General features: G+C 44.9%; 56 protein-coding genes and 1 pseudogene (1 of these 57 only partly in view). 28 read left to right on the top strand and 29 right to left on the bottom strand.

The genetic code is table 11. The features are described 5' to 3' along the window. Positions 1 to 1004: the 5' portion of an AraC family transcriptional regulator gene (locus tag CXF82_RS12885; RefSeq protein WP_102044313.1), read on the bottom strand. The gene continues 34 nt to the left of window position 1, outside the view; the window shows 1004 of its 1038 coding nt (coding positions 1-1004); it begins with the start codon at positions 1002 to 1004; its stop codon lies beyond the left edge, outside the window. Beyond that, a complete protein-coding gene (locus tag CXF82_RS12880) occupies positions 1005 to 1886 on the bottom strand; it encodes a diguanylate cyclase domain-containing protein (protein WP_101091995.1) in 882 nt (293 codons plus the stop codon). A 400-nt stretch (positions 1887 to 2286) separates the two neighbouring features. Here CXF82_RS12880 and CXF82_RS12870 point away from each other — a divergent pair, with 400 nt between their 5' ends. From CXF82_RS12870 to CXF82_RS12850, 5 genes are all read left to right on the top strand, one after another. After that, complete coding sequence (locus tag CXF82_RS12870) at positions 2287 to 5025, top strand: TonB-dependent receptor (protein WP_102039057.1); 2739 nt, start codon at positions 2287 to 2289, stop codon at positions 5023 to 5025. A gap of 14 nt (positions 5026 to 5039) precedes the next feature. Continuing rightward, positions 5040 to 6887: a phytase gene (locus CXF82_RS12865; RefSeq protein ID WP_101091993.1), complete on the top strand. Its 1848-nt coding sequence runs from the start codon at positions 5040 to 5042 to the stop codon at positions 6885 to 6887. Between the two features lie 249 nt (positions 6888 to 7136). Further along, positions 7137 to 8078, top strand: coding sequence for an HlyD family secretion protein (locus CXF82_RS12860; protein ID WP_101091992.1), 942 nt, complete (start codon positions 7137 to 7139; stop codon positions 8076 to 8078). After that, the gene (locus CXF82_RS12855) at positions 8075 to 8998 is read left to right on the top strand and encodes an ABC transporter ATP-binding protein (RefSeq protein WP_101091991.1); all 924 of its coding nucleotides are present in this window, start codon (positions 8075 to 8077) and stop codon (positions 8996 to 8998) included. Before CXF82_RS12860 ends, CXF82_RS12855 begins: the two co-directional genes overlap by 4 nt. Next, positions 8995 to 10140: an ABC transporter permease gene (locus CXF82_RS12850; protein ID WP_102039053.1), complete on the top strand. Its 1146-nt coding sequence runs from the start codon at positions 8995 to 8997 to the stop codon at positions 10138 to 10140. The genes CXF82_RS12855 and CXF82_RS12850 overlap by 4 nt, the downstream gene beginning before the upstream one ends. 183 nt (positions 10141 to 10323) lie before the next feature. Here the strand turns inward: CXF82_RS12850 and CXF82_RS22330 are convergent, their stop codons facing one another. Next, positions 10324 to 10470 (bottom strand): hypothetical protein, encoded by a 147-nt coding sequence (locus tag CXF82_RS22330; RefSeq protein WP_157822927.1) that lies wholly within the window; start codon positions 10468 to 10470, stop codon positions 10324 to 10326. A 216-nt stretch (positions 10471 to 10686) separates the two neighbouring features. Here CXF82_RS22330 and CXF82_RS12845 point away from each other — a divergent pair, with 216 nt between their 5' ends. Both CXF82_RS12845 and mog read left to right on the top strand, forming a co-directional pair. Further along, the gene (locus CXF82_RS12845; protein WP_101091989.1) at positions 10687 to 11169 is read left to right on the top strand and encodes an NlpC/P60 family protein; all 483 of its coding nucleotides are present in this window, start codon (positions 10687 to 10689) and stop codon (positions 11167 to 11169) included. Positions 11170 to 11327: 158 nt separating this feature from the next. Next, a complete protein-coding gene (gene mog / locus CXF82_RS12840; RefSeq protein ID WP_101091988.1) occupies positions 11328 to 11861 on the top strand; it encodes a molybdopterin adenylyltransferase in 534 nt (177 codons plus the stop codon). 329 nt (positions 11862 to 12190) lie between these two features. Here mog and CXF82_RS12835 read toward each other — a convergent pair whose 3' ends face one another. From CXF82_RS12835 to CXF82_RS12820, 4 genes are all read right to left on the bottom strand, one after another. After that, positions 12191 to 12442, bottom strand: coding sequence for a superinfection immunity protein (locus tag CXF82_RS12835; protein WP_102044311.1), 252 nt, complete (start codon positions 12440 to 12442; stop codon positions 12191 to 12193). Between the two features lie 64 nt (positions 12443 to 12506). Further along, complete coding sequence (locus tag CXF82_RS12830; protein WP_101091986.1) at positions 12507 to 13643, bottom strand: ABC transporter permease; 1137 nt, start codon at positions 13641 to 13643, stop codon at positions 12507 to 12509. Between the two features lie 52 nt (positions 13644 to 13695). Next, a complete protein-coding gene (locus tag CXF82_RS12825; RefSeq protein ID WP_101091985.1) occupies positions 13696 to 14430 on the bottom strand; it encodes an ABC transporter ATP-binding protein in 735 nt (244 codons plus the stop codon). Positions 14431 to 14440: 10 nt separating this feature from the next. Further along, positions 14441 to 16012, bottom strand: a complete 1572-nt coding sequence (locus CXF82_RS12820) for an alpha/beta hydrolase (protein ID WP_101092016.1) — start codon at positions 16010 to 16012, stop codon at positions 14441 to 14443. A gap of 561 nt (positions 16013 to 16573) precedes the next feature. Here CXF82_RS12820 and CXF82_RS12815 point away from each other — a divergent pair. Continuing rightward, the gene (locus CXF82_RS12815) at positions 16574 to 18370 is read left to right on the top strand and encodes an AMP-dependent synthetase/ligase (protein WP_101091984.1); all 1797 of its coding nucleotides are present in this window, start codon (positions 16574 to 16576) and stop codon (positions 18368 to 18370) included. 212 nt (positions 18371 to 18582) lie between these two features. Next, positions 18583 to 18987: an acyl-CoA thioesterase gene (locus CXF82_RS12810; protein ID WP_102044310.1), complete on the top strand. Its 405-nt coding sequence runs from the start codon at positions 18583 to 18585 to the stop codon at positions 18985 to 18987. A gap of 21 nt (positions 18988 to 19008) precedes the next feature. Here CXF82_RS12810 and CXF82_RS12805 read toward each other — a convergent pair whose 3' ends face one another. The 5 genes from CXF82_RS12805 to CXF82_RS12785 all read right to left on the bottom strand — a co-directional run bounded on the left by CXF82_RS12805 (position 19009) and on the right by CXF82_RS12785 (position 23137). Beyond that, the gene (locus tag CXF82_RS12805; protein ID WP_102044309.1) at positions 19009 to 19284 is read right to left on the bottom strand and encodes a GNAT family N-acetyltransferase; all 276 of its coding nucleotides are present in this window, start codon (positions 19282 to 19284) and stop codon (positions 19009 to 19011) included. A gap of 64 nt (positions 19285 to 19348) precedes the next feature. Then, positions 19349 to 19777, bottom strand: a complete 429-nt coding sequence (locus CXF82_RS12800; RefSeq protein ID WP_102039049.1) for an acyl-CoA thioesterase — start codon at positions 19775 to 19777, stop codon at positions 19349 to 19351. 162 nt (positions 19778 to 19939) lie between these two features. After that, positions 19940 to 20617, bottom strand: a complete 678-nt coding sequence (mtnC, locus tag CXF82_RS12795) for an acireductone synthase (RefSeq protein ID WP_101091980.1) — start codon at positions 20615 to 20617, stop codon at positions 19940 to 19942. Positions 20618 to 21236: 619 nt separating this feature from the next. Then, positions 21237 to 22256: a murein transglycosylase domain-containing protein gene (locus tag CXF82_RS12790; protein WP_102044308.1), complete on the bottom strand. Its 1020-nt coding sequence runs from the start codon at positions 22254 to 22256 to the stop codon at positions 21237 to 21239. 101 nt (positions 22257 to 22357) lie between these two features. After that, positions 22358 to 23137, bottom strand: a complete 780-nt coding sequence (locus CXF82_RS12785) for an AraC family transcriptional regulator (protein ID WP_102044307.1) — start codon at positions 23135 to 23137, stop codon at positions 22358 to 22360. A 100-nt stretch (positions 23138 to 23237) separates the two neighbouring features. Between CXF82_RS12785 and CXF82_RS12780 the strand changes: the two genes are divergently transcribed. After that, positions 23238 to 24056 carry a sulfite exporter TauE/SafE family protein gene (locus tag CXF82_RS12780; protein WP_102044306.1) on the top strand — a complete coding sequence of 273 codons (819 nt, stop codon included), beginning with the start codon at positions 23238 to 23240 and terminating at the stop codon, positions 24054 to 24056. A 106-nt stretch (positions 24057 to 24162) separates the two neighbouring features. Here CXF82_RS12780 and CXF82_RS12775 read toward each other — a convergent pair whose 3' ends face one another. The 4 genes from CXF82_RS12775 to CXF82_RS12760 are packed head-to-tail and all read right to left on the bottom strand — an operon-like array spanning position 24163 to position 29792. Beyond that, entirely contained in the window at positions 24163 to 24468 is a 306-nt protein-coding gene (locus tag CXF82_RS12775; protein WP_102039045.1) for a DUF3240 family protein, read from the bottom strand. Then, on the bottom strand, positions 24465 to 27518 hold the full coding sequence (locus CXF82_RS12770; RefSeq protein WP_102044305.1) for an efflux RND transporter permease subunit: 3054 nt from the start codon (positions 27516 to 27518) through the stop codon (positions 24465 to 24467). Before CXF82_RS12770 ends, CXF82_RS12775 begins: the two co-directional genes overlap by 4 nt. A 1-nt stretch (position 27519) precedes the next feature. Next, complete coding sequence (locus CXF82_RS12765; protein WP_102044304.1) at positions 27520 to 28551, bottom strand: efflux RND transporter periplasmic adaptor subunit; 1032 nt, start codon at positions 28549 to 28551, stop codon at positions 27520 to 27522. Continuing rightward, a complete protein-coding gene (locus CXF82_RS12760) occupies positions 28548 to 29792 on the bottom strand; it encodes a TolC family protein (protein WP_102044303.1) in 1245 nt (414 codons plus the stop codon). Before CXF82_RS12760 ends, CXF82_RS12765 begins: the two co-directional genes overlap by 4 nt. 192 nt (positions 29793 to 29984) lie before the next feature. Here CXF82_RS12760 and CXF82_RS12755 point away from each other — a divergent pair, with 192 nt between their 5' ends. Beyond that, on the top strand, positions 29985 to 30524 hold the full coding sequence (locus CXF82_RS12755; RefSeq protein WP_101091972.1) for a helix-turn-helix transcriptional regulator: 540 nt from the start codon (positions 29985 to 29987) through the stop codon (positions 30522 to 30524). Positions 30525 to 30742: 218 nt separating this feature from the next. On the opposite strand, the gene CXF82_RS12750 is transcribed toward CXF82_RS12755, so the two are convergent. Beyond that, positions 30743 to 31216 (bottom strand): hypothetical protein, encoded by a 474-nt coding sequence (locus CXF82_RS12750; protein ID WP_102044302.1) that lies wholly within the window; start codon positions 31214 to 31216, stop codon positions 30743 to 30745. A gap of 54 nt (positions 31217 to 31270) precedes the next feature. Further along, the gene (locus tag CXF82_RS22325) at positions 31271 to 31423 is read right to left on the bottom strand and encodes a hypothetical protein (RefSeq protein WP_180961055.1); all 153 of its coding nucleotides are present in this window, start codon (positions 31421 to 31423) and stop codon (positions 31271 to 31273) included. Positions 31424 to 31589: 166 nt separating this feature from the next. Here CXF82_RS22325 and CXF82_RS12745 point away from each other — a divergent pair, with 166 nt between their 5' ends. The 4 genes from CXF82_RS12745 to CXF82_RS12730 all read left to right on the top strand — a co-directional run bounded on the left by CXF82_RS12745 (position 31590) and on the right by CXF82_RS12730 (position 36512). Further along, the gene (locus tag CXF82_RS12745) at positions 31590 to 32861 is read left to right on the top strand and encodes an efflux RND transporter periplasmic adaptor subunit (RefSeq protein WP_102039040.1); all 1272 of its coding nucleotides are present in this window, start codon (positions 31590 to 31592) and stop codon (positions 32859 to 32861) included. Positions 32862 to 32868: 7 nt separating this feature from the next. After that, entirely contained in the window at positions 32869 to 33561 is a 693-nt protein-coding gene (locus tag CXF82_RS12740) for an ABC transporter ATP-binding protein (protein ID WP_248989088.1), read from the top strand. Further along, a complete protein-coding gene (locus CXF82_RS12735; protein WP_102044300.1) occupies positions 33551 to 35929 on the top strand; it encodes an ABC transporter permease family protein in 2379 nt (792 codons plus the stop codon). The genes CXF82_RS12740 and CXF82_RS12735 overlap by 11 nt, the downstream gene beginning before the upstream one ends. Before the next feature lie 145 nt (positions 35930 to 36074). After that, entirely contained in the window at positions 36075 to 36512 is a 438-nt protein-coding gene (locus tag CXF82_RS12730; RefSeq protein ID WP_102044299.1) for a hypothetical protein, read from the top strand. Positions 36513 to 37154: 642 nt separating this feature from the next. On the opposite strand, the gene hutI is transcribed toward CXF82_RS12730, so the two are convergent. After that, positions 37155 to 38381: an imidazolonepropionase gene (gene hutI / locus CXF82_RS12725; protein WP_102044298.1), complete on the bottom strand. Its 1227-nt coding sequence runs from the start codon at positions 38379 to 38381 to the stop codon at positions 37155 to 37157. 195 nt (positions 38382 to 38576) lie between these two features. On the opposite strand from hutI, the gene hutC reads away from it, so the two are divergent. The 4 genes from hutC to CXF82_RS12705 all read left to right on the top strand — a co-directional run bounded on the left by hutC (position 38577) and on the right by CXF82_RS12705 (position 43340). Then, positions 38577 to 39281, top strand: a complete 705-nt coding sequence (hutC, locus tag CXF82_RS12720) for a histidine utilization repressor (protein ID WP_102044297.1) — start codon at positions 38577 to 38579, stop codon at positions 39279 to 39281. Positions 39282 to 39446: 165 nt separating this feature from the next. After that, on the top strand, positions 39447 to 41135 hold the full coding sequence (gene hutU, locus CXF82_RS12715; protein WP_101091968.1) for a urocanate hydratase: 1689 nt from the start codon (positions 39447 to 39449) through the stop codon (positions 41133 to 41135). A 3-nt stretch (positions 41136 to 41138) separates the two neighbouring features. Then, complete coding sequence (gene hutH / locus CXF82_RS12710) at positions 41139 to 42671, top strand: histidine ammonia-lyase (RefSeq protein WP_102044296.1); 1533 nt, start codon at positions 41139 to 41141, stop codon at positions 42669 to 42671. A 207-nt stretch (positions 42672 to 42878) separates the two neighbouring features. Further along, positions 42879 to 43340, top strand: a complete 462-nt coding sequence (locus CXF82_RS12705; protein ID WP_102044295.1) for a PaaI family thioesterase — start codon at positions 42879 to 42881, stop codon at positions 43338 to 43340. Here CXF82_RS12705 and CXF82_RS12700 read toward each other — a convergent pair. The 3 genes and pseudogenes from CXF82_RS12700 to CXF82_RS12690 form a co-directional block, all read right to left on the bottom strand. Then, positions 43273 to 43977: a fumarylacetoacetate hydrolase family protein gene (locus tag CXF82_RS12700; RefSeq protein WP_102044294.1), complete on the bottom strand. Its 705-nt coding sequence runs from the start codon at positions 43975 to 43977 to the stop codon at positions 43273 to 43275. The genes CXF82_RS12705 and CXF82_RS12700 overlap by 68 nt on opposite strands. Before the next feature lie 85 nt (positions 43978 to 44062). Further along, positions 44063 to 44283: pseudogene (locus CXF82_RS12695) on the bottom strand (VOC family protein). Positions 44284 to 44612: 329 nt separating this feature from the next. Next, complete coding sequence (locus CXF82_RS12690; protein WP_102044293.1) at positions 44613 to 45068, bottom strand: HPP family protein; 456 nt, start codon at positions 45066 to 45068, stop codon at positions 44613 to 44615. 96 nt (positions 45069 to 45164) lie between these two features. On the opposite strand from CXF82_RS12690, the gene CXF82_RS12685 reads away from it, so the two are divergent. Next, entirely contained in the window at positions 45165 to 45707 is a 543-nt protein-coding gene (locus tag CXF82_RS12685) for a TetR/AcrR family transcriptional regulator (RefSeq protein WP_102039033.1), read from the top strand. 246 nt (positions 45708 to 45953) lie between these two features. On the opposite strand, the gene CXF82_RS12680 is transcribed toward CXF82_RS12685, so the two are convergent. After that, on the bottom strand, positions 45954 to 46616 hold the full coding sequence (locus CXF82_RS12680) for a DUF3157 family protein (protein WP_102044292.1): 663 nt from the start codon (positions 46614 to 46616) through the stop codon (positions 45954 to 45956). Positions 46617 to 46716: 100 nt separating this feature from the next. Continuing rightward, positions 46717 to 47253 (bottom strand): outer membrane beta-barrel protein, encoded by a 537-nt coding sequence (locus CXF82_RS12675; RefSeq protein WP_102044291.1) that lies wholly within the window; start codon positions 47251 to 47253, stop codon positions 46717 to 46719. 199 nt (positions 47254 to 47452) lie between these two features. Here CXF82_RS12675 and CXF82_RS12670 point away from each other — a divergent pair, with 199 nt between their 5' ends. Continuing rightward, complete coding sequence (locus CXF82_RS12670) at positions 47453 to 48709, top strand: mechanosensitive ion channel family protein (RefSeq protein WP_101091960.1); 1257 nt, start codon at positions 47453 to 47455, stop codon at positions 48707 to 48709. A gap of 106 nt (positions 48710 to 48815) precedes the next feature. On the opposite strand, the gene folM is transcribed toward CXF82_RS12670, so the two are convergent. The 3 genes from folM to folX are packed head-to-tail and all read right to left on the bottom strand — an operon-like array spanning position 48816 to position 50628. Further along, positions 48816 to 49523: a dihydromonapterin reductase gene (gene folM / locus CXF82_RS12665; protein WP_102044290.1), complete on the bottom strand. Its 708-nt coding sequence runs from the start codon at positions 49521 to 49523 to the stop codon at positions 48816 to 48818. Between the two features lie 59 nt (positions 49524 to 49582). After that, positions 49583 to 50221 (bottom strand): GTP cyclohydrolase I FolE, encoded by a 639-nt coding sequence (gene folE / locus CXF82_RS12660; protein WP_101091958.1) that lies wholly within the window; start codon positions 50219 to 50221, stop codon positions 49583 to 49585. 41 nt (positions 50222 to 50262) lie between these two features. Then, positions 50263 to 50628, bottom strand: a complete 366-nt coding sequence (gene folX / locus CXF82_RS12655) for a dihydroneopterin triphosphate 2'-epimerase (protein WP_101091957.1) — start codon at positions 50626 to 50628, stop codon at positions 50263 to 50265. Between the two features lie 283 nt (positions 50629 to 50911). Here folX and CXF82_RS12650 point away from each other — a divergent pair, with 283 nt between their 5' ends. The 7 genes from CXF82_RS12650 (at position 50912) to CXF82_RS12620 (ending at position 55100) form a co-directional block, all read left to right on the top strand. Next, entirely contained in the window at positions 50912 to 51391 is a 480-nt protein-coding gene (locus CXF82_RS12650) for a DUF3429 domain-containing protein (RefSeq protein ID WP_102044289.1), read from the top strand. Continuing rightward, entirely contained in the window at positions 51388 to 51774 is a 387-nt protein-coding gene (locus CXF82_RS12645; RefSeq protein ID WP_102044288.1) for a thiol-disulfide oxidoreductase DCC family protein, read from the top strand. Before CXF82_RS12650 ends, CXF82_RS12645 begins: the two co-directional genes overlap by 4 nt. Before the next feature lie 122 nt (positions 51775 to 51896). Then, entirely contained in the window at positions 51897 to 52178 is a 282-nt protein-coding gene (locus CXF82_RS12640) for a BufA1 family periplasmic bufferin-type metallophore (RefSeq protein ID WP_101091954.1), read from the top strand. Continuing rightward, the gene (locus tag CXF82_RS12635; RefSeq protein WP_102044287.1) at positions 52178 to 53032 is read left to right on the top strand and encodes an MbnB/TglH/ChrH family RiPP precursor modification enzyme; all 855 of its coding nucleotides are present in this window, start codon (positions 52178 to 52180) and stop codon (positions 53030 to 53032) included. The genes CXF82_RS12640 and CXF82_RS12635 overlap by 1 nt, the downstream gene beginning before the upstream one ends. Then, positions 53023 to 53820 carry an HvfC/BufC N-terminal domain-containing protein gene (locus CXF82_RS12630; RefSeq protein ID WP_102044286.1) on the top strand — a complete coding sequence of 266 codons (798 nt, stop codon included), beginning with the start codon at positions 53023 to 53025 and terminating at the stop codon, positions 53818 to 53820. The genes CXF82_RS12635 and CXF82_RS12630 overlap by 10 nt, the downstream gene beginning before the upstream one ends. Then, positions 53810 to 54298 carry an RNA polymerase sigma factor gene (locus CXF82_RS12625; protein ID WP_257982780.1) on the top strand — a complete coding sequence of 163 codons (489 nt, stop codon included), beginning with the start codon at positions 53810 to 53812 and terminating at the stop codon, positions 54296 to 54298. Before CXF82_RS12630 ends, CXF82_RS12625 begins: the two co-directional genes overlap by 11 nt. Before the next feature lie 4 nt (positions 54299 to 54302). Beyond that, entirely contained in the window at positions 54303 to 55100 is a 798-nt protein-coding gene (locus CXF82_RS12620) for a hypothetical protein (RefSeq protein WP_102044285.1), read from the top strand. A gap of 30 nt (positions 55101 to 55130) precedes the next feature. Here the strand turns inward: CXF82_RS12620 and CXF82_RS22475 are convergent, their stop codons facing one another. Beyond that, complete coding sequence (locus CXF82_RS22475) at positions 55131 to 55565, bottom strand: DUF333 domain-containing protein (RefSeq protein ID WP_219621785.1); 435 nt, start codon at positions 55563 to 55565, stop codon at positions 55131 to 55133. Positions 55566 to 55715: 150 nt separating this feature from the next. After that, the gene (locus CXF82_RS12605) at positions 55716 to 56843 is read right to left on the bottom strand and encodes a GGDEF domain-containing protein (RefSeq protein WP_308304385.1); all 1128 of its coding nucleotides are present in this window, start codon (positions 56841 to 56843) and stop codon (positions 55716 to 55718) included. Between the last annotated feature and the right edge of the window lie 661 nt (positions 56844 to 57504).

Raw genomic sequence — 57504 nt, 5'->3', positions numbered from 1 at the left:
AACTGGCTGGGGAGTTGCCCTGTCCAGCGTTTAAATGAACGTCTAAAGTTATTGCCGTCGGCAAATTGTAGTTGCTTGGCAACGGTTAAATTATTCTCACCAGAAATTGCGAGTAGGAAGATAGCTTGTTGCATATTGGCCTGATCTTGCAGTTGTTGAAAACGAATGTCATACGCTTTGAGTCGGCGCTTTAACGTGGCTGGGCTGAGGCTTAATTGTTCCGCTATCTGTGGCAGTGTGTATGATCGAGTTTTTCGCCTTATGAGCAATAAACGGATGGCTGCGGGAAGTCCTATTCGATAATGGGCTGCTTGCTTCTGCTGTTTAACTTGTTGGCGGGCGAGTTTAAGCCCTTGTGAGTTTGCCAGTTCGAATGGATGTTGGTGTATGTCTGGGTCGTAGCTAATCACGCAGATAGGTTGATTAAATGACAAGTCTTCACCCAAATATTTGTAGTATTGATCTAATAACTTAGGCGCTGTATAAGGCAGTGAAAAGTGGCCTTGCCATGTGTTATGGCTCAGCTTTTTATAGGTTGATACTAAACTTGAAAGCGTCAATTCAATAAAAAAACGCTGTTGCCGCTGAGCACCAATATCCAATTGCAGTAGCAGGTGTTGTAAGTTTTCAGTGCGCCAATGCCACCCTTGCAGCCATGGTTGACTAGCCCAATGATATTGATGCCAAAAGTTCTGCATTTGCGCTAGACCATCGCAGCAAAAAAGCCCATTGGTGAGTGAACCGCTTTGCACCGGTAACCATTGCTGCCCGAGTAAAAATGCCAAGTCATCGCCTAGCCATAGGGCGAGTGCATTGTCGATTAAGCTCATGAGTTGCAAGGGGCTAATCTTGTGGTCGATGAGTTGTAAATCTTGCCTGAAAATACCTGTTCCTTTGAGTAAGCGGTTTACATCGAGCTGTCGATATTCAAATATCGCCACGATACTGGTGATCAGCAGTTGGCTATCAATACATTTATCTTGAGCGTAGGCAATGGACTGCATCTAGACCGCCTTAGGCCAAGATCTTGCTTGTTTGACGCGTTCCATCTCTCTATTTATCTGACTGATCAAGTTCTCTGCATCGGCAGCGGCTGACTCTGTGTGTGGATCATAGTGAACATAGGCACTACTGGCTTGGCAACCAAACCGAGCGATTGCTAGTTGCAGCTCTGCTGCCATCGCTTGTGAGAAGGATGCTGAACAGTGAGGTAGTAAAATAATGAAACGGTCGCCAGCAAATCGGCAGACGAGGTCTTGGGAGCGCAGTTGGCAAGTGAGCATTTGGGCAATATTGGCGAGTAACTTATCACCTTGGTGGAAGCCGTCGCGTTGATTAATCTCAGAAAAATTGTCGATATCAATCATGATCAAGCTTATTGCGTTATTGCGGTTGAGTACTATTTGGTGACGTATTGCGCGAGCATCATAGATCTTAGTCACCCTATCTACGAGTTTGTGCTGACGAAAAAACTGCTCTCGAGTGCGTAGCTGCTCATTAATGGTGATCTGTTCTTCGCGCCACAGCCATAAGCCACCCGTTAGTGTAAGCAAGCCGATAGGGGTTGGTAGCTTTTCAAGAAAGGCGAACCAAAAGGGCAGACTGTGGTTAATAAAAAACTCATCGAGCAGATCCATATAACAGCCCAAGCTATAACCTAGTAAACCGAAGATTAGCAGTTGAGTGACTTTGCCTCCCGGACGAGCTTGCAACACTAGTGCAAGCCAACTTAACCCAAGCAGCAGCAAAGCACCCTCTGTCGCGACATCAAGCCAATCAATACTACCGCTAACTTTGGTATCGGCCTGTAACAGACAGAGGCTGAGCAATATGCCGCTAAGCAAGAGGATGCCTAGAGTAAACTTTGAGGTAACAAATTTATGCATGCTGTGTATGTTCGTGAGCTGAGTATTGCGTTTAACGTACTGCTATTTCATGACGACTTTATGATCCTTTTAGTCGTCAAATTGGCTCAATGGATGTTCAGCACTGGGGGAACTTTTTTAATATGGCGACTACTCGTAGGCAACAGTAGATGTACTAGTTTGAATGTATTTCATTTAGATACAGCGGTTTAAGTACAATGTTCTTGTTTTATTACTTGCCTCCTACTCGAGGTTCGCGACTGTAATTAGCAGTCAAATAAGCTCAGTTGCCGGTAAAGTAGTTCAAAAATCCTCCTTTTTGCCCTATTCAAATATCGACGTCACGCAATTGTCATCAGTCTATTTTAGATTTGCCTGCAAATAACCCATATAACGCAAACTAAAATAGGAATTTAACCACATGAAGCAGCTCGGTTCGCTATCACCGCTCTACCTTGCACTTTTTGCCGCCAGCTTAGCTTTTCCATCAACCTCATGGGCTGGAAAAGTCGAAGGTGCGATTACAGATGAAGCGACAAAAATGCCACTGGAGGGAGCGCTCATTAGTATTGAAGAGCTAAACCTCAAGCAGGAGTCGAGTCGTGATGGTCGCTTTTTTTTCCAAGAGGTACCCAAGGGACAATACACTTTAGTCGTGGAGTATTTGGGAGGAACCACTTACCGGTCGCAGATCCAAGTGGGTGAAGTTAGCCTGATCAATAAGCAAATTGAGCTGAAAGGTCAGGGAGTAGAGCATATTCAAGTTGTTGGCCAACGAGGTGCATTGAGTAAGTCTTTAAACCGCCAGCGAGCGGCTGACAACTTAGTCAGCGTATTGAGTGCGGATGCGCTGGGTAACTTTCCCGACACCAATATTAGCGAGGCTTTACAGCGAGTTCCTGGCGTCTCTATTGAGCGCGATCAGGGTGAAGGCCGCTTTGTTCGCATCCGCGGAATGGCACCAGATTATAATGCGGTATCGATGAATGGCACGCGCTTACCATCACCAGACAGTGACCGCCGCGCGGTGGCGCTGGATGTGGTGCCATCTGACTTGTTGCAATCTGTTGAGGTAACTAAAACCCTAACGCCTGATATGGACGCCGACTCTCTCGGTGGTGCCATTGAAGTGAAAAGCCTATCGGCTTTTGACCGTGACGATACCTACTTTAATGTGAGTGCTGAAGGCAGTTTTGATGAGATGACCGAAAGTGTTAATCCTAAACTTGCGGGCAGTTATAGCGACATTTTTCAAGAAAACCTCGGCGTTGCCATTGCTGCGAGTTGGTATAACCGCGACTTTGGCTCTGATAATGTTGAAACCGGTGGCAACTGGAGCTTTGATGACCCAGCAGTGTTAGAAGAGGTTGAGCAGCGAGATTATCAAATCAATCGCGAGCGAGTTGGGCTTGGCGCTAACCTTGATTTCAGACCCAATGATGACAATGACCTGTTTTTACGCACGTTGTATAGTGGCTTTGTCGATACCGAAACCCGTAATGCTAACGAGATAAAATGGGATGATGGCACCTTACCGGACAGTCCTAATACTGCAGAAGCGACCCGTTCGTTGAAATCACGAGAAGAAGATCAGTCGATCATTTCAATCGTGCTTGGGGGTGAGTCTAGGTTCGACACATGGACACTTAACTACCAGACGAGTTGGAGCCGAGCACAAGCGGATAAGCCACGTTATATAGGGGGAGCTGACTTTGAAGGCGAATTCGATGATGTTGCTTACCAAGATCCCACAGTTCCAATAATCTCAGCATCTGAAGGGTTCTACAGCGCTGATGAGTACCAGTTAGATAAAGTCGAAATAGCAGAATCCAACACCGTCGATACCATCACATCAACTAAGTTTGATTTAAGTAAAACATGGCGGGTGGCAGAAAGGCCGGTAGCGCTAAAGTTTGGTGCAAAGTACAGTGCTCGCGCTAAAGAAAACCGTGAAGATATTTGGATCTATGAGGATTTCGACGAGCAAGGTATTAGCGATGAACAGTTGGCTATGAGTCAGTTTTCAGCTGCAGAACCTAATTATAATCTCGGTCGATTTGGGCCCTCTATTGCCGCTGATCCCATTTGGGATTTGGTTAATAGCATGAATGATACCGTTGCAAAAGATGAGATTGAATCGCGGATTAATGACTTTAATATCGACGAAGATATTACCGCTGCTTACCTTATGGGCCATATTGATATCGATAGTCTCCGCCTACTAGCGGGTGTGCGCTTTGAACACACAGCTGTGCAGTCGCAAGGCTCTGGCTTTGATGAAAGTAAAGATGATTTCTTTGCCAATAACACCGACCGTGATTATCAGCATTGGCTACCTGGCTTCCACCTTAACTATAAGTGGAGTGATAAAACGGTAGTGCGTGCATCATGGACTAACACGATTGTACGTCCTACATTTGGTCAATTGGCACCCGGTTACTTAATTGAGCAAGATGACGATGAGTTAGAAGCGAGCTTTGGTAACCCGGATCTAGAAGCATTAGAAGCCATGAACTGGGATTTCAGTATTGAGTACTACATGGGCGGCCTCGGGGTTATCTCTGCTGGTGGCTTTTACAAAGATATTACCAATTTTATCTATGAAGCAGATTTAGCTGGCTATGGTAAATACCAAAATTTTGATAAAGCAGAGACCTTTGTTAATGGTGACGAAGCGGATATTTTAGGGCTAGAGCTGGCTTATGTGCAGGAGTTTGGGTTTATGCCTGAAGGCTGGCGCGGCCTTATCTTTACCAGCAATCTAACCTTGAGTGATTCAACTGCGCATATCAGTTGGCAAGATGATGGTGAACAGGGACGCGACATTCCATTACCGAGTCAGTCAGAACTTACCGCAAACGCGTCTTTTGGATATGAAAATCCCTATGTGAGTGTGCGCCTTTCTGCAGCCTATAAGTCTGAATATTTGGTTGAGGTCACAGAGTTGGATGATGCCGATTTTGATATCTACCAAGATGCACATACCCAGTGGGATTTTGTTGCCAAAAGCTTTATCACAGAAGAGATCACTGTCTATTTTAAAGCGATAAACATTACCGATGAACCTTTCTATGCCTATACCCGAGAGAGCCGTTATAACGCCCAATACGAAGAGTATGGCCGTACATTCCAGCTAGGTATCCAGTTCATCAACTTTTAAGGTTAGAGGTTCACATGATTAACACCAAAAACATAATAACGACAGTCGCAGCCACTCTTTTTAGTTGTCAGCTCGGAACCGCGATGGCCAATCCCGTAGCGCAGCAAGTCAGAACGGCTTTACAGGGACCTATCGCGGCAAGTGAGATGGCGATGTGGGATCAGCGAGCACTATTTGCCAGTGAGCGCCTAGGGTTAGTAATTGAAGATAAGCAGCTATTAAAAGTCATTGTACCGGGTCAGTTTGAATATTTGGCAGTGCATAAAGATATCGCACTCACTTACGACACTGAGATAGATCAAGTGCAAGGGATTAATTTGAGCCTAAGCAATACTCAACGTTTGTCACTGCTGCCAAAACGCTCATTTCAAGTCGAGTGGCTATGCTTGCAACCACGCCAAGCGGATAAGAATCTTTATGCGTGGTTAGGGGATGATGCAGGGCATGCGGAGCAGTGGTTACTGTCGTCTGATGGACAATGGCAACCACAATTAGTACGTAGTTTATCGGTATCAATGGGCGCGTTGAAATGCGCCGTCGATGATAATGAGCAGTTATATGTACTCGATAATCATCAAGGTTTATGGCGTTATCCTGCAGCGCCGTATGTGGCGGCAGAATCTGCGCTTGCTATCTCTATGCCCGATAACGACTTATCTGGTTTAGTCATTAACGCGGGCCAGATCATGATGATGGATGAAAGCGGGCATATTTTTGATGCTAAGGGCGATAAAGTCGCAGCGCCTTTCAAAGGGCTGCAAACACTCGAAAGTCTGTACGTGACTGACAAGCAGCTTTGGGCTTATTCGGACGACGACGCTCAGTTCTATCAAGCGCCATGGCAGCCACCGACTAAAGTCGTGCTGGCCTCAAACGAGCTGATAAAAGAGATCCCAACGGCAGTAGAAAGTGATATTTCTGATAGAGCGGGCGATACCATGGACGACCCCGCGATATGGATTCACCCAACCACACCAGAAAAAAGCCGTGTACTGGGGACTAATAAACGTTGGGGGTTGTTGAGCTTTTCTATGCAAGGTGAGCAACAGCAGGCCATTGGTGCGGGGCGGGTCAACAATATCGACATTAGGCAAAGGGTGTTATTGGGCGGCGAGTACCGCGATATCGCCGTTGCCAGCAATCGTGATCGCAATAGCTTGAGTATCTTTAATGTCGATGAGTATGGTGTGCTTACGCAGCTACCGGAACAAGCGACCACGCTGAGCGATATTTATGGCCTGTGTTTGTATCAACCCAGTGAAGATGAGCTATATGTTTTTGCCAATGAGAAGTCAGGGTTAGTCAGTCAAATCGAACTAAAATGGCAAGATAATCATCTTAAAGCGACGCAAGTACGGCAGTTCAGTGTCCCCAGCCAACCGGAGGGTTGTGTCGCCGATGATGCTAACAAACAGTTATTCCTCGGTGAAGAAAATGCGGGTATATGGGCCTTTAATCTTGATGATAAGTCAGCAAACTTAAGCGGCAAGATGATCATTAAAGTGGGCGGGCCGCTGGTGGCCGATATCGAGGGAATATCACTTTATCAAGCTGACAGTGAAACGGGCTATTTAGTGGTATCTAGCCAAGGCAATGATAGCTATTTGCTGTACAACAGCACCGCACCTTATGCCTATGTTGATCGCTTTCGAATTGGCATTAATGCAAGTAAGGGTTATGACGGCAGCGCCGAAACTGATGGACTCGATGTGACCTCAAGTGCGGTTGGGAGTGGGGTTTGGTCACAAGGCATGATGGTGGTGCAAGATGGCCGTAATCGAATGCCGGACCAGAATCAAAATTTTAAGTGGGTGCCTTGGAGTGAGATTAGCCAAACATTGCAGTTAGGAGCTAAGGACTAAGCAAGTCCAATGATTAGCTAGCATCGCTTCATCCATAACGTCAAAACGGAAATACTGCATTGAAGATTGATTCAGTATTTTTTTTAATTTTCATGTTCTCTGTATTTAAAAGCCTTAATCTCGGCTAACGATACGGTACAAACTTGATGAGTATATTCGACTTTTACTTGCAGATTAGTGCTTTGAAGCATACGTTAATACCTTGATAATTTGAGCTTTAGCAAGTGCAATGCAATAAGGACGGTTAATGTGCGCATACTCATTTTTATATTCGTATTCTTTACTCTCACAGCTTGTGATAGCGGCGCAAAACATGTCGCATTGGGGAGCTTAGAGCGAGAACGGATCGCCCATACCGCGACCATTAATGAAGTTGTTGTCAGCCTTCCTGTCGCACAAGGGAGTATGGTTAGCAAAGGTGAAGTGCTAGTTCAATTAGATGATACCTTTCAACAATCACAGGTGTTAAAGGCGCTAGCTGATGTTGATCAAGCGGTTGCTAACTACGATAAATTACGAAAAGGCGCCCGTGAAGAGGAGATAGCCGCTGCCAGCGCGAATGTTGCAGGCGCAAAGGCTACGCTACTCGAAAGTGAAGCCAATTACCGCCGTATGCAGACCATGGTAAAAAACAACTTAGCCAGCAAGGCAAATCTTGACCGCGCCCTTGCGAGTCGCGATTCTGGTATCGCTAATCTAGAAAATACCCAAGAGCAATTACGAGAATTAACCTCCGGCACCAGAGAAGAAGACATTCGGTTTGCCAAGGCTAACCTCGACGCCGCCAAAGCGGTGTTAGCAGGAGAGAAAAAGCAGTTAGCAGATTTAACGATTCGCGCGACACGAGACGGCATTTTAGATAATTTACCGTGGAATTTGGGTGAGCGTGTGACGCAAGGTAGCCCCCTCGCCATATTACTTGCGGGCAAAGCACCTTTTGCCAGGGTTTATATACCTGAGCCTTACCGGGTGAAAGTGAAGATTAACGATAATATGCTGGTGCATGTTGATGGAGTCGATAAGCCTATCATGGGGCACGTTCGCTGGATCTCAAATGAACCGGCATTTACGCCCTATTACGCGCTAAACCAAGAGGAACGAGCGAGGCTAATGTACCTTGCTGAGGTACAGCTACCCGATAGTGCCGCCTCTTTACCCAGCGGAGTGCCTGCACAAGTGGAGCTGCCATGAGTGACACTGTGATTCGGGCAACGCAGTTATGTCGTCACTTTGGTAGCTTAAAGGCAATTCAAAACCTTAATTTTGAGGTTGAAAGAGGGCAGATATATGGCTTTTTAGGCCCGAATGGATGTGGGAAAACTACTGCAATTCGCATGCTGACGGGACTCTTGTTACCCACTTCTGGAGAGGTTGAGGTGCTCGGGCTAACACTGCCTAGAGATGCTGAAAAGTTGCGTTTGAAAATGGGTTATATGACGCAAAAATTCTCTTTGTACGATGATTTAACCGTAAAAGAGAATCTGCAATTCATTGCCAAAATATATGGTTTATCCCGCCATGAGCAGCGTTCTCGAATTAATGAGTTGCTAAGTACCTATGGGCTCGACCAACGCGCGGGTCAGTTAGCAGGCAGCATGAGCGGTGGCCAGAAGCAGCGCTTAGGGCTTGCAGCTGCAACCATACATAAACCTGAATTACTGTTTCTAGATGAGCCAACATCAGCCGTTGACCCTGAAAATCGACGTGACTTCTGGGAAAAGCTATTCGATTTAAGTGATCAAGGCACCAGTATTATTGTCTCGACCCATTATATGGATGAAGCGGAACGATGCCACAAATTGGCAATATTGGAAACGGGGATAAAGCGCGCTGACGGTTCTCCTGATGAACTTATGCGTGACATGGGGGCACATGTCGTTGAGGTTGAATCCAATAACTTGCGTCAACTTAAACAGCAACTCACCGCGTTACCAGAGGTGATCACCGCTGCGCAATTAGGTTCACGTTTACGGGTATTGGTGAGCGACCGTTGCATTGATCCTATCGCATTTTTGGCACAGCATGAATCACTGGATAAACAGCAGTTACATATCGTGAGGCCAAGCCTGGAAGATGTGTTTGTTACCTGTACTGGTAAGGGGAGACAATGAAAGCACTGTATCGGATCCAAGCCATTGTCAGTAAAGAGTTAATCCAGCTAAAGCGCGATAGAATGACCTTTGGCATGGTGATAATGATCCCGCTTATTCAATTAATGCTATTTGGTTTTGCTATCAATACCAATATTCGAGATATACCCGTTGGTGTCATCGATCAAAGCCAAACAGCATTGAGTCGAGTGTTGGTACAGACTGTGCGGGCGACTCAAGTGGTGAAGTTTACCCAACATTTCTACGATATTGAATCTGCTAATGCCGCCATCGCTAGGGGAGAAGTGAGAGCCGTGTTAGTGATCCCCAAAGATGTGGCTCAGCGGTTGGTACGCCATCAGGCTGTTGGCTTAGGGAGTCCACCCTCGACTGATGAGGAGACAAGTCGCCCTGTTGCACAATGGATTGTAGATGGCTCAGATACGATGATCGCAGCGGCAATTAAAGGGTTACGCAATATGCCGTTAACTGAATTGTTGCGCTTGCCGAGTAATCGCTCAACGCCGACGTTTGAGGTGGCGCTGTTTTATAACCCAGAGCAGCGCACCGTGGTTAATATTGTTCCGGGTTTGGTCGGCGTAATCCTAACCATGACCATGATCATGTTTACCTCTGCGGCAATCGTGCGCGAACGAGAACGGGGCAACTTAGAGATGCTCATTACCACTCCCATTCGTTCAATGGAGTTAATGCTAGGCAAAATCATCCCTTATATGTTTATCGGAATGCTGCAAGTTACGATTATTTTAGGGATAGGTTACAGCCTGTTTAATGTGCCTATCAATGGTAGCTTAGCGCAGCTTTTTGGCGCTACACTCTTGTTTATTATGGCAAGTTTAACATTGGGGTTAGTCATTTCTACGATAGCAAAGAACCAGCTTCAATCAATGCAGATGACCATATTTGTATTATTACCTTCTATTTTGTTATCTGGCTTTATGTTCCCTTACGAAGGTATGCCAATTGAGGCGCAGTATATTGCTGAGGCATTACCAGCAACGCATTTTATGCGCTTAGTACGTGGGGTAATATTACGAGATGTGGACATTATTGACATGTCTTATGATGTGAGTTGGTTAGCTATCTTTACGGTTATAGGGCTAATTATCGCTTCACTTCGATTTAAAAAGAATCTGGAGTAGTTTCATTACTTGTTAATATATATTGATGAGTATGACATAAACATTAAGTGTTTTTTCCATCTAGGTATGCGGATAATATTTTAAGGATGACTTAATCTATGAGGGGTATGCTGCAGCGTAATTGTTTAAATAAGCAGCTATGTTAATACCGCTTCAATCGTTAATAATTGAAGCGGTATAGGATTAATTATAACCAAGGATATAACTCGGTGTTTCATCCTCCAGTTCTTCAGTGTATGACTGACTTTCCAGCAGTGTTGACTCCTCATTAGCTGTTTTTGACTGTTCAAATTCACCCTGTTTATATTTATTAATGACATATTTTTCCATTACAACTTCCTTTAATTTAACTAGCGCTCCCTTTATATATAGTTTAAATATTTGGCATTGAAAGCTTACTTGCTAATTAATTTAAGATTTACTAATTTAAAATACTCATACTGGGTAAGCTTACCGTTCTGCCGACGGTATATTTAGACTGAAATAACCTAGAAATGCAGCAATGAGCAGGTTGAAGTAGAACGGGTATATACCCTATGGATTTATATGAAAGTTCTTTTTGTTTTAGTCTTTATTTTATTATTAAATGCCTGTTCCAGCGCACCTAGTCGCGACATAAGCAGCACAAACAATTCAAAAGTAACGGTAACGTTAGATAATGCTACCGCAGTAAAAATCCAATTAATGCAATTGTATAGCGAATGGAAAGGCACGCCTTATCGTTTCGGTGGTATGAGTAAACGTGGCATTGATTGCTCTGGGTTTGTGGCGCTAGGATTTCAAGATAAATTTGGCATAACCTTGCCCCGAACCACTGATGAACAAAGGGGCATCGGCCAAAGTGTGAGTAAAAGTCAGCTTAGAGAGGGCGATTTAGTTTTTTTTAAAACGGGCTGGAGCACTCGCCATGTTGGTATCTACATTGGTAACCATCAGTTCTTACATGCTTCGACGAGCCAAGGTGTGATGATCTCTAGTTTGAACAATAGCTATTGGAAGCAAAAGTATTGGTTAGCAAGAAGACTCTAGGCTTGGTATTTTTTTAGTTGGTTTACCGCATATATTGGATATTTATCAAATCTAGCTAGTTAACTTTATGCTACTTTATACGGCATCAACAGTTTTGACATTCGATGGCTGTTAGCCGCGAGTGATCTCGGAATAGATTAAAGTGAAAGGATAAAACAATGAGCAAAGCAAAAATTGGTATTGTTACGGTAAGTGACCGTGCTAGCGCTGGTGTCTACGAAGATCTTTCTGGTAAGGCGATTATTGAAGTGCTAAACGAATACCTTACATCAGATTGGGAGCCTGTTTATAAGGTGATCCCAGACGAAACTGATGTGATTGAAGCCACGCTAATTGATATGGCAGATGTGCAGAATTGCAGTTTGATTGTCACCACTGGCGGCACGGGTCCAGCAAAGCGCGACGTGACGCCTGAAGCGACAGAAGCAGTATGTGATCGCATGATGCCTGGCTTTGGTGAGTTGATGCGTGCCGAATCTTTAAAGTTCGTTGCTACGGCCATTTTGTCTCGTCAAACTGCGGGCCTTCGTGGTGACTCATTGATTGTTAACTTGCCAGGCAAGCCAAAATCAATTCGTGAGTGTTTGGATGCAGTATTCCCTGCTATTCCATACTGTATTGATCTGATGGATGGTCCGTTTTTAGAGTGTGACGAAGCGGTTATTAAGCCTTTTAGACCTAAAGCAAAGTAGTACCTACTCGCTTTATTGAATGCAAAGGCCCGAGTATGACTCGGGCTTTTTTGTGTCTGGAACACTTATGCCAAAACCCATGGATGGGTAGTTTTGGTATTTGTGTCTGGCCATAAATGTTCCATACATTTATCGGCATTTCCTCCGTCCTTGGAGGTCAGAACTTATGCCAAAACCCATGGATGGGTAGTTTTGGTATTTGTGTCTGGCCATAAATGTTCCATACATTTATCGGCATTTCTTCCGTCCTTGGAGGTCAGAACTTATGCCAAAACCCATGGATGGGTAGTTTTGGTATTTGTTTTTAAAATCTGTTGCTTCAACACTTTTTATACTTGTTTTTTGTCACGCTTAGCATACTTATCGACGGCTTTACCGGTCGTTGCCCACACCATCACGCCACCCCATGCAATCATTGAAAACCCAGCAGGAATACAAGCGATTAAGATGAGCTTGAAATGCTTACGGTTAAAAATTAGCGCCAACATAGCGGGTAGAAACCACAGCACTAATACCACGACCGCTAGCATGGCCATAAACAAGTAATTGTCACTGGCTAAAATATTATCTATAAATTCCATTTTATCTCTCCTGATAATGAGCCTCTTAAATGATGATGTTTAAGAGGCATCCTTTTATCTGAGGCTACAAACCAAAGACAATCTTTTCGCTTTTAAGTGATTTTTGCATACCAAATGCTAATAGTGCTGAGATGGCAAGGGTGATCAATGATGAAATCGCTAATTGCATTCCCGGTAATTCACGACCTTTAATGAACTCAATTAACGCTTGCAGTTGGCCCGATACTGGTAGCCATTGTAGGGTGTCTGGCGCGATATCATAGCTGGCTGCCATCGCGAGCATCATAGGTAACATCAATACAATGGTGAGGTACGACTGAGCTTCTTTAAAGCTCTTAGCCATAAACGACACAAACAGCTGTAAGCAGGCTGCCATTATTGCCACCGGTAAACCGACGAGCATCATCATACCGATAAAGCTGCTATTAACGCTGACGCTAAACCCAAGCTCTTGCCAAGGCACAAAGCTGTAGGCAAATTTAGACACGATTAAGGTTAATAGCAGACCAATCATTCCAAATAGGGTGACGGTGATGATTTTAGAGATCACAATTTGCCCGGTGGACACCGGATGACTCAGCAGTAGCGCGAGCGAATTACGTTCGCGCTCGCCGGCACTGGTATCAATAGCGAGATTCATTCCTGAGATAAACACGGCGTAGATCATCGTCATAGTGGCTAAGCCTAAAATCATGCCTGCTTTTGAATCTGGGGTGGCTTGGTCTTCCACATTGAGCTTGATAGGTTGCATGACTCTTGGGTCGATGCCGCGGGCAATCAAACGTAAGCTACCCATTTCAGAACTGTACTGCTGTAGGCTCTTTTCAAGACGGCGAATCGACTTTTGCAGTTTTTCATTTGAGGCGTCGGCAATCAAGGTGACGTCGGCGCTGATCCCTTTGGCCATATTGCTAGCGTAATCATCGCTAATCACCAGCAAAATATCCTTATTTTTGTCTGCATCTCCTTGGGTAATACCTTTGCTTGAAAGGTATTTAATCAGATCCGGTGCACCTTGAGGATTGTTAATCTTGATATTCAGATCTTCAGGGCTGGTGAGTTGTCCTATCAACATAAAAAACATACCGCACATCAACAGTGGCGCACCGACGGCGTAGTAGAGCCCGGCCATCACTGAGCGTTTATCGCGAGCGGCATCAATAAGTTCTTTGCGAACCATGGTGATTATTTTATTACTCATTTCCACATCCCTTTGTTACCGTCTTTTGTAGAGGCATTGAGTGTCAAATCCATCATGCAGCAATCCCTTCATCGGTACCGATAAGCTGAATAAAGGCATCCTCGAGTGAGCTTTTGCCCGTTTGTTGGCAGAGTGCATCTGGGCTGCCAACCGCAACCACTCTACCTTCGGCCATCACAATCACTTGATCGCAAAGCGCGGCAACCTCTTGCATTACATGGCTCGAAAACAGTACACAGTGACCTTGGTTTTTAAGATCGCGCAATATGTCACGTAATACCCGTGTGCTCATAACATCGAGGCCACGCGTCGGTTCATCGAGCACGATATTGGTTGGCTGGTGGACAATGGCTTGCGCCAGCGCGGTTTTCATTCTCTGGCCTTGGGAAAAGCCCTTACATTGTCTGTCGGCAATATCGGCTAGGTGTAGCTTTTCAATTACACTGCTGGTGGCGAGTTTTGCATCACTGCGTGAGAGGCCATTGAGCTCGGCGAAGTAACTGATGTATTCACGTGGCGTTAAACGTTCGTAAAGCCCAAAAGGGTCGGGAAATAGTCCTAATTGTTGCTTTGCAGCAACCGGGGATTTTGCAATGTTAATCCCGTCTATTTCAGCAAAACCGTTATCGGGCTTAAGTAAACCAAATACGGTACGTAAACAGGTTGTTTTGCCTGCGCCATTAGGGCCTAGCAGTCCGGTAATTTGACCATCGAGTGCTGAAAAACTTAAATTATCCAGCGCCTGCACATCTCCGATGCGTTTTGATAAATTTGTTACTTGTATCATGAGTGCTTCCTTACTGATTCAGGGCTGTTTCTGCTTGTTTGGTGTCTGTATCGCTGGGTATGGCTTCAACGGTACTGGCATTGAGGTAGAAATTACGGCTAATATCTTTGTTTAAGCATTCACCATCAATATCCGCTACAGCCCCCTTTTCTACCAGCTCGGCAATCAGGTTGTTACCACAAGACTGGTAAGCAACACCGTGAGTGGCATAAGGCGCAACAAAGTGTTTGGCATTGGTGAGTTTTTCCATCGCCATCTCGCCCCAACTGGGTGGGGTGGCTGGATCGAGTTTGCCAGATAAAATCAGCGTTGGAATATCACTGGCAATGGCTTGGCTAAAGCTGCTATCAACCGTAGGCATATTCCACACAGCACACGATTTCTCAAATGTTTTTAGCATCTCTCGGCCGAAGTAATGCTGAGAAATGTTGGCGCGTAGCTGGGGTGTTAAGCGTTGCCAGTCTTCGGCACAGACTACAGATGCGTGCATTCCCATAGCGATCCCCGCGCCGTCCATCGACATGGCATAAAGTCCGGTAATGGGTTGAAAATTACCTTGCGACGCTTGGTGAATAGCATGGGGGATCAGTGCGCGAACACTCGGCGAGTACAGTGCCATACGCAGCGCACCGTTGAATTTACTGCGGGTCATTGTGAGTTGAGTGGCTTCACCCGTTCTTGGATCGGCAATCATGCTGATTTTTGGTGCTTGTGCCAGTTCAGAGTCCATTTTATCGAGTTCAGCTGCCAGCTGAGGAAACTGGTTGTGGCACAGGGTGTTATTGCTACAATCTTGAATTAACAGATCAAAAGCACGGGCGATAGCATCGCCAATGGCTAATACGCTTTGCTGCATTGGTACCACACCATCTAAGGTGACGGTGGCTATATGTTCAGGGTAGTGACGCATATACAGCTGCGCCATGCGTGTGCCGTAGGATACGCCGTACAAGTGCAATTTTTGGTAGCCTAGGTGTTGCCTTACAGCTTCAAAGTCTCTAAGTGCTGATAAACTATCGTATTGGGTGACATCGGCATCAAGTTCATCTAAACACTTTTGAGATTCTTCACGGGCATCAAAGTCACTTTCGTTAATGGCAAGCGGGCTTGCAAAACCATCACCAACACATTGCAGCGGGTTTGATTGGCCAGTACCACGCTGGTCGATCAAAATGACATCGTGGGTTTGACGTACCTTAGTCAACATCTGGTCGAAGCCTTTAGCATTCTCAATCGCCGATTGACCTGGGCCGCCCGCAATGGCCAGTAGTGCTTCACTTTTACCGCTGCTCTTAATCGCTGGCATGACGACGTAGTACACCTGAATGTGCTTACCTTCAGGTTGGTCATGATCCTCAGGCACACTGATTGAACCACAGTTCATTTGTTCTGACAGGCCATCAACATAGCAACTGTTATCTGTGGTATTTACCGCCTTGGGTGCACTGAGTGTCAGTGGCTGTGCGTGCACTGTAGGCAACAGTATTGCAGCCCAAATAACCACCGCTAGAGCGACTTTTTTACGGCGCGTGAGAGTGGGACACACTCTTGCTCGTAGTGGTGAATACATTCCGTGATGCATGATGCTGATTCCTTTTTGCAATTTAGCGGATCGATACCCGCTCGACTTCAAGATGCTTGATTTCAGAGGAAATTGAAAGTGGTTTAAGCGAGGCTTAGAGCGCAGTGCAATAGCGGGTCTATTGCCAAGGTCTTTAACGTAGTTTAAATCACTTTTAAGCCCACTCAACGGGAGCGCCTGAGCGGATCCACTTGTTTATAAGGGAACAACCATTATTACCACAATGCGCCTTGAATTGACTGGTGATTGGCTATTTTTACTGAGGTAATGATACGTTATTGCCTCACTAAAAGTGGGTGGTTCTTTTTGAAATGGAAAAGGAATGACTGGTGCAGACTTTTTGTACAGTCGCATACACATTTGTTATTTGATTGTTTCTGTTTTTGATTGAGCGGCTTAGCTAAAAATAAATCTTGTTAATAGACCGCTGTTCATCACCTTAAGCAGGCTTTTTTTGTGTTTGACTTAACATAAATAGAGCAAAAGCTCTTAGTTTTTCGGAGAACTTCGAGTAAACTGAGTATAAAGCGGAACACTTGTAAGCTAAAAGGTAGTTATTTTATGTCACTCGAATCATTTCACGTTATACGTCTCATACAGCAACAGAGTCATGCGCTTGGCGATGCGATAGCACTCGAAGGATTTGAAATGGCGGCGCCTTGGCACCAAGTTAGCTGGGGCGACTTTGATGTTATCACCTCTAAAATAGCACGGGTGTTAATCCAATTTGGTATTCAGTCACAAGACCGCGCAGTGATCCTTTCGCAAAATTGTCCGCAGTGGACATGTGCTGATTTAGGATTATTAAAGGCTAAAGCGGTAGTTGTGCCTATCTACCCGACCAGTACTTTGGAACAAGCTGCTTACATCATTAACGATGCACAAGCTAAGCTTATTTTTGCTGGTGACGCAGAGCAATATGCCATGGCATGTGACTTAATTACGCAGTGTGATTCGGTGTCACGTATTGTGGTATTTGATAAAAGCGTGCCACTGACCGATCTACATAACCACTTCTATTTAGATGATCTCCTGCAAGGTGAAGTTGATAACGCGGCTGATGCTGAACTTGATAAGCGGCTCGCTGATACCAATCTTGATGATTTGCTAACGCTTATCTATACCTCGGGCACCACGGGTGAACCTAAAGGGGTGATGCTAGATCACCGTAATATAGCGTCGACAGTACGTCAGCACGATAACAAAATGAATTTTGAAACGGGTGATACTTCACTGGCATTTTTACCGCTAAGCCATGTGTTTGAACGTGGCTGGACCTTTTACGTGCTTTCTCGCGGTGGCCACAATGTTTATTTGCAGAATCCAATGGCGGCAAAAGAGGCTATTACTGCAGTGCGTCCGCATACTTTGTGTGTGGTGCCGCGCTTCCTTGAGAAAGTGTATAGCGCCGTACAAGATAAAGTCAGTAAAGCCCCTAACACACGACAGAAGATGTTTGCTTGGGCAATGTCGGTGGGAGAGCGCCAATTTGAAGTTGGCCAAGGTCGTGCTAAAGGCTCTTTTGCATTGAGTTTACAGTGGCGCTTAGCCAACAAGCTGGTTTATAGCAAGTTGCAGCAAGTGCTGGGCGGGCGTCTGAAATTTATGCCTGTTGGTGGTGCCGCCCTAGATACTAAGGTCGCCAGCTTTTTCCACAGCATCAACGTGCCTGTGTTATGTGGTTATGGCATGACGGAAACCACCGCGACGGTAACCTGTAATACTCTAAGTAATCGTGTCACGGGTTCTAATGGTCAGGTATTGCCAGAGACCGAAATTAAGCTGGGCAAAGATAACGAAATTCTAGTGCGCAGCGATACCGTGATGCGCGGTTACTATAATCGCCCACAGGAAACGGCTGATACCTTTGAAGATGGCTGGCTTAAAACGGGCGATGCTGGCCATATTGATGCGCAAGGTAACCTCTTTATTACCGACCGCATTAAAGAGCTAATGAAAACCTCTAACGGTAAGTACATTGCACCGCAGCGAGTCGAAGGTAAAGTGGGATGCTGCCCGTTCATCGAGCAAGTTGCGATTGTTGCTGATGCGCGTAACTATGTGACCGCCTTGATTGTACCTGCTTTTGAGTCACTTGAAGTGTGGGCAAAAGAGAAGGGATTACATTACGAGTCGCCACTGGAGCTGCTACGCCACTCACATGTGGTGGAACATTTTGAAGAGCGGCTAAAGACTCTGCAGACAGAACTCGCAGGGTTTGAGAAGATTAAAAAATTCACCTTACTGCCTGATGCTTTTTCAATGGAAGCGGGGTTAATCACGCCCACCATGAAGTTACGCCGTAAGATGATTTACCAGAAATACTCAACAGAAATTAACGCGATGTACGGCCGTTAAGCTGGCATTGGCGCTCATTTACTAACGAAAAAGGATGCTAAGGCATCCTTTTTTGTATCTGTTTAATCCGTTATTAACGGGCTACGGGACAAGTGTTTACCCTTGTTGCCGCATTGGTACCGATATAAAAATACTGGTTTTACCGTATTGGCTGTTTTATCGGTAGAATGGCAGCTGTTGCCTATTAATAATAAATATAAGGAAGGGATAGAGTGGAACAAAGCGAATTTAGCCTCACCATACAGCCACGCTTTTGCGAAACGGATGCCTTAGGCCATATCAACAACACGGTGTTCCCAGTGTGGTTTGAAGCGGCACGTGAGCCGATATTCAAGATATTCAATCCGACTCAAGACTTGTCGAAGTGGAACCTGATCATTGCGGGTTTTACGGTGAATTTTAATGCTCCGACCTACTTCGCTAGCGATGTTACAGTGAAAACCTGGGTGAGCCGCATTGGCAATAGCAGTTTTGAGTTAACGCAAAGCTGCTGGCAAAACGGTAACAAAACAGTCGAAGCGAAAACATCGGTAGTACATTACGATTATACAGCAGAAAAAAGCGTGGCTTTAAGTGATAGTCTCCGTGAGCAATTAGCTAAGCTAACCGGCGGCTAAACTTATGCTATTTGAGCTGCTCTATGTTGAGGTTAAAAACTTCTGTACATACCAGCAGCTCGCTTCAACCTGTAAACCTTGTGATTTGGCCCAGCTAAGGCCATGGCGCACTAATTTTTCCGCTAGACCTTTGCCTCGTAGTTCATTTGGCACAAAGGTACTGCTGAAGTTGCACCGTCCAGAGCCGGATATTGCGTTAGGGTCGTTAACCACTTCATAGCACAGCACAGCTTGAGTATTATTGACGTTGACAACAAATCGATTTTCATCAACTAAGTGAATAACGTGTTCACTCATCGTTTATTCCTCTTGTTCGAGCATACAGGCAAGGCTGATGTCATCAACGACTACAATAGCAGCGTTATGCTTGTTGGTAGGTCTTTAGTGCATCAAGCAGTTGTGGTGTAAGCGTGGCCTTTTGGCCCGTTTTAAAATTAAACATGACGACTTGAGATGCACCAATGGTGGTGATGGCTTGCTGGCCCTGGCTAAAAACATGATAGTGCATCATGAATCGGTCATCTTTAATATCGCTTATGCTAACGCCGACAATCAAGGTATCTGGAAAGGTCACTGGACGCTTATAGCGTGCTTGGTTTTCGCTGATGACTGGGCCGATAGAGGTTTTTTGTAGATCTTCGAGCAAGTTTATTTGGTTAAAAAAATCGATTCTTGCGGTCTCGAAGTAACGAAAGTAAACCACATTGTTGACGTGTTGCAAGGCATCCATTTCGCCCCAAGCGACGTTAATTGCGGTATTGATTGGGTATTGCTGGAGAAACTTATCCATAATGATCTCTTTTCGTTAGCCTAGCTTGATTGTTATTCAAACACTTGTTTGATTAATAGTCAGCATAACAGCATGCCTCAGTGACAACAAGGACTAGAAAAGTGAATTTTAGCCACAAAAAAAGGCATTCAATGAATGCCTTTTCGAGTCATCGATACCGTGTTAGATATCAAGCTCTGCAAAGCTGCTAACCTGCTTAAAGTCACCGGTGCGCTGGCTATCGTCACGTACCATTTGTGCTACGTTCAAGCCTGCTTCACTGGCGGCTTTTAACTCTTCTAGCACGTCAGAAACAAATAGGATCTGCTTCGGGCTAAGGCTGATAGTGTTAAGGATATTGCAATAAGCCTGTTTAAAGCGTTTGTTGCCGGTGCGGGTATCGAAATGACCATTGAATTTATCGGTTAAGTCGCCTGCATCGCTATTACCAAACAGCAGTTTTTGCGCATCAACAGAACCTGATGAGAAGCTATAAACGCGTAAGCCTTTTTGCTTGTAGCCATCAAGTGCTTCGATAAAGTCTGGAAAGATATGACCTTTAAATTCACCGTTAGCGTAACCTTGTTTCCAGATAAGGCCTTGAATAGTTTTTAGTGGCGTCGCTTTGCGATCTTCGCTAATCCACTGCAACAAAATTTCAGTCACACGAGCAAGATCTGCATCCGGCTCAAGCGCAATGTCTTGCACATCACAAATGCAGTTCTCAACTAACACATTATGTTGGTTTTCTTCAAGAAAAGCGGGTAAGGCCTTAGCTGAATAAGGAAAAAGGATATCCTCAATAAAGTTAAGATCGGTAGTTGTACCGGCTGTATCTACGACAATGGCTCTGATACCCATGATGTTTGGTTACTCCGCAATGTGCTATTAACTGTAGTTGAGCTTTGTTTATTGTTCAGATCCTAAGCTGAAATGGTCTGCTTGGCTAGTTTATTCGGGCCTCTTGTTGTAGTTAATTTTCAGTTTTATGTACAGTTTTATTAAATGGTGGTGTATCTGTGACGTTACTACAAAGTGGCAATTCGTCACTTTGCCTGAAGTTATCGACAACATAGTGATGCATAGTTATGTAAGTGATTGCTTTTAATATTCTTTAGCTATTTGGTGTTCAATTGGGGTGATGGGAGCTTTAATGCCCACGCTTAAATACTGACTAGGAGTGTTTGATCAAAAAATGTCATGTTTTAGTTTCCAACGCCTAAGGATAGAGATGGCGTGAAGACTGTAAATGATGCGACTTTGCCCGTCTCCTCGTTATGGGGCTCATTGTTCAGCAATAGGTAAAAATGTTCGGTTTCTACTGAGTCGCCAATTTTCTTGAGCGGTATGCATGACGGGGTGAGTCATAGAGGAACTATACAATACTCAACTGTTGAATTTTAGGGATCTAGCGATTAAGGTTCAAGCCATAGCGCCGCAGAATAACGACCATCATTTTTAATGGAATATTAATCATGCTCTAAAGGTATTTTTTCTGTTTACTACTGACTTTCTTTAAGTAGTTACGGGTTTCTTGGCGGTTATGTCGATGGGTTAAGAACCAATAAAATTCACTGACCGTCATCTTGTTAATCCGTGCCAGCGCTTTAGTACGATTGCCTCGTGAATCTAAACTCTTCCAGAGATTACCCGCACCACCGTTATAGCTAGATATTACCGCATATTCGCGCTTCTTAGGATGGTGAATACCTGATAGGTAGCGACTTGATAATATCTTTAAATAAGCGGTACCGACTTCAATATTTTTTTCAGGATCGTATAAGTAAGCTGAAGAAGGGGTGTGCTTATAGCCCTTCACTAAGGAGAAGTAATCGCGGCCAGCAGTATTGGCTTTGATTTGCATTAATCCTAATGCGTTGGAACGCGATCTTGCTAATGGGTTAAACGCGCTTTCAGTTTCAATAATGGCCATTATCAGGTCAGTATTGATACCATGTTTTTGGCCTGAGTTACGGGCAAAGTTAATGTATTTACCGCTGGCAATTTTGCTGTGATTTTTAACCATGTAGATAGCGACGCGAAAGCGCGAGTTAACTTTTTGGCTGTTATTGACTAAGTAATCAGCGTAACGCGAGGCACGCCACTCGAACTCAATCGGTTTACTCTCTTGGTCTCTTATCTGCCCCCAAAAAAACGGCTTCTTTTTATTGCTGATTAAGCCAAAGTCTTGCGCGGTTTGTGCATCAATCACTTTAGGGTCTATTTGGGTCAATAACACCTGCACCACAGCTTGTTTAAGCTGCGCTTTACTACGAGTCTCAACCAGAATTAAGCCGCGTTTAAAGTCGACATAGGTTGAGGCCTGTTCACTTTCATTGAATACTAATACTGATGGCAGCACTGGCCGCGAGTTTACATCTTGCCCTTGGTATTCTCGTAATAATGCAGCGACATCGGTATCATATTTTGTTAGATCCAGCGTATTAGCATGGGCACAATAGAAGGGGATTAACAGTAGTAGGAATAGATATTTAGACATTTATCAGCGTGTTATAGTTTCAGTGATTAGATTATACATGGGGAATGGCGAATGAGCGCAACCTAGTCATTTTTTAGTAGCCTTATTATCAATCTCAGTCTTTATAACGATGACCTAGTGATAATGTTACTGGGCGTTATGCCTGTATTTTTTTTGAACATACAAATAAAAGCGGATGGGCTTTCGTAATCCAGTTGAAAAGCAATTTCGGTGACCGATTTTCCTCGGTAAAGTAGATGTATCGCTGCCTGAACTTTTAATCTTTGGCGCCAAGATGTATAACTTATTCCGGTTTCCTTCTTGAAGTTGCGAGAAAGCGTTCGAGCCGAAGCGCCAACCAGTTTGCCCCATTCCTCTAAGCTCTTAATATCCTCAGGTGTTTCATTGAGCTGTTGTGCAATATACAGCAGCTTTACCGAAGTGGGAGACGGTAAGCTGGTTTCAACGGCGGGAGCAAGGGTCATGAAGTCACGGATCAATCTTAAATGTCTGCCAGCAGGGCTTTGCCATTCGTAATTCGCAGGTATGTTGAGCGCTTCAATAATGAGCATTTTTAGTAAGGGTGAAATACTGATTACTTGAGCAAAATTTGGTAGTTTTGGGGTTTGTTGTTGCTCAAAATAACCGCTGCTAAGTTCGCAATCGGTTAACACCAACACTTCATGATCGACATGGGAAGGGAGCCAGACAGCTTGTTCTGCAGGGCAAATGTATTTTGCTGTGGCTGTTGTTACAAGGATCACTCCGCGATGGGCGTATAAGAGCTGCCCCCAATCATGTTGATGCAACTCAATGGCAGCGCCTTTTTTGAGGCTCCTTTTGACTAAAACAATCGGTCTAGCCATTGGTTTAAAGGATTCATCTGATGGGCTGAGTTTCATATTGTCCTTTAGTCGATATATGTCGTCCTATATTCGATAATAGGACGTTGCTGTATCAATGTAACATCTCTTGTCATCTTATTGTGGAAGGGGGTTATATATGACTTGGATCGATCTATTGCTGTTGTCTGTTTTAGGGGGAAGTGTTGGTATTATTGCAGGCTTACTTGGCGTTGGGGGAGGAGGCATTTTAGTTCCCGTTTTGGCGAGTCTGTTTCTATCCAGAGGTGTGCAACCAGATGTGGCTGTACATCTGTCCTTAGGGACTGCGATGGCTTCTATTATTGCAACGACCTTTTCAAGTGCACGTGCGCACCATCAAAAACAAAATGTTGACTGGAAAGTCGTTAAGAATATGGTGCCGTTTATTTTATTAGGCAGCGTGTTGGCAGCATTACTGATATCAGTTCTGAATGCGCTACTACTTTCATTATTCTTTACTGCATTTATGGGTTATCTATCACTGAGTATGTTGTTAAATCGACAGCCACCAAAAGCGATAGAGCAGCAAGGAGGGCTTAGCAATCTAATATCGGTTGTCATTGGCGCCGTGTCGACGTTAACCGCGATAGGAGGGGGCTCGTTAATTGTTCCCTATTTGGTGAAGCAAGGCATTAATATCAGAAAGGCCGTCGCTAGTTCAGCAGCCATTGGGGTATCAATCGCTATTGTTGGCACTAGTGGTTATGTCATTAATGGGATGACATCTTACGGGGGGACCTCTACAGCATTACCTTGGGCGTTAGGATTCATCCATCTCCCCTCGGTGGTCATTATATCGATAAGCGGTTTTTTAGCCGCTCCTTTGGGGGTGAAACTATCGGGTAGGATCCCTCAACAGCTGCTCAAGAAGCTATTCGGTCTACTGTTGTTTGTGATCAGCTTAAAGATGCTATTCAACATATTGGCAGTAGTCTAAAGGGAACTCTTCAAAAAATGCTTATTTAGGCTGGGTAGCGTAAATTCTAGACTCGTTTAGTCCATGGGAAAGTGAATATCCCATGGACTAAATATTCGACTCTCGATTAACAAAGAGTTCCAGTCAATTGGATTGGCATGATCCAGTAGCGACAGGGGTTGTGTTTACACACGACGGCAAGAGCTTGTAAAAGCGCATCTTGCTGGGCGGTGGGATGCATAATCTCAAACTTACAAAATTCCCGATATCCCTCCACCTGTTCCTTGATATTAAAGTGGCTGTGCTCGCGGCTAAAGCCACAGATATTGCCCAGACTAAAGCCTGATAAGAAATCTAACTCAATCAGGGTATCGACAATATCGTCTTTAATATCGTTTTGTGCGATCAGCACTAATAGCTGTTCTGTGTTCATCGACGTTTCTCCAGCCAGTAATAGAGGATTGGCAATAGGTAAAGTGTAGTGATGGTCGAGGTGAGTAAGCCACCAATGACCACGATGGCTAACGGTTTTTGGATCTCAGCTCCTGGCCCAGAGGCAAATACCAGTGGCATCAAACCAAACATGGCCGTCGTTGCCGTCATCAAGATGGGGCGCAAACGTCGCGCGGCACCCTGTTCGACCCGAACCAATAGATCGCTAAAGAGATGCTTTGTCTGCTCGTAGTAGCTAACCATCACCACGCCATTGAGGACGGCCACACCGAGCAGGGCGATAAAGCCAACCGATGCCGGCACTGACAGATATTCGCCCGACAGATAAAGGCTGACGATACCGCCCATCATCGCAAACGGGACGTTGGCAAGGATCAGTCCGGCCTTGGCGAGCGAGCCAAAGGTGGTGAATAGGATTAGGGTGATCAGCGCGATGGCAATGGGGATCACTAATAGCAAATTGTTGGTGGCACGCTGCTGGTTTTCAAACTCACCACCGAAGCTCACGCTATAGCCGCTGGGGAGTTGGATTTGCTGGGCAATTTTAGTATTAAGCTCTTCAACAAAACTGACTATGTCGCGTTCTTGTACGTTAGTGGTGATCACCGAGAAGCGGTCACCTTGCTCGCGCTCAATCAAAATCGGCCCCTCTTTGTAGCTTAACTTAGCGACATCAGTCAGGCGTTTTAATGAGTGATCGGGCATCACTAGCAGCTGATTTTGTAACTCATTGATGCTACTTAAACTGCTTTGATTATTGGCAATCAATACCGGGGTGCGTTTCTTGCCCTGTAATATTTCGGTTACCATCACCCCTTCGAGTTGACTCTTGAGGTAGCGAGCAAACTCCATGGTGCTCATGCCAAAGCCACGAGCCAGTTCGTTGTCTAGGGTGAGGTTGATAAAAGGGCTGCCCTCTATCATCGACATTTTGACATCGATGCTGCCGCGGGTGGCACTCACCAACTGCTCTATTTGTGCGGTTAACTGGCCTAGGGTGTCGATATCGGTACCGAACACCTTAATCGCCACATCACCAATACTGCCGGTGAGCATTTCTGAGACCCGCATCTGAATTGGCTGAGTAAAGTTAAAGTTTACCCCTGGATAGTTGAGCAGTTCGTTGCGGATCGCCTCTATTAGTTGCCCTTTGTCATCGAAGCGCCATTCATCGCGTGGAACCAATTCTAAAAATACATCAGTTTCGTTTAGCCCCATAGGGTCTAGACCCATCTCATCGGCACCCGTTCGGGCGACCATCTGCTTTATCTCCGGGACTTTTGCGAGCAAGGTTTGCTGAATTTGTTTATCAATTGCGATAGACGCATCGAGTGAAATAGAGGGCGATTTTTCTAGTTGTAATATGATGTCGCCTTCATCCAAGGTGGGCATAAAAGTTTTGCCCACTAGACTAAAGAGCCCGAGGCTGACAATCAGCAGGCCAAAAGTGATCAGCATAAAGGGCTTTTTATGGTTAAAGGCCGTTTTTAAGCTGCCTAGATATGCAGCTTTAAGCTTTATGATGGCCTTAGGTTCTTGGGCCGCTTTTTCATTGACCAAATACGAGGCGATGACTGGGATGACTGTCAGCGATAGTATCAACGCCGACAGCATAGCAAATACAATAGTCACCGCCACAGGGGTAAAGAGTTTCCCCTCCAGCCCCGTTAGTGTGAGCAGTGGCGAGAATACGATCATCACAATAATGGTGCCTGATACCACTGGAACCGCCACATCTTTAGTCGCGCGAAAAATAAGATGCAGGCGTGGTAAGCGCGGCTTGCTGGCGATCAGATTGACCATGTTTTCGACGACCACCACCGAGGAGTCGACTAGCATACCGATAGCGATCACTAAGCCGCCTAAGCTCATCAGATTGGCGGATAAATTGAACAGATCCATCATCAGAAAGGTCATTAGGGCGGCGAGTGGTAGAGAGAGCGACACCACTAAGGCGGCGCGCACATTGCCTAGAAACAGTGCCAGCAACACAATCACTAAAAGCACCGCCTGAAACAGGGCACTAGAGATGGTATTGATAGCCGTATTAATCAGGTTGGCGCGATCATAAAAGGTGTTGATCACACTGCCTTCTGGCAGTGTGGCGCTTATCTGTTCCAGCTTCTCTTTAATGTTGGTCACCACTTGGGCGGTGTTGGCATTCTTAAGGGCGATAATTAACGCTTCTGCAGTCTCTTCACCATCTTTAGTCACTGCACCATAACGGGTTAAATGACCAATTTGGATGTCGGCGAGATCGCTTAGGCGATACACCTTGGCATCATCGGCTTTAATCACCAACTGACCCAGTTCGTCGATATCATCGATCCGCCCCTCAGCGCGCACGATAATGGTATCAGTGCCTATGGTGAGCTTACCCGCACCTTCGTTATGGTTGTTGTCGATAATTGCCTGTTGCAACGCGGCAAAACTCACTCCCGCCGCCGCCATCGCCGCAGGATTGGGATTAATGTTAAAGCTCTTGGCATGGCCACCTAAAATATTGACGTCAGCCACGCCCGCAACGGTACGCAGCAATGGGCGGATCTCCCACTCTAGTAGCTGCCTGCGCTCCATCAACGACAGATTGGGGTTCTCCAGTGAAAACATAAAAATTTCACTCAGTGGCGTACTCATCGGTGCTACACCGCCAGAGACACTCTCTGGAAAACTATCCCACACGGCGGCGAGTCGCTCGCTCACTTGTTGTCTCGCCCAGTAGATATCGGTACCTTCGGTAAAGTCGAGGGTGATATCACTGATGGCATATTTAGTGGTTGAGCGTAAGATCGCCTGATTGGGTATTCCGAGCAGCTCGGTCTCAATCGGCACCGTGATCTGTGCTTCAATTTCTTCAGGTGTCATGCCAGGGGCTTTTAAAATTATCTTCACCTGAGTTGGTGATATATCGGGAAAAGCATCAAGCGGAATGACAAACCAGGCGCGAGCACCAGCTAGCATTAAGATCATCGCCACAATGAGCACAAATAGGCGCTGAGTGAGTGAAAAACGGATGACTGAGGTCAGCATATTATTCGCCTCCTAAGCCGAGTAATATGCCTTTAACAGCGGCAACCGACTGAGATAATACTTGGGTTTTACTTAAGTCTTGGTCGCTGGCGACGATGTATTGCCGAGGTGTGGAACCTAAAATATCAATATTGATCGCCGTTAGTGTCTCTGCCGTTTGGGTAAATACTTGGCTTTCTTGTTGCCAGCTAAACACACTGTTTTTCGGTAGCAGGTACACTGTTTTTTGATACTCGGGTATCACGGTGGCTTGCTGACCTAGCAGGAGGTTACATTCTTGCGGCACGGGCATTGACCATGCGCTAAGAAAAGCGCCGTCAGCAATGGCTGATATTGACTCGATGGCGATATGACATTGGTCGATATTAATCGCCGATAACGAAGTTGACTGGCTCATCGGCACATTGACCTTGACGCGAATACTCTCGGCTGGCACCAGTGAAAACAGCTGTGAGTCGGCCATGTAGGGGGTGTTGAGTTGATTGAGCTTTACGATGCCCGCCACTGGTGAGCTTACCACTAGGGATTCCGTTATCTCATCAGTGCTTAGCACCATCTCCATGAAGTGTTGCATATGCTCGTACTCGAGATGACTGCTGAAATAGTCTTGACTGATCTCTCGCCACTTTTCGGTGCTGATACTGCCATTTTTTAACAGAGGTTTATTGCGTTCATAGCGTTTTTTTGCCAGCAGATATAAGCTGTTTGCTGCATCGACCTGAGCCAGGAAATGGAACACCTCTGGCCCGGTTAATCTCACAATTGCTTGCCCTTTAGTGACGATTTGTCCCTGACCGACCAAGAAGGTGACCTGCTGGATATTCTCTGGCGTGCTAACCCAATAATCGTTGCCCGGTAATCGGTCAACCAGTGCTGGAAGTGCGCTACCTTCATAGCTAGCGACCTTTTGTGGCTGTACATAGCTGAGTTCTAAGTTGCCTAATGTCTTGAGGGCGATAGATTCTGCCTGGGCCAAGCTGGTGGATAGGCAGGCTGATAAACATAAAAGGCTTGCGCCGTACTTGGCCATCATAATGAAATTCCTAAGGCTTGCAGTTGCTGGGAGTGAAGTTGTTGTTGGGTGACTTGGTTAAGCACTAAGCGTGACTCGGTATCGAGCGCATCCATATAACGACGCAGCCATATCTCGTAACTGATTTGGTTCTGCTCTTTTACTTTGGCAAGTTCTTCGGTGATGGTACGACTCAAAGAGAGACCACGCTTTAACAGCACCTGTTGATCGAGTAATTTTTGCTGCTGTTTCGCCAGTTTTTCTGTTTGTGTTGTTAATTGCAGATAGATTCGATCACGATTGAGGTTTTGTTCACTATGAGCTTGCTGCCAAGTTGATAATTCACTTTGAGAGAGCGCTGAACTAAAGCCAAGTGGCACTGTGATGCCTAGCCCTAGTTGATGATCATCAAGTTGATCATCTTTGGTGTTTTTAGCGGTTAGTGACAGTGTCCAAGGATCGCGTTCCCCCGCTTGTTGACTCTTTATTACCAACAGCTGTTGTTGCTGTTGCAGGGTTTGCAGTTGCCATAATGGGTGCTGTGCTAAAGCGGTGTTGAACGCTGTGAGCGTGGATGAGTGTGCATCAAAAATGGGACGTGAGCTTTCATCAATTTTTGTTGGCATCTCATGTCGGCCTGTTAGCTGACTAAAGAGAGAGAGCGCCTCAGCTTGTTGCTGCTTAAGGTTAATTTGTTCGAGTTCGATATCGACCAACTCCCTTTCTAGCAGCAACTGGTTCGCGAGTGGTAACTCGCCTACATCGGTTAAAATTTTCTGCTGAGTATGCAGTTTTTCGAGTAACTTTATTTTGCGATCAAGTTGCATGAGCTTCATCGATGCGATGCGATGATCCCAGATACTTTGTCTTAGCAGGCCTGAAATATAGAGGCCCTGCAAAGCAATTTGTTGCCCCTGAATTGATTGAGTTAGCTGCTTTAGTTGCTTATCACTGCTGCGTAACCCTAGGGATTTAAGCGGCAAATTGAGCGATACTTCTTGTTCGTAACTGTTTCCATTATCTAAGCTACCGAGGTAACTCAGGCCGATACTAGGTAGGCCACTGAGCCATGATGAACTGCTTAGTTCAAGTGCGTATTCATCATTGAGTTGAGTGCCATTGTGTTGCGAGGAGTTCAATCTGGCTTGGCTTATTTCTAGCAGCGGTGGCAGTTCGCTATTGGATGCCCCATGGCTTAAGAAACTACTGCTACTTAATGCGGTCAACAGACATATCTTGATACAAGACTTAACGACAGACATAAGTGATTTCTATGCTATTAAAGTGTGCCGTTAGTTTAGAGATTGATAGGCTAATGTCTTGAGTGAGGTGTATCATAAAAGCGCTTATGGTACATATGTCCCATAAAGTAATTACCTGATTTTAATTATTTTTGTTCAAATATTCGTTTACTGAATAGATGTTGGTTTTTGGTTATAGGAGTGGTTTTTTCCATGAAAAAGGATGTTGTTATTATTGTTTTGTTGGTGTTGATCATGCTGTTTAAGCTGATTGATATCATGGCGGACTTGCAACTAAATATCCCTGCATGGCATATCATGCAAGAAAGCATATTGGTGTTGCTTACTGTTATAGGGACTGTCTATTTGAGCTATGACTTGATACGTCGGTCTCGGCAGGTTAAATCTTTAGCGCTTCGACTCGCTCAAGCAGATAAGCAGATCGATAATATGTCGAGCCAGATGCGCTCTGCCCGTAAGGATTATAGTCAAGCTGTTATTAGTCAGTTCGACACTTGGGGATTTACCAAAAGTGAGCAACAGGTGGCGTATCTGCTGTTAAAAGGCTTAAGCTTTAAAGAGATCGCTGAGGTGCGGCAAACCAAAGAGAAAACGGTACGCCAACAAGCTTCATCTGTCTATGGCAAGGCGGAAGTCGATGGTCGACATACCTTCTGCGCCTGGTTTATGGAAGACTTTATTCAAGAGCATAATGAGGATTTAGCGGCGAGTGCAGCTAACCAAGCAGCCTAGTGTGTTCGGATGACTAACCTTCTAAATTCCTTTCACGTTTTCCAGACTTCATTTTGCTCAAACTAACCCTTTCCACTTAAGGGAGCAGAGCAAGGAGGAGGGCTTGTCTTTATCAATATGGCATTCCCCCAATAAAAAAAGCTGCCGAGCTTATCAATTACAATGAGTTGCTCACTTCATCATGGGTAATTGATAAACCATAGTTAGGCCGGTGGATATTAGTAAGTTACATAACTTCTGGCGTTGTCTAACTGACTCAAAATTGTTTTAAGTAAGCTGTCTTTATCTTGTAGCTCGGGGTCCATCGACTTGAACTGTGCCAACATCGGAGCAGGAAGGTTGTCGTACAAGATTAAATAGGCTCTATCTAACTTCAACATAGGTAGTGATTTGGCAAGTGATTCGTTAGAGGTAGAGAACTGTTCGGTACTTTTAGTCCATTGGGTAGCGAGCTTAGGTAAAAGGGGGTTCTCACTTAATGCTTGCAGATAAGCGGTTGCATTTTGTTTGCTGAGAAATTGCTGTTGCTTTGTATCGTAAATATAGAGTGCTGGAAATTTGTGTTTTTGTTTTTCGGATACAGAATCTAACATCATTGATTTGTCGTGCTGACCAAGAGTAATTAGTTGGGATGTGTTAGCACTGACATTTATCGACATAAAGATAAGAAGTGATAAAAATATAATACGCATAAGTAGTCTCTAATTTAAGTAAAGTAGGGGGTAAAATGCCCGCTAGAGTTTTATTTAGCCAAGAGAGTCTTCGCACTCTAAAGTACCACTTACAACGGTACAACAAATTTGCCCCCCACCACCGCCCTCTCCAATGCTGGTACATTTTGCCATGACGTTATAAGAGCTAAGTGTGAGCACAGAGAAAACTAAAAGTGATTTATACATTTTTCATCCTTGATTGATTTGATAGTAATGTGGAGTACATCCGTATATCCACCAGTTCAATGTTGGCTATTTTATGTCACTATGTCAACAGCTTGTAGCGTTATTGTTTTAATCCTTGATTGCTTGTATTGTAGCGGAGAGCTATAAAATTAAATGGAATTTGATTATGTTTGAAATCCCTAAGGATAGGAGCCGCCTAAATAAAATCAGTTGGTTTTTGTTTGCTGCTGGTGGAATAGCATCCATCTTTATTCTTATTACTTTAGCCAGTCGTCAAGCTTTCTCTTCTGATAACGTCAATAGTGACTTTCCCATCGCGAGTGTCATCAATTCTCCTCTAAATGTTACCGTCTCTGGTTATGGAAAGTTTGTTCCAAAAACTCAGCGTGGCATCAATGCGCTTAGTGGAGGGCATATTGTTGAGGTGTTTAAAAAGCCCGGGAATTTAGTTGATAAAGGTGAAATTATATTAAGCCTTAATAACCCTAAGTTATTGCGCTTGCTGGAAACCAGTGAGTTGGCCTTATTAGAAGAGCTGGCAAACCAGCAAAGAGTAAAGGCTGAATCAGCACAGGCGTTGGAAGATCAACGAGGTAAAATTCGTCTTGCTAAGGTGCGGCTAGCCTTGGCTGATGCGGAGTTAGTTGCCCATAAAAAGCTAAAAGAGAATCAAGTTATTTCGACGCTCGACTTACATAAGGCACAGGTGGCATGGGAGCAAGAAGATGCCATGTTGCAAATGGAGTTGAGTCGCTTTCAGACGCTAAAGAAAACGCGAAAAGCGACGGATGATTCTACTCGGTATCGCATGGAAAAAGCCGTTAAACAACAAGAGTTATTGGCATCAGAGGTCGAGCAGCTAAATGTTCGTGCGAGCATGGCTGGCATGTTAACTGAGTTAGCTGATGAACTCGAGATTGGCCGCCATGTTGAAGAGGGGAGAGCAGTCGGTATGATTGCAGATCTTTCTTCCTATTATGCGCGTATTAATATTACGGCAGCTGATGCAGAGTACGTTAGCCCTGGTTTGCTAACCCAAGTTCAGTTCAAGGGCGTTGAAATAATCGGTGAGGTCTCTCGCGTCGACCCAACGGTTAACAATGGCAGTGTTGAATTGGACATAAGTTTCAGCGCAAATCTACCTGCGGCTGTAAGGCCAAATATCGATGTGACGGCTAAGATTAACATTGCTGAGCATCGAAATACCCTCGTCGTCGCCAGACCCGTTGGAGTCGTTCGGGCCCACCGCGAATACCCCCTATTTGTACTCGATAAGAGCAGTTCTCAATTTCAGCGTCGTAATGTCACTATCGGTGATATTGCAGGAGATAAGATGCAGATATTAGGCGGAATCTTTCAAGGGGATAAGATTTTGCTCAAGGTCCCTAAACATCTCGTTAACTCCTCTGAAATTATGCTGGCTGATCTCTATGAATAACTGTGTCATGAAACTTACAGGCTTGAATAAGTCTTTTACTAATGCTGCGGGAAATAATCATGTTCTAAAGCATATAGATTTTGCTGTGTACAGCGGAGATATGGTTGCTATTTTAGGGCAGTCGGGTAGCGGAAAATCAACCTTACTCTCAATAATGGGGCTATTAGATAAAGCTGATTCAGGGAGCTACCTTCTTTGCGACCAAGACGTGAGTAGCTTCTCGGCTTATCAATTCAGCCAGCTTCGAAATAGCCATATAGGCTGGGTGTTTCAAAACTTTAACTTGATTGCCGACATGACGGTAGTTGAGAACCTATCGGTCCCTCTACGTTTTAATAAGTCTGTTAATCGCGTTGACTATGAAGCAATGATTGATGATGTATTACAAAAGGTCGGTCTAGGTGATAAAAAGTCCTTTTACCCCGCTGAGCTTTCTGGTGGGCAGCAGCAACGAGTCGCCATAGCTAGAGCGCTAATCTGTCACCCTGACATTATTTTATGTGATGAGCCAACGGGAAATTTAGATTCGACTAATTCAAATAACGTGATGGAATTACTGAGTGCTTTGCACCAAGAGGGCAAAACGGTACTGATCATCACTCATGATCCAGACGTCGCAGCTTATTGCCAAAAAGCTTATAAAATCCATGATGGTGTAATAGCTGCTGTTTCGCCTCTGGAGTTTAAACATGCTGTTTGATGTCGTTTATGGCTGGCGTCAGTGGCGAGGTCAGCGTGGAATCTGGAGTTTATTAATTGTAAGTCTGTGCCTGTTTTGTAGCTTAATCGCCTTTGTAATCAACCTCTTTTGGCTTCTGAGTAGCGATCGACCTCAATGGGTCGGCAATCAACAGCCCATCGTCACCGTTGCAAACAAAGACCTGAGTGGCAACTTGCAAGCAACTTCAGGCTACGATATCGATTTAATGGCAACAATCGCTGGAGTCGATAGTGTCGCTAGTATTGCGATTCAACCGAGTCTGGTGACGATAGGACTAAAAGAGCTACCCAAATTAACCATTGGCTTTTATTCACAAAGTGCAATTGAGCTGCTGGGGTTGTCTGCGCCTTTTTCGATGCAAAATTTTGAGGCGAAAAAAGGCATCGTATCGAAACAATTTTGGCAACAGCATTTTGAGACTCGCGCTTCGTTAAACGAAAGTCGTTTATATTATCGAGATAGCGCTTTTCTTATTGCTGGAATAGCGCCGACCACCATGGGGAGATTAGGGGATTTCCATGTAGACATTTGGTTACCAGACTCCTATTTACAGCTGGGTGTTCCCGATATGTTTGCTGACAATCCGGATCTCTTTCTAAAGACAGAAAGTAATCGCTATGGTTTTGCACTGTTAACGCAAAAAGTAGACGTTGAGCAGCTTCAAGATGCATATATCAATTTAAGGCAGCAAACGCCTAGACCTGAAGGGGGATTTACCGATAAACATTATCGCCCTTGGATAATTAATGGCGTAGAGCTAAATCCTAATGGTCGCGATATTTTGCAAAGACAGGCATGGATACTGCTACTGCTGTTGGCTGGTTTTGGATTTATTATTTTTAGCGGAATTGTCTCCGGCTATACACAGCAGGGTATAGCACGCCGTTCTGAAATGAGTTTAAAGCTAGCATTAGGGGGTTGTAAGCGCGGGATAATGAGTCAGTTAATGAGGGAGATCATACCCGCTTTGGTTTTGGTTGGAGTATTAAGCCCACTACTGGGAATTGTTATTACTCACTACGTTGGCACTATCGGTGTTTATCTGGATTATTTTAGTGATGGGTTTAACTTTAATATTTGGCTGTGGCTGGTTGCCGTTTTTTGTTCCCTCGCATTATTCATTTGCTGTGCATTGATGCCGCTAAGTGGCTCAATGACAGAGATCTTCTCTCGCGGGAAACAGGGGCATTTAAGCAAGGTTCAGCAACTATCTAGTCGGCTAGCATTGGTGTTGCAACTTGCCGTTATTGTTGGTGTTATGGTGGTTTCTTTGAGCTTGATGTATCAGGAAATACACAAGTATTCGTCAGTGGTTATCGCTGACGACATTGACAGCTACAAGCCAAAAGTTGACGGACGATTAAGTATAATGCTGACCTCAGAGCAGCTTGATGGTGAATGGGTCGTTGGTGGGGAATCGATAGCACTATCATCGCAGCCTTTTACCCAGCTAGGTGCACAATCACTGAAATACCAGTCAGAGACTGCTATGGGAATCGAAAAACCCATCAATGGTCTATATGTTTCTAAGAACTTCTTTAGTTTGTTAGGTATTTCACTCTTATCCTGGGGGGAAGTGACTGAAAATGCAGTCATGATAAATCAAACAATGGCATCACAATTAGCAACCGAATTAGGTTTAAATGATTGGAGAGCAACTAAAGGGTTAGCGTTAAAGCTTTCAGGTTTTTACTATGAAAAGCATGTTCGTGTTGCTGGCATTGTGAGTGATGCACCTCATTTTGGGATCGCCAAAAAATCTAAACCTCTGGTGTATTTAAGCCTTAAAGATCAAAACCCACTTTTAGCTAGCCGAATTGCCCCAGTATTTTACAGTAAAGGGGCTGATAAAGAGGTGACCTCATCTCACCTAAATGATTGGGCTTCATTACAGTCACCTAAGCTGAGTTACGCTAAAGGATTGAGTTTAGTTCAACAAATTGAAGATACGGATTCGGCTGGGAAACTGCTGTTTTTAACCTCGAGTGGGATGGCGTCACTCATCATTTTATTAGTGATATTTACGCTTTATAACAAGTTTTGTTATGCCGTAAAAAGTGAGCAGATTAAGTGGGCGGTGATGTTAGCTGTGGGAGGGCAAAAAGAGACTCTTATGGCAAAAATGGTATGGGTGAATTTGCAATTAACGTTGCTGGCGATGGTAATAACTTTTAGCGTGTTTCTTGGGTTAGAAAGCTACAGCCAGTCGTTAATCGGCGTGTCTCTATTTCAGCCTCTCGTATGGGGCGCTTGTATCACCTTGACACTACTGTTCATTATTTCAGTGACTTTGTGGTCGGCAAGAGGCTTACTGAGGCAAAATATCAGCGTATTACTTAGGGGGTGAGGTTAGACTTCACTTCGGTCATTTGTAAGAAGTTGAGCAAGGAGGATTGATCTTCTGATGTGAAAGGCGTCTTTAGTATTTCAATCACACATACTCAATGCTTTAATGGTTGCTGATATTTGTCGTCTTTATAGGATGTATGGTTATGATCGTAAGGAAAGTCATTAAATATCTACCCGCACTATTATTTGGCATATTGTTGGCGGGAATGAGTCTAATTGCGTTTGATTTCGCTGCCAGTTATATGTTGGGATTCTTATTATCTAATACTGATATGCACAGCAATAGTTCAGAGTTTTTGTGGCTATTAATACATGATGTTGGTCTGAGTTTACTGCTTGCAGCAGGTATTTATTTTAGCTATCGGAAAATTCTGCCGCTGTTCCCGAATGATATTTTTGCGGTATTGCTAATGCAGGGGCCATTGGCTTTTATCAGTCTTTATCTGCTATCACCGTCGTTTGATTTTAGCTCTTTATACAGCAGTGTATCGTCTGTTTTAGGAGTGACTTCTGCAGTAGCAGTACTGCTGGTTTACTGGATGAGTAAGGCATTTTGGAAGGACTCTAAAGTGTCTGTTTGATGTGACTTTTGCTTTGTCCACACAGGCTGCGCCTGAGCAACGTCGTGGGACTCCATCCCACACCCGGGTAAGGAGGACTGCTCGTCTAGATGTGAATGGGTTCACGAATGTCGCGGTGGTATGGATGTCAAAGAGCGGCCTTATCCTCCTTGCATCCATCATGACGCCCCGACGAAGTTACATGCGTTGAATACAGGCCTCATACTCCACCAAAAATCGCCTAACGGCTCAGATGAGATATCCATGTCCCCCGAGCTTGAGCTCTATGTTTCTATATTAAGAACTCAGTGGCAAAATGATTGTGCTTTTCTAATCCAGTGTAGATATGGCAGAGGCCTTTGAAAAAATGGCCAATTCTGTTCCCGACAGAATTTGGCATTTCCTCCGTCCATGGAGGTCAGATGTTTTCGTTGAGCTTACAGGGACCCTCTCTTTTATAAAGAGTTGCGGCGAGCCTCTGCTGTATCTGCACATACGCTGACCGCAGGTCATTAGTTGCATCTGATGCAGGAAATGACCCATAAAGGTCATTAGATACTGAAATAGAAACAGTTAAGCTACTGTGCTTAAAAGGCTGAGGGCACCCAAGCCAAATGTTGACGCCTAAACGATGACAATTCCTCAGCGCTCAGGCATCCCACCTTACTGATGTACCAAACGACCATTCTTAACGACATCAATACAAGAGCTAACACCGTAAGTGTAGGCTAACTCTGCTGGAGTACTGATATTCCACAAGCAAAAATCGGCGTTCATGCCAGCTTCTAACACACCGACTTCAGCTTCAATACCTAATGCTTTAGCAGCGTTGCACGTCATACCCGCTAAGGCTTCTTCGGGCGTTAAACGCATTAAGGTACAGGCCATGTTGAGCATTAGTAGGCTTGAGCACATTGGTGATGAACCAGGGTTGTAATCGCTGGCAACCACCATGGGCACCTTGTATTGGCGCAGTAGCTCAATGGGAGGCATCTGAGTTTCGCGCAAGAAGTAGAATGCGCCGGGTAGTAGTGTGGCACAGGTGCCACTTTCGCTGAGAGCTTTTACGCCAGCTTCATCTAAATACTCGATGTGATCGACTGATTTGGCGCCGAGCTTGGCCGCCATGGCTGAGCCGCCTAGATTTGATAACTGCTCAGCGTGTAGCTTGATATCAAGTCCGGCATTTTTAGCGGCGGTGAGTACTCGTTCGGTTTGCTCTAGGTTGAAGGCGATATTTTCGCAAAATACATCGACAGCATCGGCAAGATTTTCTTCAATCACTCGTGGCAACATCTCGTTGATCACTAAGTCAACATAGGCATTGCTGTCATTTTTGTATTCTGGCGGAATAGCGTGAGCGCCTAAGAAGGTGGTTTTTACATCGACATGGTGATGCTTTCCTAGCTCGCGGGCAACGCGCAGTATTTTAAGCTCGGTTTCAATGTCTAAACCGTAACCCGATTTTATCTCTACCGTAGTGACGCCCTCTTTTGCTAAGGCATTTAGACGCTGGCGACCTAGTTCAAACAGCTCAGCTTCGTCGGCTTCGCGGCAGGCTTTAACAGTCGAAATAATGCCACCACCGCTGCGGGCGATCTCTTCGTAGCTAGCACCTTGAAGGCGCAGTTCAAATTCGTTGGCACGGTTACCCGCAAACACTAAGTGAGTGTGTGCATCAATTAATCCAGGGGTTAACCAGCCGCCTTTACCTTTGTAAGTGGGCGTGGCCAACACATCAAATTTAGGCAGGTCTGCGCGCTTGCCTACCCAGGCTATTTTGCCGTCTTGCACCGCGAGTGCGGCATCTTTAATAGCACCGTAAGGCTCTGCAATATTGGGTGACATAGTAGCAATATTGATATCAATCCAGACTTGATCCCACGACATGATGCTCTCTCTTTTTGTAGTTTTTGCAGAGGTTGAATACTAACACTAAGGGCTGCCACTAAAAATAATTTGTGAGCTAGCTTGTGTTTACTTGTATATACAAGCTAGGATTGTAGCCGAGTTTTCGACCATTAGAAATAGCCGCTGGACTGATATGTAATCGGTCATCAAAAACGGTATAAGACAGGATAACCGATGGCAACGCCAAAGTTTGCAGAGATTAAACAATACATTCGCGGTCAAATTGAGTCAGGGAGATGGGCTGAGAACAGCCGGGTTCCGTCTGAAAATCAATTAGCTGAATTGTTTAATTGCAGCCGTATGACGGCGCGCCGTGGCGTAACTGAATTAACTGAATCTGGCGTATTAGAACGCTCACAAGGGCTTGGTACTTTTGTGGCTGGGCTTAAATCGCAGTCATCGATGATGGCGATCCGTAACATTGCTGATGAAATTAAAGACCGTGGCCATGGTTACACTGTTCAACAAGTGGAGCTTACTGAAACGACAGCAACGGGCGCGATAGCGATTGCGCTGGGGCTGGAAGAGGGCGGCGCGGTGTTTTTGTCGGTGTTGGTGCATTGCGAGCAAGACACGCCACTGCAATTAGAGGAGCGTTTTGTGAATCCTAAGCTGGTGCCTGAGTACTTGGCGCAAGACTTTAGTCAACAAACCCCGCATGAATACTTATCGATGGTGGCACCGCTGACTGAAGCTAAGCACACCATTGAAGCCAAGTTGGCGGACGCTACCCAGTTGGCGCTATTACACATTGATGCGACAGAGCCTTGCTTACAAATCACTCGTCGCACTTGGTCGCGCCAAGGTGTAGTCAGTTTTGCCCGCTTGGTGCATCCCGGTAGCAGATTTAGATTAGGCGGCCACCTGACATTTAGTTAGCACCCATTTGGTCATAACCACTTTAGTACGAATGAATTAGCGAGAAAAATGACGTTGTCGCAGGTTAAGTCAGCCATGGCAATATCAGCATAAAAAAACAATAAGACAGTAAATAAAAAATAGATAAAAACAAATACAACAAACAAATTGAACGAGGTAGACCCCATGGATAAGAGACACGATCCAAGTCGTCGCATCATTGCGCCGCATGGAACTAAATTGAGCTGTAAAAGCTGGATGACAGAAGCGCCGATGCGCATGCTGATGAACAATTTACATCCAGATGTTGCTGAGCGCCCTGAAGATTTAGTGGTTTACGGCGGCATTGGCCGTGCAGCCCGCGACTGGGAATGTTACGACAAGATCATTGAAGTATTACAGCGTCTTGAAGAAGATGAAACCTTGATGGTGCAATCAGGTAAGCCCGTTGGCGTATTCAAAACCCACAGCAACGCACCACGCGTGATCATCGCTAACTCAAACCTAGTGCCACACTGGGCAAACTGGGAACACTTTAACGAATTAGATAAGAAAGGCTTGGCCATGTACGGCCAGATGACAGCGGGTTCTTGGATCTATATTGGTTCGCAAGGCATTGTGCAAGGCACTTACGAAACGTTTGTGGCAATGGCTAAGCAACACTTTGGCGGTTCATCTGCTGGTAAGTGGATTTTAACCGGTGGTCTTGGTGGTATGGGCGGCGCGCAGCCACTTGCTGGCACCATGGCGGGCTACTCAGTGCTGACCTGTGAAGTCGATGAAACCCGTATTGATTTCCGTCTTCGTACTAAATACGTCGACAAAAAAGCCACTTCACTCGATGAAGCTTTGGCGATGATTGAAGACGCTAACACCAGCGGTAAGCCGGTATCAGTCGGTCTACTCGGTAATGCGGCCGATATTTTTGCCGAGCTAGTTGAGCGCGGTATTACGCCAGACGTGGTTACCGATCAAACCTCAGCACACGATCCGCTCAACGGTTATCTGCCACAAGGCTGGACGCTTGAGCAAGCGATTGAGATGCGTAAAACCGATGAAGCTGCCGTGGTTAAAGCGGCTAAGCAATCGATGGCGGTTCAAGTTAGGGCCATGTTAGCGCTACAAGCGGCTGGCGCAGCAACTACCGACTACGGTAACAATATTCGTCAAATGGCATTTGAAGAGGGGGTTGAGAATGCATTCGACTTCCCAGGCTTTGTGCCTGCCTATGTACGCCCATTATTTTGTGAAGGTATTGGTCCATTCCGTTGGGTGGCACTTTCTGGTGACCCTGAAGATATCTATAAAACCGACGCTAAAGTTAAAGAGCTTATTCCTGATAACCCACAGCTACATAACTGGTTAGATATGGCTCGCGAGCGTATCGCTTTCCAAGGTCTGCCAGCACGTATTTGTTGGGTCGGCCTTAAAGACCGTGCTCGTTTGGCATTAGCCTTTAACGAAATGGTTAAAAATGGCGAGCTGTCAGCGCCCATCGTTATCGGTCGTGATCACTTAGATTCAGGCTCAGTTGCGAGTCCTAACCGTGAAACAGAATCCATGCTTGATGGTTCTGACGCGGTATCAGATTGGCCACTGATGAACGCACTGCTTAATACTGCTAGTGGCGCCACTTGGGTGTCATTGCATCACGGTGGCGGTGTCGGTATGGGCTTTAGCCAACACTCTGGTGTGGTGATTGTTGCTGATGGCAGCGATGACGCTGCCGTACGCCTAGGCCGAGTACTTTGGAATGACCCTGCAACAGGTGTGATGCGTCACGCTGATGCTGGATACGAACTCGCTAAAAATTGTGCAAAAGAGCAGAACTTAGATCTGCCGATGCTAGATACAGCCAAGACAGAAGGTAAGTAGAACATGAGCCATTTAGTATTAACGCCGGGTACCCTAACCCTGCCACAAATTCGTCAAATCAGTCGTGGAAAAGTGACCTTAGAACTCGCGTCAAGCGCAATAGCTGACATCAACATCAGCGCTGGTTTGGTACAACAGGTCTTAGATGAAGGCCGTACCGTTTACGGTATCAATACAGGTTTTGGTTTGCTGGCTAACACTAATATTGCCGCCGAAGACCTGCAACTGCTACAGCGCTCGATTGTACTTTCCCATGCGGCAGGTACCGGAAAGCTCATGAGTGATGCGACTGTGCGCTTGATGATGGTATTGAAGATTAACTCACTGAGCCGTGGCTTCTCCGGTATTCGTTTAGAGGTGATCAACTTCCTGATCAAGCTGGTTAACGCTGAAGTATATCCGTGCGTACCTGAAAAAGGCTCTGTTGGTGCGTCGGGTGATTTAGCGCCATTATCTCACATGAGCTTACCTCTGCTTGGTGAAGGTCAGATGCGCTACCAAGGTAAACTTATCTCTGCCATTGAAGCGTTGGGAATCGCCGACCTTGAGCCAATTGAACTTGCAGCCAAAGAGGGCTTAGCGTTACTCAATGGTACGCAAGCTTCAACCGCTTTAGCGCTGGAAGGTCTGTTTAATGCTGAAGATCTGTTTGCTGCCAGTTCAGTGATTGGTGCTATGAGTGTTGAAGCCGCAATGGGCAGTCGTAGCCCGTTTGATGCGCGTATTCATGCTGCTCGTGGCCAGAAAGGCCAGATTGATTCAGCGGCTGTATTCCGTCACTTATTAGCGGATGAATCTGAAATTAGTGTTGATCATCTTAACTGTGAAAAAGTGCAAGATCCTTATTCGCTGCGTTGTCAGCCACAGGTATTGGGTGCATGTTTAACGCAAATTCGCCACGCAGCTGAGGTGTTAGGCACCGAAGCTAACGGTGTAACTGATAACCCATTAGTGTTCCAAGATACCGGTGACATTATCTCAGGCGGTAACTTTCACGCTGAGCCAGTAGCGATGGCAGCCGATAACTTGGCGATTGCAATTGCGGAGTTGGGTTCAATTGCTGAACGTCGTATCGCGCTGCTTATCGATCCTAATTTGTCTAAGTTGCCGCCTTTCTTAGTTGAAAATGGCGGGGTAAACTCAGGCTTTATGATTGCGCAGGTAACTGCTGCAGCACTGGCTTCAGAGAACAAGACCTACGCTCACCCAGCCTCAGTCGATAGCTTGCCAACATCTGCTAACCAAGAAGACCATGTGTCTATGGCCACCTTTGCGGCGCGTCGTTTACGTTATATGTCTGAAAATACCCGCGGTGTGTTAGCGATTGAGCTATTGGCCTCGGCGCAAGGTTTAGATTTTCGTCGTCCATTACAGCCAAGTGCAGCAGTGGCAAAGGCGAAAGCTGAGATCCGTGAGTTGGTTTCTTATTACGATAAGGACCGTTTCTTCGGCCCCGATATCGAAGCATCAACAAACCTACTGCTGACTGCTAGCTTTAACGCTTACTTGCCAGCAGATATTCTGCCAAGCCTGTAACTGTTTTATCGGCTCGTTAGCCTTAAAATAGCTAGAAAGGGACTATCGATTGATAGTCCCTTTTTTTGTATCTACAGACTCGTGCTGAGATGGATCTTTGCCGATGAGTTGCATTGCAGCCTTTAGTCTTAAGGCTTATGTCTGTGTTGCTGAAAATCACAATTAGTAATAGCGTAAGGGCAGTAATTGAATGCGTCAGGAGACGGTATGACAAGTCAGTCTTTTCAAGACCAATACCCAGAAGATCTCAGTCATTGTTATGGCTGTGGTAAAAACAATCCTCATGGTCACCAACTCAAAAGCTATTGGGATGACGATGAAACCATCGCGCACTTTATGCCAAAGCCATTTCACACGGCAATACCGGGTTTTGTTTATGGTGGGCTGATAGCGTCCTTAATCGATTGCCACGGCACAGGCAGTGCCAGCGCCGCGGGTCAACGGGCATTTGGAAGTCGCGATCAAGAGCCGCCTCGGTTTGTCACCGCAGCACTGAATATTGACTATCTCGCACCGACGCCAATGGGTGTGGAGCTAGAGTTGCGTGGTGTTATTCGCGAGATAAAACCGAGAAAAGTGGTGTTAGATATCACACTATCCGCTAACGGAATAGTTTGTGCCGAAGGGCATATGGTGGCAGTGAAGATGCCAGAGAGCATGATGAATTAAACCGCTTTAGACCTTGATAGTTACTTTGGACTGACCAAGTGTGCTCCACTAGCAGGGTTTTACCACTAAAGATCTGACCTACAAGTACATCGTGTGGGTTTATTTTTCCAACGCCTTTTGGCGTGCCTGTCATCAGAATATCGCCATCTTCTAGCGATAAGAAGGTTTTAACCTCGTTTAACAGTGACTCTGGTTTGTGTAACATCAGATCATAATCAGCTGTTTGCACGACTTTGGCATTGATGGTTAGCTGCATCTTTAATTGTGACATCGGTTCAGTGATGGCAACGAATTGACTGAATAATGCTGATTGATCAAATGCTTTAGCCCTTTCCCAAGGCAGGCCTTTTTTCTTTAATGCGGATTGCAGATCCCTTTTGGTTAAATCCAAACCAAAACCCACCGCTACAAAGTTATCAGATTCAATCAGTAAGGATATTTCACCTTCGTAATGAATACTGTCTGTGTCATGAAGATAAAGGTGACTTGAGATAGCGGAATTGGGCTTTAAAAATATAACCGGCTCAGTCGGTACTTCATTATCGAGTTCTTTAATATGCTCGACATAATTTCTGCCAATGCATATGACTTTAGAAGGGGAGTATTGTTTATTTTGAAAACGAACACTATTTCTCATGAGTACGCCTTTTGGTACGGTTATTAATAATAAGCAACATGTTGCTACTCACAACGGTTTCAAGTGCAGTGTTTTTATGTGTAGTTTAAGTACTAAGCTCTACCCGCCATGGTGGATTAAGTCGATTTTCGCCTACCCAATCATCTAATTGCTGGTGCTCAAAATATATCACTATGCCACCGCCTTCAGGGCATTCGAAGCGCGCATAGTGGGGGGGCCGACTATTTGGGCGAAGCCTAAATCACGATAAAATTGAGTTGATATATCCATATCATTAACTGGCAGTGTTACTCGGTTTAAATTCATTCAATGTCCTTATTTGCTTGAAAAAACGGAGCTACCCCAAGATTTTTATTATCGATACTATAACAAGGTTTATATCACTGATAAAAACTACTCTAGCAAAGGTATATTAAAATAACGAGTTAGTATTATTGCGGTGTGGCATTGAATTATGCGGTAAGCGTTGGACATTTTAACTTCACTTTTGTTGGCCACATGGTTGATGCGTTCAAAGTTGTGGGTATAACTACCTATTGGATAAACACTAAAACGGATACAAAAGATCGAGTCACGTAGACTCGACCTCAAGCGTTGCAACTCGCAATAAGCAATTATGAACATTGATTGCTTGGCTAAGATTTTGAATCGAACTGATGTTTAACCTTTTGCATCATTTTCCCGACGAGTACGATGGTCACCGCACCAATGAGTACGGGAGTCACCAAAAATCCCCAGCTTTGCCCTGACAACATAATGAGTATTGGATTCGCTCCTGCTGGGGGATGGGTTGTTTTAGTGAATAACATGACACTGACTCCCAACCCCGTCGCTATCGCTAAACTCATTGGCGTTACGTCAATGAATTGAAAGAAAAACACTCCAATAAAAGAGGTGATTAGGTGACCTAGTATCACGTTTTTAGGTTGCGCTAGAGGGCTGTCAGAAACACCAAAAACAAGTACCGCAGTCGCTCCAAAAGGCGCCATTAGTAGAGCGGTATTGGTTAGCGTTGCATCAAAATACGACAGCAATCCAATCGCGAGTGATGTCCCAAGCCCTGCAATCAGCGCTAAGGTAAATTTGTTCATATTTATTTCCTAAAGCCAAGGAGACAGATGTGTCTACCTGTTAATTGTAGACAAATCTGTCTCCTTTTGTCAATATAGAAACTATTGGAGAGGAATATGAATATTAAACGTCAATTATTAATCGATACCGCTTTAGAGCTTTTTTATGAAAATGGCATTAATTCCATTGGCATTAATGAAGTGCTTAAGGTCTCAGGTATCGCTAAAAAAACCCTGTATCGTCACTTTGAAAGTAAAGACGCTTTAATACTTGCAGCCCTAGAGCAAAGGCATGCAATATTTATGGTGTGGCTAGAGGAGAAACTGCTGGGAGCTGGTTCTAATGACCGTGTAGTAATACAACTGTTTAATGCATTAGAAAGCTGGTTTACCGACTCAGAACCTATGTTGGGGAATTTTCGCGGTTGTTTCTTTATTAATAGTTCCGCTGAGTTTAGTGATCCCAATAGTCATTTATCTCGGTTTTGCCAAAGCCATAAAGCGCAAGTAAGACAGTTGATTACACGGCATGTAAAAGACAGTGATCCTATGCTTGTGGATGCACTATGCATAATGAAAGAGGGCGCCATAACAACTGCTTATGTGACTGGTGACCATACTGTCGCCACTAAATGTATCGATATACTTAAGCGCTTGTAAATTGCCTTGTGAGCTATCCATTACAATTGCTGAAAACAAGGCAGGGTTTCTGGTTGTTGGCTATCTGGTAAAGTTTGACATCTTAAAACTCAGGAGTGGATTAAGCGCCACAACTTTCTAGGCCGAAGGGCCTCAGCTCTAGTTGCTGCAGATAAAATTGTGCAGCAAAAATACTCTAAGCTGATACAAAAAGACCCAGCCGAATTGGCTAGGTCTCTAAAGGGTATTGCTTACACAAAGGGCGAACTACATGCGAGAATCCATCTCTTTCATCTTCAAGCTCATCAGCTGCTTAGTCCACTGGGCTTTATCTATGCCTTCTATCCAGAACACACGGCTTTCTCGAGTTTGGCCTTTACGTAAATAAGAGTCAGGCATTCTAAATACAGCTTGCCATACATTGACCGTTTCTTTCTTAATGAGTGCACCAGAATCGGCAAATAAGCTGATCTCTAATTCGATCATCACATAATGCTCTGTGCTATTGCTCGATAGCTCGAAGGTCAAGCCAAGGCGGCCATCATCGTCCCACTGCTCATTAAAAAAGCTAACTTTTACGCCACTTTTACCCGTTGATTTAAGCAGGGCTGCTTGAGCTATCGCATTTGAAGTCAGGTTGTCGGCATTGGCAGGTAATGTGGTCGGCACTGCTGGTGCTGTGTTAGCGACTGTGCTGTCGTCGGTTGCGACAGCGGCAGAAGTTGCTGCGATGGTGGCTGGTAGAGTGACTGCGGTTACAGTGCTGTCTTGAGTCTGACTTTCTAGGATCACATATTCCCAGGTAAAATCATCGTTGAGTTTGACTGTTGCGCCATTCTCTAGTGTGACTCGCCCGACTTCGTCTGCAAGTGCTGGTAAAGCAAAGACTAATAAGACGACAGAAGCGAAGGTTCGCAGAGTGTTATACATGACAATTTACCTGATAAAGGAGATTGTTCTAGCATAGTCAAACTGCAGATAAATTAATACTGACAAGATCAAAAATTCTCGCTTTAAGCTATCAGCCAAACTACATACTGTAACCAATGCTGAATACGGCAGATTCAGTGGCCGAATTATAACCAGCGCCTAAAGAAAGGTGCTTACCCACTACATAGCGTAAGCCTATCTCAGCTCCCCAAGTGGTATCTTTGTCAGTTTCCCAAACGGGCTTACCGCCGACAATCAAGGGCACGATATTATTGGTATAGGTATACTCGCTGGAATAAGCGGCGGCGCCGCCATATAAGCTTAACTTAGGCAGCAAGGTATAGCTGAGACCAAAGCGCCACTGGGTATCTTTGGTGTGGGCTTCGCCAGGCTCTTCTACAATGACATCAGTCTCTTTGCTCCGCGCATAGCCAATGTAATAGCCCCAGTTGGCATAATCAGTGTCGTAATGGCTTGGCGCAATGGTGATGCCATACATGTCAGATGTCGCGGGTATGTAGTCTAGCGTGAGGGCGATGACAGGTTTAGGTAAGATGGGTTCATCAAAACTGAAGTCATTAGCACTAACTTGAGTGCTCATTAAAGCCAAAAGGGTGACAATTAGATATTTGGTCATGGTCTTCTCATTTGGCTATCAGGTAATAGAAAATGGATTGTTGTGAATCTTTAGATTACAGTCAACTCACAATGCTCAAATAGCTGTTAAAATTGATGTTTGTAACGCTGTTGTTTGTTATTTGATTCTAGGGTGTTGGCTTTTTTTTATAAGATTGATGAGTTACTTTTTGTCTACTCACTATTTGGAGATTTAGATTTTGGATCAGGAATTACGAGCAACTATTACGCAATGGTTAGCCAGTGCTGGTATCGACAGCCAGCCTGCAGATGGGGTTTCAACTAGCATTTTGGTTGTAGCCTGTTTCATTGTGGCATTTATTGGCTACATTGTTGTTAAGCGAGGTGTCGTTAGCACGATGAACATGGTTATCCAGCGTTCTCGTGTCACTTGGGACGACATCTTCATGCGCTATCGCGTACTGGAGAAAATAGCTAAGCTGGTGCCTGCGCTGATCCTCAATATTATTCTGCCGCTAGCGTTGACCGAACATGCTGTATTGGCGAGTTTGGCGGACAGATTGTTAGATGTCACTATCGTTATTTTGTTTGTGCGAGCAGTGTATAGCGGACTTGATGCCGCCAATGAAATTGCAGATGTAAACTTGGTCAGCCGCCGATTACCCATCAAAAGCTTTGTGCAGTTGTTTAAGTTATTCATGTTTTTCGTCGCCATTATCATCTCTGTTTCAGTGCTTGCTGACCAATCGCCAGTCTATTTTCTCAGTGGTTTAGGTGTCGCAACGGGTTTGGTGATGTTGGTCTTTAGGGACACCATATTGGGTTTTGTGGCCGGAATTCAGTTGGCCGCCAATAGAATGGTGAGCCCAACGGATTGGATCCAAATGGACAAGTATGGCGCCGACGGTGCGGTAGAAGAGGTATCGCTGACCACGGTTAAAGTGCGAAATTGGGATCAGACGATTACCATGATCCCAGCTTATGCTTTGGTGTCTGATGCCTTTAAAAATTGGCGCGGAATGTCTGAATCAGGTGGTCGCAGGATCAAGCGTTCGGTGCAAATAGATATCTGTTCAATCGGTTTTTTAACCGAAGACGATAAACAACGCTTAGCTAAGATTAATCACCTTAAGTCTTATTTCACTGCTAAATCGCAGGAGATCGCTACATTTAACGCTCAAGTTGTTGATGCCGACATGCCCGTGAATAGTCGTCACCTAACCAACATCGGCACGTTCAGAGCTTACATGTTGTCCTACTTGAAACAGCATGAGCAAATACATAAAGACATGACATTGATGGTTCGTCAGCTTGCGCCGACATCATCGGGTGTCCCTATTGAGCTATATATTTTCACCAACGATACTCGGTGGACAGTGTATGAAGACATTCAGGCTGATATCTTTGACCATGTGTTCGCCATATTGCCGGAGTTTGGTTTAAGGGTTTACCAAGGGCCAACAGGCGCAGATGTTCGCAGCTTGCAAAGCCACTAAACCGAACTGAGAAGTTAATTTAAAGAAAAAAGGCACGTATTTACGTGCCTTTTCGATGGGCTATTTTTAAACTGAGCTCGGGTTTACGATCACATTGATGCCGTCGTTAAACTAAATGTCGACCCCCATCAATCTTGAGCACTTGTCCCGTCACATACTGACTCTGCAACAAGTAAGTCACCGCATTTAAAATCTCACTCTCGCCACCCTCTTTCTGTAGCAGTGATTTTTTGAGGGCTTTTTGCTTGTACTGCTCATCGTCATCGGGGTTAAACATCAGCATGGCGGGCGCAATACTGTTGACCTTAACACTAGGCGCTAACTTAGCGGCAAACGATAAGGTTAAGTTGTGCAGTGCTGCTTTACTGGCGGCATAAGCGGCATGCTTCTTACTGCCTTTTTCAGCGACATAATCGGTAATGTGAATAATATCAGCAGTGCCTCCGGTATAGGCATTGAGCTGCTCTGTCAGGGCAAGGTTGATAGCATAAGGCACGCTGACATGAATACGCATCATCTTGTCGATAATGGATATGGCAGAGGCTGCATCACCGTCTGGTAACCAATCGGATGCATTATGGATAATGGCTCTGATTGCAGGTTGCTGTTTTAGCGTGACCAGTAGCTCATCAAGTTGTGATGCATCTTCAAAGTCACATCGATGCAGCTCGACACCTAAGGTTTCAAGCTCTTGCAGTTGCGGGTATTGGCTACGATAGGTGCCAATCACCTTGTGTCCTAGCTGGGCTAAATGTTTAGCAAGATAAAAGCCGACACGCTTACCGACTCCCGTAATTAAAATGGGGGCTGTCATTATACCACTTCCGTTAATCTAATTCCTTTAGGGCCTGATAGCCGAGGTGCTGATTTTATTTATCTTAAAAACTCTGCACGGGTTGAAGCATTCGATTTAAAGTTTCCACCCAGTGCTGTCGTTTGAGTTTTAGATTGGGTATCCATAACCCCTCTGGACTTTACGCAGTAGTGCGTGGCGTCAATGCTCACCGCTACATTATCGGTCGCCAGTAATGTTTGCAGTGCGACTAAAATTTGCTTGGTTAAGCGCTCTTGCACCTGAGGGCGTTGAGCAAAAAATCGCACAATGCGGTTGATCTTCGATAAACCGATAATGGTGTTATTGGGTATGTAGGCGACTTTTGCGAGCCCATCGATGGTGACAAAGTGGTGCTCGCAGGTGCTGACCACGCTGATATCGGTGATCCGTACCATTTCATCGATAGCCATTTTATTTTCAATTTGGGCAATTTTGGGGAAATTTGCATAATCTAAGCCTGCAAATATTTCGTTTACATACATCTTGGCAATACGATGCGGAGTTTCTTGCAAACTGTCATCGCTAAGATCGAGCCCTAGGGTGGATACGACTTCAGTCATTAAGCCTTTAATACGTTCATATTTTTGCTCGGCGGTCATATCCGAGGGCGTTAATGGCGTTTCGAGCCCTTGGGCAATGAGTGCTTCTCTCACTTGTTCAGCCTGTGATACATCCATAGTTGACTCCTGCTGTGAATGAATAATTTGGCAATTGGGCATTAGGATTTACGGTACTCGAGTGACAATGAAACAGAGTCTGCAAATCTTAATGCATGGGGTTTATCAATCGTCACACGGGCATATTGCACCCATGGATGTTGACTACTGATGTCGAGTACGTCAGACACGAGCTTTTCTAACAGTAGGAATCGTCCCTCTTCCACATGTTGGATAACCGCTTTGGTCACTTTCTTGTAGTTGAGCGCTTCGTCTACATTATCTTCTCGAATCGCATTGCTTGCGGGGTAGTGGATTTCAATGTTAATCACCACGTCCTGCATCTTCTCGCGCTCTTCGATATTGAAGCCGATGTAGGTGCGCAGGCGTAAATTGGTCACTTTTATAATGGCATTGCTGGTCGTCATTTAGAGTCCTTTTAAATGGATACTGATGGTATTCAGTATCTGTTCATTCAGTGGAAATTTAAAGCACTGAAAGCAAAAAGCTAATAGTTATTCTCGGCTAAGGCATCCATCCAGTCGTATATCGAACGTTAGCTTCCTTAGCTACGGGCTTTCAAACTCACGCGAGGCCAAAAGTACAATTATAGGCAAGAATACGGATAATCCCGCGATTAAGATCAACTCTTAACGACTCATTTACATCAAGCAGAGATCTAAAAGTCAACTGACATCGTACAGATTAGTCATGTTTAGCGCTGAAGATGAGTCCGCTATGGGGAAAAATGAACGTGTTTGGCTAGGACTGGGTTATGCCGGGCTGTTGCCTTTTATCTTATCCACATTAATGGTTTGGCTGGGTTGGCAGCAGCCGTGGTTTAGTGCCCATTTTGCGTTTATTAGCTACAGCGCGATTATCCTTAGCTTTATTTCCGGCACTCTTTGGGGCCGTGCGCTAGCCCTATCGACGAGTGGCACCATAGGTCGATTACTGATCCTCAGTAATCTTTATTCAATACTCGCTTGGGTCGCTTTATTACTCAATCAAGAGGTCATCAGTCTGGCAATTCTGTCGGTAGGTTATTTAAGTTTGCTTGCGGTTGAGAAAAAATCGCAAGCGCTATGCCTTAATGATGACTATCTCTCGATGAGACATCGCCTAACGTTGGTGGCTGTGAGTATGCATTTACTGATGTTGATCCATCAGTTGTTTGGAGGTTTGCAATGAAACTACGTATTTTTTATGACTCACTTTGTCCGCTTTGTGACGCTGAAATGCAGCATATAAAAGCCCGAGATATTGGCGATGATATAGAACTACAAGATCTTAATCAGAGTGATTTTGCGAGTAAATTTCCAGAGATTGATTTCACTGTTGCTAACCGCATACTGCATGCCCAACGTCCAGATGGTTCAATTATTACCGGGCTTGATGTTACTTACGAAGCTTGGAAAGTGGTCGGCAAAGAGAGGTGGGTTTCACTGCTACGCTGCTCATTAGTGAAACCATTCGCCGATAAAGGTTATCTATTTTTTGCTAAGCATCGCTACCGTATCTCTTACCTGTTAACCGGTAAGAAGCGTTGCGAAAGTGGTACTTGTTCCCGCTAGCGTGAGTGGTTTACACGATTCATCTCGATTCAACTAGAATTAATTTTGACCACAATGCAATCAATCCCATGACTCAATCGTTATAGGGTTGAATGTGTTATCTATCAAAAGGAATAATCGATATGAAATCTACAACAGCACTCGGCGTAACCGTGGCAGGTATTTTGGCTGCCAGTTTATCTTTAGGTGCACAAGCGGTACCTGATCAACCGAAAGAGTGGGAAAAATGCGCTGGTATCGCTAAAGCGGGTGCCAATGATTGTGGTGCTTTAGATGGTAGCCATGGTTGTGCGGGCCAAGCTAAAACTGACAACTTGGCGGCTGAGTGGGTTTATGTGCCCGCTGGAACATGCGACAAGATAGCCGGCGGCGAAGTAAAAGCGGTTAAACCGGCTAAAAGCTAATGTTAGCTACGGCTATAGCAGGCGCAGGTATTGGCCTGCGCATTCCTCACGTACAACAGATTCTGGCTGACGACAGTGTTGAGATCCCTTGGCTTGAAGTATTGGTTGATAACTGGCTGGTGGACGGCGGACTGAATCAACATCTGCTCAATCGTATTAGCGAGCGTTTTCCGCTGGTGTTTCACAGCGTGGGCTTGTCTCTTGGCGGTGCGAATACGCTAGATGTTGATTACCTCAATAAGATCAAATCACTCAAGCAAGCGTGTGGCGGCCATTGGTATTCGGAACACGCGAGCTTTTCTGGCAACGACGATTTTAAGGTGGCTGACCTGCTACCGCTGCCCTATACCGCCGAAGCGGTAATGCATATCAGTAACAGGATAAAGCAAACTCAAGACATTATGGGTGAAAGAATATTGCTCGAAAATGTGTCTACCTACATGAGCTGTCAACATAATGAATTGAGTGAGGGGGAGTTTATCGCCGCGATTGCCGAAGAGGCAGATTGCTATCTGCTGCTTGATATCAACAATGCTTTTGTGACGAGCGTGAATCTTGATCAGCAGTTGCAGTCATTTTTAGATGCTGTACCTGCACAGCGGGTGAAACAGATCCACTTGGCAGGCTTTCATCAAAAAGGTGACTATCTGCTTGATGCGCATAACCACCCCGTCGATCCGCAAGTCTGGAACGCTTATCAGCGCTATATAGAGCTTAATGGCAATATTCCCACCATGATCGAGTGGGACAGCGAGATCCCTTCATTAAATAGACTGTTGCAAGAGCGACAGATTGCCGCTGATATCATGCAGTTCAACAGCAAGCCATCAGCGGGGGTTGACCAATGCGCTTAGCTGACTGGCAAGGGGCGTTTATTCAAGCGTTGCAAGCTGATGGCGATGATAGTGAGCTGCTCAGCATGGTCAATCAGCGTGAACAGTCGCGGCTGAGTGTCTATCGCAATAATGCATTTCAGGCGTTGTTAAATGGTTTACAGACCAGTTTTCCAGTGTGCCAAACGGTGCTAGGTGAGGGCTGTTTTAGTCAGTTAGCGCAGCAGTATTGCACCGCTTATCCACTTAACGACGCTAATTTAAATCATTATGGCGCACAGTTTTCACAGCTGCTCGCTAAAGAGATAAAGCAACATCAAGCGTTTGCGGGACTTGAGTATCTGCCTGAACTCGCGGCGCTAGAGTGGTCGTTAAAGCAAGGTTATTACGCACAGAACCGTACAGATTTTTTGCAACAACCGCAGGTGTGTAAACTTGAAAGGCTGGGACAACTGAGTGAAGTGCAGCAACAACAAGCGGTGTTGTTATTACAGCCTGACATGGAGTTACTTACCTGTAGGTATCCAGTGCATCGCATTTGGTTAAAGCATCAAGCTTCAGCTGATGCAGTGAAATATTCACAGTCGCAAAGCGACACATCTCCACTATACCTATTGACCTTTAGAGAGCGTTTTAAGACGACATTCACGCTGGTTTCAGCTGCTGAAGCACTGCTATTGCTGGCGATAAAGCGCGGCTTGTCTTTGGGGGCATTAACGGATGCTGATGTTGATTTGAACATACTGCCGCAGTTGATCCAACAAGGGTGGATTGCTGGCTATAGGTCAATGGTAACCCATGATGGATAGAGAGCTGTTACAGAGCTTATACCGTTATTGTTTATGTCTCACTCGGCATAATGCGCAAGCGGAAGACCTACTGCAAACAGCCATTGAACGTTGGTTAAAGAGCGAAGCAAAACCAGAGCACCCTAGGGCCTATTTACGCACCGTGATCCGTAATCAATTTATTGATGATTGCAGGCGCTTAAAAATAATTGATTTCGAACCCATAGATGATCATGCTCCCGCCTTACTCGATGAAACATGTTTGGAAGAGGTCGAGCTACAGCATGACTTAATCGAGTATCTGTTTTCGCAGCTAAACGCGGCGGAACGAGAGGTGCTTTATCTATGGGCGGTTGAGGGCTATAGCGCCGCTGAAATTGCTAAGGATTTAGGTCAACCCAGAGGCACCATTTTATCGAGATTGCATCGTATTAAGATTAAATCAGTCGATATTATGCAGCTGTCTGCTCAAACAAATACCACAGGTCAGGGGGGCTAACATCATGAGTAAAAAACACGGCGCCGCCGACAACAACTTTAAAGGCATGGTAAAGCAATATATTGAAGCACAAAGTCTTTCACAAGATGGGCTCGCACGCATGGAAGCGCTGTTAGCGGCTGACTCGTCAACGTTGGCCGCAGACACGCCGTCACTAGCGCAGCCTGCTACCCTGACCGATGCTCAGCTTACTGAATATAATCGTGCTCAGTGCAGCGAAGTACCTGGCGAAATATCTACTGGTGCAAGCGCGGGCAAGATCCCTAACAAAAAATCTCGCAGTATCAGCAAAATGGTTTACGCCATGGTCGCCAGCTTATTGCTGCTGGTGGCAGGATATCAGTTGTCTTCGAGTGTGGAGTTACGCCGTTATTTACACTCAGGTTCACCGGCCATTGCGGCTAGAGATATGGGCTGGAAAATAGCCGATGAAGTCGCCCGTAATCATGTGAAGATGAAACCACTGGAAGTGCAAACACAAAACTTAAACCAGCTTAGAGAGTATTTCACTCAACTGGATTTCACCTTGGTTAATTCGAGTTTGTTAGATAACTCCGCAAGTAAAATGTTGGGCGGCCGCTACTGCTCCATTCAAGGGCTAACAGCCGCGCAGATCCGCTTTAAACAGGATAACGGTGCACCCGTTACTCTGTATGAGGTGCAATACGATCCCAGTCTTTATGGAGAGCTGCCAGTGCTAGAGCAAGGGCAGCAACCCATTGAACAAGTCGTAAGGGGCGTAGAGGTATCAATCTGGATCGAGAAGGGCTTACTGATGGCAACGGCTCGTTCGGTCGATTGAATTTATCTTATTGGTGGACTTGCTGCTGAGCTATCTATTTTGTGGGTCGATAAACAGGTGATCTCGGCGAAATAGTTGCCACTGATCAATTTTTTCGCCATTTGGCAAAATACAATTACCGCTGGAAAGATCTGAAGTACCACCCAGTTTTAAGCAGTATTCCGCTGCTGGATTCGGAGTGTGTAGCATCTCGGTCACTTCAATATCCTCATTACTCTCTTTGTGGTCACGCTTATACAGCTGCCACTCTTCCACTCTCTCACCACTGGGCAAGGTGCAATAACCAACTTGCCCATCTTCTTCAGATTCAATCGAGAGGGTACCGCCTTGAGCGACACAATAAGTAGATGCGGGGTTTGCCAAGCTGATAGAGCCCGCTGACGCTTGTTCTGTTTTCTGAGCATCGCAGCCTAGGAGAAATAATGTTGTGATGGTTATAAGACTAAGTAAGGTTATTTTTCTCATGTTGCGTTCTCTGCTGTGTGTTGGCTGATAAGTATCGTTATAAGTACTAACGCACCGAATACGCAAAAGGGTTAGTTGAGGCACGACTATAGAAAGAATAGTTAACAAATCGCCTTTTGATTCACTACTTTCATTTATCTCTGTGACGGACTAAACGCAAACTTGGTTACGTCCTTTTTTCTTCGCCTTGTATAAGGCTACATCAGATCTCTTCAGGGTTTGTTCAAAAGTTTCGCCATTTTTATGTTCTGCAACGCCTATCGAGATGGTGACATTGACAGTTTTCCTGTCACTTTGAGTGGTGCTACGTTTAGCTTTGGTTTGTTGCTTACGTTTATCATTGCGTAGCACTATATCGTAGTCTTCTATGGCCTCGCGCACCTCTTCAAGATAGAGGATAACTGATGATACATCTTTACGGGGAAAGATGATGGTGAACTCCTCACCGCCATAGCGGAAGGCTTTACCATTGCCATTTACCTGGTCAATTTTACTGGAGACGAGCTTAAGAACCTGATCACCAACATCATGGCCATAGGTATCATTAAACTTCTTAAAATGATCTATATCTAGCATGGCCACGCTGTATTTACGGCCTAGGGAAAGCACTGCATTATAAAGGGCACGGCGTGAAGCGAGCCCTGTTAGTTCATCACGATAAGCGAGAAAGTAGGAATCTGTCAGGACCGTTAAAATATAAAGAATGGCCAATGCTGTCATGGAAATGGAGATGGGGATCAAGCTAGGATAAATAAAATGTATTGCCCATAATACTAATGTAATGAATATCGAAGTATTGACCAAATTAGACGGCCAAATTCCTCGCATAAAAGCCAATAATAAGCAGATATACAAAGGCGTTAATATTCGAATCTCTATGGTAACCATACTGGGAAGATAACTATCGAGTGTTATCTTGAATTTAGTGTTAACCCAGATCCAACCTAAAGCGACTGCCAAGCTCAATATTACCCCAAGGATCCTCACTACACTATGGGAAGACAGAAGCCCTCTGTCTTTAATAAACGCGAACCAAGTAATGGTGAGAGCACCTGCAAGCAGTAGCGGATCTGAGTATAGATTTAACTCTGTTATTGCAACTTGATCAGTGGTGATACAGAAGTAATATGCCAACAATAAGATGGCTAAATAGGCTAATCGACTGCGGTTGAATTGCAGCGCGATGATAGCGACAGCAGGAAGTAGCCAGTTAGGCAGTTGTTCAATCACTCCTTGCCAAGTTTGTAAGCTTGGCTGAGAGAGCTGAATTATGCTCAATGTTATGCCAGTGAATAAAAGGGGAAGAAAGAAATAGCGACATCGGTGGTAAAAGGCAGACAAAACAAACCTCAACATAAACTTAGTTAAACACTGAACTCAGTAAAAACAGAACTCAATAATCAGCTCAGTCGTTTACATCGAGTCATAGCATGAGTAAAAAACAACAATCTATAGCCTAAGTAAGTCGACACTTTTAGCATAAGATAAAGCCTGTGATTAATATAAAATGAAAAACCTTTAAAACATGTTCCTTCCGAGCTTTATTCGGCAGAACTCGGCATTTCATTTAGCGAAAATCCACAACGGAAATTATATCTTCAGTTATTAATAATCAATAGTATAATTTTATTTTAGAGATAGTGGTACTCAGTACCTATGGGCTCTTCAGTTGAGGGTAGGGGTAGCATGGTTTAGACCATTTATTGTGGTATGGGGTTTTCCGCGGCAGAGTTTCTGAACGTTTACAAAGGCCGTTATTAAAATGATGCACACTCATGGCCGCCATGTTATAAAAAGGAGCTGATAGAGGCTAAGCGTTGACATCACTCAAACTAGGCATACAACTGATTTGTAGTGGTTATTTAGTGTTTAGAGAAAATTAATATAACTTTCTCTAATAAACTTTCTTTTCCTAAAAAAAACTGAATTACGCTAATAA

This window comes from Shewanella sp. GutDb-MelDb (genome assembly GCF_002836075.1).
GTDB lineage: Bacteria > Pseudomonadota > Gammaproteobacteria > Enterobacterales > Shewanellaceae > Shewanella.
This window is presented reverse-complemented; position numbering and strand designations above follow the sequence as displayed.

Bases quoted from the DNA above. Each gene is read 5' to 3' on its own strand.
- CXF82_RS12635 (WP_102044287.1), top strand. From the start codon at position 52,178: ATGTTAGCTACGGCTATAGCAGGCGCAGGTATTGGCCTGCGCATTCCT.
- CXF82_RS22475 (WP_219621785.1), bottom strand. From the start codon at position 55,565: ATGAGAAAAATAACCTTACTTAGTCTTATAACCATCACAACATTATTT.
- CXF82_RS12755 (WP_101091972.1), top strand. From the start codon at position 29,985: ATGAAAAAGGATGTTGTTATTATTGTTTTGTTGGTGTTGATCATGCTG.
- CXF82_RS12865 (WP_101091993.1), top strand. From the start codon at position 5,040: ATGATTAACACCAAAAACATAATAACGACAGTCGCAGCCACTCTTTTT.
- CXF82_RS12780 (WP_102044306.1), top strand. From the start codon at position 23,238: ATGACTTGGATCGATCTATTGCTGTTGTCTGTTTTAGGGGGAAGTGTT.
- CXF82_RS12740 (WP_248989088.1), top strand. From the start codon at position 32,869: ATGAAACTTACAGGCTTGAATAAGTCTTTTACTAATGCTGCGGGAAAT.
- CXF82_RS12880 (WP_101091995.1), bottom strand. From the start codon at position 1,886: ATGCATAAATTTGTTACCTCAAAGTTTACTCTAGGCATCCTCTTGCTT.
- CXF82_RS12775 (WP_102039045.1), bottom strand. From the start codon at position 24,468: ATGAACACAGAACAGCTATTAGTGCTGATCGCACAAAACGATATTAAA.
- CXF82_RS12685 (WP_102039033.1), top strand. From the start codon at position 45,165: ATGAATATTAAACGTCAATTATTAATCGATACCGCTTTAGAGCTTTTT.
- CXF82_RS12855 (WP_101091991.1), top strand. From the start codon at position 8,075: ATGAGTGACACTGTGATTCGGGCAACGCAGTTATGTCGTCACTTTGGT.
- CXF82_RS12675 (WP_102044291.1), bottom strand. From the start codon at position 47,253: ATGACCAAATATCTAATTGTCACCCTTTTGGCTTTAATGAGCACTCAA.
- CXF82_RS12765 (WP_102044304.1), bottom strand. From the start codon at position 28,551: ATGATGGCCAAGTACGGCGCAAGCCTTTTATGTTTATCAGCCTGCCTA.
- folX (WP_101091957.1), bottom strand. From the start codon at position 50,628: ATGACGACCAGCAATGCCATTATAAAAGTGACCAATTTACGCCTGCGC.
- CXF82_RS12825 (WP_101091985.1), bottom strand. From the start codon at position 14,430: ATGATACAAGTAACAAATTTATCAAAACGCATCGGAGATGTGCAGGCG.
- CXF82_RS12805 (WP_102044309.1), bottom strand. From the start codon at position 19,284: ATGAGTGAACACGTTATTCACTTAGTTGATGAAAATCGATTTGTTGTC.
- CXF82_RS12650 (WP_102044289.1), top strand. From the start codon at position 50,912: ATGTTTAGCGCTGAAGATGAGTCCGCTATGGGGAAAAATGAACGTGTT.
- CXF82_RS12730 (WP_102044299.1), top strand. From the start codon at position 36,075: ATGATCGTAAGGAAAGTCATTAAATATCTACCCGCACTATTATTTGGC.
- CXF82_RS12680 (WP_102044292.1), bottom strand. From the start codon at position 46,616: ATGTATAACACTCTGCGAACCTTCGCTTCTGTCGTCTTATTAGTCTTT.
- hutU (WP_101091968.1), top strand. From the start codon at position 39,447: ATGGATAAGAGACACGATCCAAGTCGTCGCATCATTGCGCCGCATGGA.
- CXF82_RS12745 (WP_102039040.1), top strand. From the start codon at position 31,590: ATGTTTGAAATCCCTAAGGATAGGAGCCGCCTAAATAAAATCAGTTGG.
- CXF82_RS12815 (WP_101091984.1), top strand. From the start codon at position 16,574: ATGTCACTCGAATCATTTCACGTTATACGTCTCATACAGCAACAGAGT.
- CXF82_RS12790 (WP_102044308.1), bottom strand. From the start codon at position 22,256: ATGTCTAAATATCTATTCCTACTACTGTTAATCCCCTTCTATTGTGCC.
- folE (WP_101091958.1), bottom strand. From the start codon at position 50,221: ATGGATGTATCACAGGCTGAACAAGTGAGAGAAGCACTCATTGCCCAA.
- CXF82_RS22325 (WP_180961055.1), bottom strand. From the start codon at position 31,423: ATGTATAAATCACTTTTAGTTTTCTCTGTGCTCACACTTAGCTCTTAT.
- CXF82_RS12620 (WP_102044285.1), top strand. From the start codon at position 54,303: ATGAGTAAAAAACACGGCGCCGCCGACAACAACTTTAAAGGCATGGTA.
- CXF82_RS12690 (WP_102044293.1), bottom strand. From the start codon at position 45,068: ATGAACAAATTTACCTTAGCGCTGATTGCAGGGCTTGGGACATCACTC.
- CXF82_RS12645 (WP_102044288.1), top strand. From the start codon at position 51,388: ATGAAACTACGTATTTTTTATGACTCACTTTGTCCGCTTTGTGACGCT.
- CXF82_RS12870 (WP_102039057.1), top strand. From the start codon at position 2,287: ATGAAGCAGCTCGGTTCGCTATCACCGCTCTACCTTGCACTTTTTGCC.
- CXF82_RS22330 (WP_157822927.1), bottom strand. From the start codon at position 10,470: ATGGAAAAATATGTCATTAATAAATATAAACAGGGTGAATTTGAACAG.
- CXF82_RS12850 (WP_102039053.1), top strand. From the start codon at position 8,995: ATGAAAGCACTGTATCGGATCCAAGCCATTGTCAGTAAAGAGTTAATC.
- hutI (WP_102044298.1), bottom strand. From the start codon at position 38,381: ATGTCGTGGGATCAAGTCTGGATTGATATCAATATTGCTACTATGTCA.
- CXF82_RS12770 (WP_102044305.1), bottom strand. From the start codon at position 27,518: ATGCTGACCTCAGTCATCCGTTTTTCACTCACTCAGCGCCTATTTGTG.
- folM (WP_102044290.1), bottom strand. From the start codon at position 49,523: ATGACAGCCCCCATTTTAATTACGGGAGTCGGTAAGCGTGTCGGCTTT.
- CXF82_RS12700 (WP_102044294.1), bottom strand. From the start codon at position 43,977: ATGAGAAATAGTGTTCGTTTTCAAAATAAACAATACTCCCCTTCTAAA.
- CXF82_RS12830 (WP_101091986.1), bottom strand. From the start codon at position 13,643: ATGAGTAATAAAATAATCACCATGGTTCGCAAAGAACTTATTGATGCC.
- mtnC (WP_101091980.1), bottom strand. From the start codon at position 20,617: ATGGGTATCAGAGCCATTGTCGTAGATACAGCCGGTACAACTACCGAT.
- CXF82_RS12785 (WP_102044307.1), bottom strand. From the start codon at position 23,137: ATGAAACTCAGCCCATCAGATGAATCCTTTAAACCAATGGCTAGACCG.
- CXF82_RS12845 (WP_101091989.1), top strand. From the start codon at position 10,687: ATGAAAGTTCTTTTTGTTTTAGTCTTTATTTTATTATTAAATGCCTGT.
- CXF82_RS12630 (WP_102044286.1), top strand. From the start codon at position 53,023: ATGCGCTTAGCTGACTGGCAAGGGGCGTTTATTCAAGCGTTGCAAGCT.
- CXF82_RS12760 (WP_102044303.1), bottom strand. From the start codon at position 29,792: ATGTCTGTCGTTAAGTCTTGTATCAAGATATGTCTGTTGACCGCATTA.
- CXF82_RS12640 (WP_101091954.1), top strand. From the start codon at position 51,897: ATGAAATCTACAACAGCACTCGGCGTAACCGTGGCAGGTATTTTGGCT.
- CXF82_RS12625 (WP_257982780.1), top strand. From the start codon at position 53,810: ATGATGGATAGAGAGCTGTTACAGAGCTTATACCGTTATTGTTTATGT.
- CXF82_RS12820 (WP_101092016.1), bottom strand. From the start codon at position 16,012: ATGCATCACGGAATGTATTCACCACTACGAGCAAGAGTGTGTCCCACT.
- CXF82_RS12835 (WP_102044311.1), bottom strand. From the start codon at position 12,442: ATGGAATTTATAGATAATATTTTAGCCAGTGACAATTACTTGTTTATG.
- CXF82_RS12705 (WP_102044295.1), top strand. From the start codon at position 42,879: ATGACAAGTCAGTCTTTTCAAGACCAATACCCAGAAGATCTCAGTCAT.
- CXF82_RS12800 (WP_102039049.1), bottom strand. From the start codon at position 19,777: ATGGATAAGTTTCTCCAGCAATACCCAATCAATACCGCAATTAACGTC.
- mog (WP_101091988.1), top strand. From the start codon at position 11,328: ATGAGCAAAGCAAAAATTGGTATTGTTACGGTAAGTGACCGTGCTAGC.
- hutC (WP_102044297.1), top strand. From the start codon at position 38,577: ATGGCAACGCCAAAGTTTGCAGAGATTAAACAATACATTCGCGGTCAA.
- CXF82_RS12735 (WP_102044300.1), top strand. From the start codon at position 33,551: ATGCTGTTTGATGTCGTTTATGGCTGGCGTCAGTGGCGAGGTCAGCGT.
- hutH (WP_102044296.1), top strand. From the start codon at position 41,139: ATGAGCCATTTAGTATTAACGCCGGGTACCCTAACCCTGCCACAAATT.
- CXF82_RS12750 (WP_102044302.1), bottom strand. From the start codon at position 31,216: ATGCGTATTATATTTTTATCACTTCTTATCTTTATGTCGATAAATGTC.